At 60.4% G+C, this 57,671-nt stretch carries 50 protein-coding genes (1 of these 50 running past the window's edge); 26 read left to right on the top strand and 24 right to left on the bottom strand.

The annotated features are described in order from the left end of the window. Both RY831_RS12595 and RY831_RS12590 read left to right on the top strand, forming a co-directional pair. A protein-coding gene (locus RY831_RS12595; protein ID WP_326506701.1) for a methyl-accepting chemotaxis protein crosses the window boundary here: on the top strand, window positions 1–1,703 show its 3' portion. It extends 73 nt beyond the left edge of the window; the window shows 1,703 of its 1,776 coding nt (coding positions 74–1,776); its start codon lies beyond the left edge, outside the window; the stop codon is at window positions 1,701–1,703. Between the two features lie 316 nt (window positions 1,704–2,019). Continuing rightward, window positions 2,020–2,307 carry a GNAT family N-acetyltransferase gene (locus tag RY831_RS12590; RefSeq protein WP_326506700.1) on the top strand — a complete coding sequence of 96 codons (288 nt, stop codon included), beginning with the start codon at window positions 2,020–2,022 and terminating at the stop codon, window positions 2,305–2,307. A gap of 261 nt (window positions 2,308–2,568) precedes the next feature. Here the strand turns inward: RY831_RS12590 and RY831_RS12585 are convergent, their stop codons facing one another. From RY831_RS12585 to pip, 6 genes are all read right to left on the bottom strand, one after another. Further along, complete coding sequence (locus tag RY831_RS12585; protein WP_326506699.1) at window positions 2,569–4,008, bottom strand: MFS transporter; 1,440 nt, start codon at window positions 4,006–4,008, stop codon at window positions 2,569–2,571. Further along, window positions 4,005–4,910 (bottom strand): YihY/virulence factor BrkB family protein, encoded by a 906-nt coding sequence (locus RY831_RS12580; RefSeq protein WP_326506698.1) that lies wholly within the window; start codon window positions 4,908–4,910, stop codon window positions 4,005–4,007. Before RY831_RS12580 ends, RY831_RS12585 begins: the two co-directional genes overlap by 4 nt. A 374-nt stretch (window positions 4,911–5,284) precedes the next feature. After that, window positions 5,285–7,528 (bottom strand): family 1 glycosylhydrolase, encoded by a 2,244-nt coding sequence (locus tag RY831_RS12575; protein WP_326506697.1) that lies wholly within the window; start codon window positions 7,526–7,528, stop codon window positions 5,285–5,287. A 165-nt stretch (window positions 7,529–7,693) separates the two neighbouring features. Then, window positions 7,694–8,902 carry a glycosyltransferase gene (locus RY831_RS12570; RefSeq protein ID WP_326506696.1) on the bottom strand — a complete coding sequence of 403 codons (1,209 nt, stop codon included), beginning with the start codon at window positions 8,900–8,902 and terminating at the stop codon, window positions 7,694–7,696. Between the two features lie 210 nt (window positions 8,903–9,112). Next, window positions 9,113–9,310 (bottom strand): hypothetical protein, encoded by a 198-nt coding sequence (locus tag RY831_RS12565; protein ID WP_326506695.1) that lies wholly within the window; start codon window positions 9,308–9,310, stop codon window positions 9,113–9,115. Window positions 9,311–9,349: 39 nt separating this feature from the next. Further along, a complete protein-coding gene (gene pip / locus RY831_RS12560) occupies window positions 9,350–10,351 on the bottom strand; it encodes a prolyl aminopeptidase (protein WP_326506694.1) in 1,002 nt (333 codons plus the stop codon). 236 nt (window positions 10,352–10,587) lie between these two features. Here pip and RY831_RS12555 point away from each other — a divergent pair, with 236 nt between their 5' ends. The 9 genes from RY831_RS12555 to RY831_RS12515 all read left to right on the top strand — a co-directional run bounded on the left by RY831_RS12555 (window position 10,588) and on the right by RY831_RS12515 (window position 19,462). Continuing rightward, a complete protein-coding gene (locus tag RY831_RS12555; protein ID WP_326506693.1) occupies window positions 10,588–11,091 on the top strand; it encodes a (2Fe-2S)-binding protein in 504 nt (167 codons plus the stop codon). Beyond that, a complete protein-coding gene (locus RY831_RS12550) occupies window positions 11,088–13,307 on the top strand; it encodes a xanthine dehydrogenase family protein molybdopterin-binding subunit (protein ID WP_326506692.1) in 2,220 nt (739 codons plus the stop codon). The genes RY831_RS12555 and RY831_RS12550 overlap by 4 nt, the downstream gene beginning before the upstream one ends. A 6-nt stretch (window positions 13,308–13,313) precedes the next feature. Next, window positions 13,314–13,796 carry a sulfur oxidation c-type cytochrome SoxX gene (soxX, locus tag RY831_RS12545; protein WP_326506691.1) on the top strand — a complete coding sequence of 161 codons (483 nt, stop codon included), beginning with the start codon at window positions 13,314–13,316 and terminating at the stop codon, window positions 13,794–13,796. Continuing rightward, entirely contained in the window at window positions 13,796–14,302 is a 507-nt protein-coding gene (locus RY831_RS12540; RefSeq protein ID WP_326506690.1) for a SoxY-related AACIE arm protein, read from the top strand. The genes soxX and RY831_RS12540 overlap by 1 nt, the downstream gene beginning before the upstream one ends. A gap of 1 nt (window position 14,303) precedes the next feature. Beyond that, a complete protein-coding gene (soxZ, locus tag RY831_RS12535) occupies window positions 14,304–14,627 on the top strand; it encodes a thiosulfate oxidation carrier complex protein SoxZ (RefSeq protein WP_326506689.1) in 324 nt (107 codons plus the stop codon). A 1-nt stretch (window position 14,628) separates the two neighbouring features. After that, window positions 14,629–15,405 carry a sulfur oxidation c-type cytochrome SoxA gene (gene soxA / locus RY831_RS12530; RefSeq protein WP_326506688.1) on the top strand — a complete coding sequence of 259 codons (777 nt, stop codon included), beginning with the start codon at window positions 14,629–14,631 and terminating at the stop codon, window positions 15,403–15,405. After that, window positions 15,402–15,776, top strand: a complete 375-nt coding sequence (locus tag RY831_RS12525; protein WP_326506687.1) for a c-type cytochrome — start codon at window positions 15,402–15,404, stop codon at window positions 15,774–15,776. Before soxA ends, RY831_RS12525 begins: the two co-directional genes overlap by 4 nt. Beyond that, a complete protein-coding gene (locus tag RY831_RS12520; protein ID WP_326506686.1) occupies window positions 15,773–17,047 on the top strand; it encodes an FCSD flavin-binding domain-containing protein in 1,275 nt (424 codons plus the stop codon). Before RY831_RS12525 ends, RY831_RS12520 begins: the two co-directional genes overlap by 4 nt. A 210-nt stretch (window positions 17,048–17,257) precedes the next feature. After that, the gene (locus RY831_RS12515; RefSeq protein ID WP_326506685.1) at window positions 17,258–19,462 is read left to right on the top strand and encodes an OsmC domain/YcaO domain-containing protein; all 2,205 of its coding nucleotides are present in this window, start codon (window positions 17,258–17,260) and stop codon (window positions 19,460–19,462) included. Between the two features lie 351 nt (window positions 19,463–19,813). On the opposite strand, the gene RY831_RS12510 is transcribed toward RY831_RS12515, so the two are convergent. Then, window positions 19,814–21,226 carry a nucleobase:cation symporter-2 family protein gene (locus RY831_RS12510; RefSeq protein ID WP_326506684.1) on the bottom strand — a complete coding sequence of 471 codons (1,413 nt, stop codon included), beginning with the start codon at window positions 21,224–21,226 and terminating at the stop codon, window positions 19,814–19,816. A 453-nt stretch (window positions 21,227–21,679) separates the two neighbouring features. Between RY831_RS12510 and RY831_RS12505 the strand changes: the two genes are divergently transcribed. Next, the gene (locus tag RY831_RS12505) at window positions 21,680–22,060 is read left to right on the top strand and encodes a glutaredoxin domain-containing protein (protein ID WP_326506683.1); all 381 of its coding nucleotides are present in this window, start codon (window positions 21,680–21,682) and stop codon (window positions 22,058–22,060) included. A gap of 42 nt (window positions 22,061–22,102) precedes the next feature. On the opposite strand, the gene RY831_RS12500 is transcribed toward RY831_RS12505, so the two are convergent. Further along, a complete protein-coding gene (locus RY831_RS12500) occupies window positions 22,103–23,329 on the bottom strand; it encodes an aminopeptidase (protein ID WP_326506682.1) in 1,227 nt (408 codons plus the stop codon). Between the two features lie 238 nt (window positions 23,330–23,567). Between RY831_RS12500 and RY831_RS12495 the strand changes: the two genes are divergently transcribed. After that, window positions 23,568–24,785: a M48 family metalloprotease gene (locus RY831_RS12495; protein ID WP_326506681.1), complete on the top strand. Its 1,218-nt coding sequence runs from the start codon at window positions 23,568–23,570 to the stop codon at window positions 24,783–24,785. Window positions 24,786–24,806: 21 nt separating this feature from the next. Here RY831_RS12495 and RY831_RS12490 read toward each other — a convergent pair whose 3' ends face one another. After that, window positions 24,807–25,889, bottom strand: coding sequence for an AI-2E family transporter (locus RY831_RS12490; RefSeq protein ID WP_326506680.1), 1,083 nt, complete (start codon window positions 25,887–25,889; stop codon window positions 24,807–24,809). Between the two features lie 193 nt (window positions 25,890–26,082). Beyond that, complete coding sequence (locus RY831_RS12485; RefSeq protein WP_326506679.1) at window positions 26,083–26,763, bottom strand: SOS response-associated peptidase; 681 nt, start codon at window positions 26,761–26,763, stop codon at window positions 26,083–26,085. Between the two features lie 227 nt (window positions 26,764–26,990). On the opposite strand from RY831_RS12485, the gene RY831_RS12480 reads away from it, so the two are divergent. Continuing rightward, on the top strand, window positions 26,991–27,221 hold the full coding sequence (locus RY831_RS12480; protein WP_326506678.1) for a hypothetical protein: 231 nt from the start codon (window positions 26,991–26,993) through the stop codon (window positions 27,219–27,221). Window positions 27,222–27,235: 14 nt separating this feature from the next. On the opposite strand, the gene RY831_RS12475 is transcribed toward RY831_RS12480, so the two are convergent. From RY831_RS12475 to RY831_RS12445, 7 genes are all read right to left on the bottom strand, one after another. After that, entirely contained in the window at window positions 27,236–29,395 is a 2,160-nt protein-coding gene (locus tag RY831_RS12475; RefSeq protein WP_326506677.1) for a putative bifunctional diguanylate cyclase/phosphodiesterase, read from the bottom strand. A gap of 58 nt (window positions 29,396–29,453) precedes the next feature. Continuing rightward, on the bottom strand, window positions 29,454–31,544 hold the full coding sequence (locus RY831_RS12470) for a sensor domain-containing protein (RefSeq protein WP_326506676.1): 2,091 nt from the start codon (window positions 31,542–31,544) through the stop codon (window positions 29,454–29,456). 162 nt (window positions 31,545–31,706) lie between these two features. Beyond that, complete coding sequence (locus tag RY831_RS12465) at window positions 31,707–32,150, bottom strand: type III secretion system chaperone family protein (RefSeq protein WP_326506675.1); 444 nt, start codon at window positions 32,148–32,150, stop codon at window positions 31,707–31,709. A gap of 2 nt (window positions 32,151–32,152) precedes the next feature. After that, a complete protein-coding gene (locus tag RY831_RS12460) occupies window positions 32,153–33,970 on the bottom strand; it encodes a hypothetical protein (RefSeq protein ID WP_326506674.1) in 1,818 nt (605 codons plus the stop codon). Window positions 33,971–34,533: 563 nt separating this feature from the next. After that, window positions 34,534–34,794, bottom strand: a complete 261-nt coding sequence (locus tag RY831_RS12455; protein ID WP_326506673.1) for a hypothetical protein — start codon at window positions 34,792–34,794, stop codon at window positions 34,534–34,536. A gap of 108 nt (window positions 34,795–34,902) precedes the next feature. Then, complete coding sequence (locus RY831_RS12450) at window positions 34,903–35,187, bottom strand: hypothetical protein (RefSeq protein WP_326506672.1); 285 nt, start codon at window positions 35,185–35,187, stop codon at window positions 34,903–34,905. A gap of 279 nt (window positions 35,188–35,466) precedes the next feature. After that, window positions 35,467–37,452, bottom strand: a complete 1,986-nt coding sequence (locus RY831_RS12445; protein WP_326506671.1) for an MHYT domain-containing protein — start codon at window positions 37,450–37,452, stop codon at window positions 35,467–35,469. A 699-nt stretch (window positions 37,453–38,151) separates the two neighbouring features. On the opposite strand from RY831_RS12445, the gene RY831_RS12440 reads away from it, so the two are divergent. The 3 genes from RY831_RS12440 (at window position 38,152) to RY831_RS12430 (ending at window position 40,898) form a co-directional block, all read left to right on the top strand. Beyond that, window positions 38,152–38,580 (top strand): surface-adhesin E family protein, encoded by a 429-nt coding sequence (locus RY831_RS12440; protein WP_326506670.1) that lies wholly within the window; start codon window positions 38,152–38,154, stop codon window positions 38,578–38,580. A 229-nt stretch (window positions 38,581–38,809) separates the two neighbouring features. Continuing rightward, window positions 38,810–40,411: a cytochrome c oxidase subunit I gene (gene ctaD, locus RY831_RS12435; protein WP_326506844.1), complete on the top strand. Its 1,602-nt coding sequence runs from the start codon at window positions 38,810–38,812 to the stop codon at window positions 40,409–40,411. 43 nt (window positions 40,412–40,454) lie between these two features. Then, the gene (locus RY831_RS12430) at window positions 40,455–40,898 is read left to right on the top strand and encodes a DUF2244 domain-containing protein (protein ID WP_326506669.1); all 444 of its coding nucleotides are present in this window, start codon (window positions 40,455–40,457) and stop codon (window positions 40,896–40,898) included. Between the two features lie 149 nt (window positions 40,899–41,047). On the opposite strand, the gene RY831_RS12425 is transcribed toward RY831_RS12430, so the two are convergent. Together RY831_RS12425 and RY831_RS12420 are read right to left on the bottom strand one after the other, a co-directional pair. Continuing rightward, window positions 41,048–41,830, bottom strand: coding sequence for a ferritin-like domain-containing protein (locus RY831_RS12425; protein WP_326506668.1), 783 nt, complete (start codon window positions 41,828–41,830; stop codon window positions 41,048–41,050). Between the two features lie 43 nt (window positions 41,831–41,873). Further along, complete coding sequence (locus RY831_RS12420) at window positions 41,874–43,052, bottom strand: hypothetical protein (protein ID WP_326506667.1); 1,179 nt, start codon at window positions 43,050–43,052, stop codon at window positions 41,874–41,876. 451 nt (window positions 43,053–43,503) lie between these two features. On the opposite strand from RY831_RS12420, the gene surE reads away from it, so the two are divergent. The 3 genes from surE to ppk2 all read left to right on the top strand — a co-directional run bounded on the left by surE (window position 43,504) and on the right by ppk2 (window position 46,706). Then, complete coding sequence (surE, locus tag RY831_RS12415; protein WP_326506666.1) at window positions 43,504–44,256, top strand: 5'/3'-nucleotidase SurE; 753 nt, start codon at window positions 43,504–43,506, stop codon at window positions 44,254–44,256. Between the two features lie 166 nt (window positions 44,257–44,422). After that, on the top strand, window positions 44,423–45,442 hold the full coding sequence (locus RY831_RS12410; protein ID WP_326506665.1) for a transporter: 1,020 nt from the start codon (window positions 44,423–44,425) through the stop codon (window positions 45,440–45,442). 349 nt (window positions 45,443–45,791) lie between these two features. Continuing rightward, complete coding sequence (ppk2, locus tag RY831_RS12405; protein ID WP_326506664.1) at window positions 45,792–46,706, top strand: polyphosphate kinase 2; 915 nt, start codon at window positions 45,792–45,794, stop codon at window positions 46,704–46,706. Window positions 46,707–46,744: 38 nt separating this feature from the next. Here ppk2 and RY831_RS12400 read toward each other — a convergent pair whose 3' ends face one another. Together RY831_RS12400 and RY831_RS12395 are read right to left on the bottom strand one after the other, a co-directional pair. Next, the gene (locus RY831_RS12400) at window positions 46,745–48,271 is read right to left on the bottom strand and encodes a CYTH and CHAD domain-containing protein (protein WP_326506663.1); all 1,527 of its coding nucleotides are present in this window, start codon (window positions 48,269–48,271) and stop codon (window positions 46,745–46,747) included. 164 nt (window positions 48,272–48,435) lie between these two features. Continuing rightward, window positions 48,436–48,939: a protease complex subunit PrcB family protein gene (locus RY831_RS12395; RefSeq protein WP_326506662.1), complete on the bottom strand. Its 504-nt coding sequence runs from the start codon at window positions 48,937–48,939 to the stop codon at window positions 48,436–48,438. Window positions 48,940–49,085: 146 nt separating this feature from the next. Between RY831_RS12395 and RY831_RS12390 the strand changes: the two genes are divergently transcribed. Genes RY831_RS12390 through RY831_RS12375 form a run of 4 tightly spaced genes read left to right on the top strand, consistent with a single transcriptional unit; the run spans window position 49,086 to window position 53,232 of the window. Beyond that, a complete protein-coding gene (locus RY831_RS12390) occupies window positions 49,086–51,554 on the top strand; it encodes a HAMP domain-containing protein (protein WP_326506661.1) in 2,469 nt (822 codons plus the stop codon). Next, the gene (locus RY831_RS12385; protein ID WP_326506660.1) at window positions 51,551–52,291 is read left to right on the top strand and encodes a methyl-accepting chemotaxis protein; all 741 of its coding nucleotides are present in this window, start codon (window positions 51,551–51,553) and stop codon (window positions 52,289–52,291) included. The genes RY831_RS12390 and RY831_RS12385 overlap by 4 nt, the downstream gene beginning before the upstream one ends. Further along, complete coding sequence (locus RY831_RS12380) at window positions 52,288–52,839, top strand: hypothetical protein (RefSeq protein ID WP_326506659.1); 552 nt, start codon at window positions 52,288–52,290, stop codon at window positions 52,837–52,839. Before RY831_RS12385 ends, RY831_RS12380 begins: the two co-directional genes overlap by 4 nt. Window positions 52,840–52,866: 27 nt before the next feature. Further along, window positions 52,867–53,232, top strand: a complete 366-nt coding sequence (locus RY831_RS12375; protein ID WP_326506658.1) for a response regulator — start codon at window positions 52,867–52,869, stop codon at window positions 53,230–53,232. A 282-nt stretch (window positions 53,233–53,514) separates the two neighbouring features. Here the strand turns inward: RY831_RS12375 and RY831_RS12370 are convergent, their stop codons facing one another. Together RY831_RS12370 and RY831_RS12365 are read right to left on the bottom strand one after the other, a co-directional pair. After that, a complete protein-coding gene (locus RY831_RS12370; RefSeq protein WP_326506657.1) occupies window positions 53,515–53,829 on the bottom strand; it encodes a hypothetical protein in 315 nt (104 codons plus the stop codon). 28 nt (window positions 53,830–53,857) lie between these two features. After that, window positions 53,858–54,646, bottom strand: a complete 789-nt coding sequence (locus tag RY831_RS12365; RefSeq protein ID WP_326506656.1) for a GNAT family N-acetyltransferase — start codon at window positions 54,644–54,646, stop codon at window positions 53,858–53,860. 180 nt (window positions 54,647–54,826) lie between these two features. Here RY831_RS12365 and RY831_RS12360 point away from each other — a divergent pair, with 180 nt between their 5' ends. Together RY831_RS12360 and RY831_RS12355 are read left to right on the top strand one after the other, a co-directional pair. Continuing rightward, window positions 54,827–55,876 (top strand): M14 family zinc carboxypeptidase, encoded by a 1,050-nt coding sequence (locus RY831_RS12360; RefSeq protein WP_326506655.1) that lies wholly within the window; start codon window positions 54,827–54,829, stop codon window positions 55,874–55,876. After that, on the top strand, window positions 55,873–56,664 hold the full coding sequence (locus RY831_RS12355) for an alpha/beta fold hydrolase (protein WP_326506654.1): 792 nt from the start codon (window positions 55,873–55,875) through the stop codon (window positions 56,662–56,664). The genes RY831_RS12360 and RY831_RS12355 overlap by 4 nt, the downstream gene beginning before the upstream one ends. A gap of 534 nt (window positions 56,665–57,198) precedes the next feature. Here the strand turns inward: RY831_RS12355 and RY831_RS12350 are convergent. Then, window positions 57,199–57,609: a hypothetical protein gene (locus RY831_RS12350; protein ID WP_326506653.1), complete on the bottom strand. Its 411-nt coding sequence runs from the start codon at window positions 57,607–57,609 to the stop codon at window positions 57,199–57,201. Window positions 57,610–57,671 lie beyond the last annotated feature (62 nt).

The following is a 57,671-nucleotide window of genomic DNA, read 5'->3' as shown; positions in this document are numbered from 1 at the left end:
TCGGCCTGGTCTGCATGACCGCGGTCTTCATCTATGCCGAAAAGCAGTCGATGATGAAGGAAAGGCAAATGGCGGTACAGCAAATCGTCGAGACGGCGCATGGCATCCTGGTTCATCACCATGATCTCGCGGTGAAGGGAACGGTACCCGAAAAAGACGCCAAGCAAAACGCGATGGACGCGATCAAGCGCCTCCGCTATGGCGGCAATGAGTACTTCTGGATCAACGACATGCACCCGCGCATGATCATGCATCCGATCAGGCCGGAACTGGAAGGCAAGGACCTGTCCGACAACAAGGACCCGACCGGCAAGCGGCTTTTCGTCGAATTCGTCAACACCGTGCGCCAGAGCGGCGGCGGCATGGTCTCCTACATGTGGCCGAAGCCGGGCAGCAGCGAGCCGGTGGAAAAGGTCTCCTATGTGAAGGGATTCGCGCCGTGGGGATGGGTGATCGGCTCGGGCGTATATGTCGATTCGGTTAACGAAGCAATGATCGTCAAGGCGGTCGAGTTCCTGGGCGCCGCGCTGGTGTTCGGCATCCTGCTGCTGGCAGTCGGCTTCGCGATTTCGCGCAGTGTGCTGCGCCAGCTCGGCAGCGAACCGGCATATGCAGTCGACATCACGCAGCAGATCGCCGCCGGCGATCTGAGCGTGCCGATCAAGCTCAAGGAGGGCGACCAGGTCAGCCTGCTCTATGCAATCAAGACCATGCGCGACAGCATCGTGCGCATCGTAAGCGAAATGCGCGCCAGCGCCGACACCATCGCCAGCGAATCCGCTCAGATCGCGTCGGGCAATCTCGAACTGTCGTCGCGCACCGAGCAGCAGGCCGGTTCCCTTGAGGAGACCGCATCGTCGATGGAGGAACTGACGTCGACGGTCAAGCAGAATGCGGAAAATGCACGCCAGGCCGATGCGCTCGCAGCCGCCGCATCCGATGTTGCGACCAAGGGCGGCGATGTCATTCACCAGGTCGTCGGCACCATGGAGCAGATCAACGACTCGTCGAGGAAAATCGTCGACATCATCAGCGTAATCGACGGCATTGCGTTCCAGACCAATATCCTTGCGCTGAATGCCGCGGTAGAAGCGGCGCGCGCAGGCGAACAGGGCCGCGGCTTCGCGGTTGTTGCATCCGAGGTGCGCACGCTGGCTCAGCGTTCGGCCAACGCCGCCAAGGAAATCAAGGCGCTGATCGGCGACTCCACCGAAAAGGTAGAGAACGGCAGCCGCCTGGTGAACCAGGCCGGCGCAACCATGCAGGAGATTGTCGAAAGCGTGCACCGCGTAACCGGCATCATGCGGGAAATCACCGCCGCCAGCCAGGAGCAGACATCGGGCATTGAACAGATCAATGCCGCCATCACCCACATGGACGGCGTGACTCAGCAGAATGCCGCACTGGTGGAAGAAGCCGCCGCCGCATCGGAGGCCCTGCAAAACCAGGCGGCGCGGCTGTCGCAAGCGGTCGGCCTGTTCAAGCTCGAACATTCCCAACACCAGCCGATTCCTGCAAGCGCCGCGTCGCGGGTGGCGCCACCGCCAGTGCAGCCTGCGCGCAAGGCTGCACCGCGTATCGATGCCACAAGGCCCACCGGCAAGTCAGTTTTGAAGCCCGTGCAGAAGTCAGGGCAGGGCGTGGCGAAGAGGCCGGCAATTGCCGGCAAGCAGTCCGCGCAGGACGACTGGGAAGAGTTCTGACCGCCTTGTTCCGATCAGGAACACGCTAAACATAGGCTAAATGCAAACGGCCGGTGCCACTCGCACCGGCCGTTTGCATGAGTCTGCCCATGCTCGGCAGACTTAATATGTGCGACATGAATGACGCATGCATTGCTTCCGGAAACCGGGAGCCGGCCCAGGCCGCCGATGTCGCCGTTGCAATCAAGCCTGCGGCAGAACCTCTCCCTCCGGCGTGCATCGAAGTGAGAACGCGCAAAACTTGCCTGCCGCAATAAAGGCTGCGGAAAAGTCTTGCCCATGGAAACGAGGGAATCTACTTGAGGACAGAAACGATATGAGCGACACGACACTGAAAGATAACAATGGCGCGCAGCGCTACGAACTGATTGCAGAAGGCAAGATGGTCGGCTTCGCGCAGTACATGCCGGCCGGTGATGCCATCACCATCACCCATACCGAAATCGCACCAGAGCATGGCGGCAAGGGCTATGGCTCGGCACTGGCCAAACTGGCGCTGGACCGGATCCGGGAAGAACGCAAACGCGTGATACCTGCATGCGGTTTCATCGCGGACTACATCGGCAAGCATCAGGAGTATGCCGATCTGGTGGCCGCCTCTTGAATCGAAAACCATTGCAATGCCGGGCATTCTTGTATTCAGGTTGGAGATGGAATGGGCACCTCCCCCGAAAGGGTTAACGATGTGGAAGTGATGTGGGACAGGGGAAGAAGATGGGTTCCCGTCCTGAACGGCATTGGTGTTTAACCGGCTCTTAATTGAGTTTTTAATTGTTGATCATGGATTCTTAAAACACCCTCCGCCGCGGGTAATATTCGACACGATTCCGCGCCATTGCAGATCATGTCATGGCGGAGGACAGGCTCAATCCGACAAGCTGGCCACGTCCTCCAGCGACTTCCTCTCCGCATCGACCGCATGCGACCGCGCCAGCCATCCCGCCAGCAGCGCGAGCGCCGCGCCGATCGCATAACCGATGGCGACCGAAGTTCTGTTCCCGCTTTCGATCAGCCAGCCGAACAATACCGGCGCAATGAAGCCACCGGTGCCGGTACCGATCGCATAGAAGATCGAGATCGCCACGGCCCGCATTTCGAGTGGGAAGACTTCGCTGACCGTCAGGTAGGCGGAGCTGGCGGCGGTGGATGCGATGAAAAACAGCACGGTCCAGCACAGCGTCTGGCTGAACGCCGTTAGCCAGCCCTGCATGAAGGCATAGCCGGTGAGGGCAAGACCGATGCCGCTGAGCAGATAGGTCAGCGTGATCATGCGGCGCCGGCCGACGCTGTCGAACAATGGTCCCAGCAGGAAGGGGCCGAGCACGTTGCCCAGCGCGAAAGGAAAGATGTAAAGCGCCACCCGGTGGTCCGGCACCTGGTAGAAGCGGGTCAGCACGAGTGCATAGGTAAAGAAGATGGCGTTGTAGACGAACGCCTGGGCCACCATCATGGCCAGCACCACGATGCTACGCCTGCGGTAGCGATGCAGCAGAACATGCAGCACCTGCCGCATGGGCGGCGTGCCCGCAGCGGCCGCAACATGACCTCCGCTCGCGGGCGGAGGCGTGCTGCCGTACTGCCGCGCCACCTCGGCTTCAATGTCCTCTATGATGCGCTGCGCCTCGTCGGCCCGGCCATGCATCATCAGCCAGCGCGGACTTTCGGGTACATGACGCCGCACGAGGACGATCGCCACCGCGAGGACCGCGCCCAGGATGAAGCAGGCGCGCCAGCCGAGCGCCGGTCCGAGCACCGCGGGGTCGAGTAGCACCAGGCTCAGGCCCGCGCCCAGCGCCGCGCCGATCCAGAAGCTGGCGTTGATTGCAAGGCTGACCCGGCCGCGCACGCGCGCAGGTATCAGTTCGTCGATCGCCGAATTGATGGCCGCATATTCTCCGCCGATGCCCAGGCCGGTGATGAAGCGGCAGATGGAAAGAAACACGAAGCCGGTGGAGAACGCGGTCGCCAGGGTGGCCACCATGTACACGGCGAGCGTGATCATGAACAGTTTCTTGCGGCCCAGGCGGTCGGTCAGGCGGCCGAACACCAGCGCGCCCAGCACCGCGCCGGCGATGTACAGCGAGCCGCTCCAGCCGACCTGGGCGGCAGTCAGGCCCAGCGTATCCTGCCGTTCAAGAACGCTTCCCAGCGAGCCGATCAGCGTCACTTCCAGCCCGTCCAGAATCCATGCAATGCCTAGCGCCATCACCACCCGCCAGTGCCAGCGCGACCACGGCAGGCGGTCCAGGCGGGCCGGGATGCCGCTGGTGTCGCTCATGTTGCCTGTGGTTTCGGGAGCCGTCATCCCGATCGCTTCCTGCTGACGCTGGCGTTGCGCAGATCCTCCTTGCTGCCGGTAATGTTTCCGCTCGGCGCATGCCTTTCGATGCAGGCATTGATTTCCGCGCCGAACAGCAGCACCGCCGAAGAAATATAGAAGTAAAGCAGCAGCACGATGACAGAGCCGACGCTGCCATAGGTGGCGCTATAGTTGGCAAAATTGCGCACGTAGTAATCGAAGCCCAGGGATGCGAGTATCCATATCAGCACCGCCAGCACGGCGCCGGGCGTGATGAAGGGAAAGCGCGGCTGCGCGGCCGGTGCCGAGTAATACACCAGTGCCGCGCTCAGGCTCAGCAGCACGAGAATGACGGGCCAGCGCAGCCAGGTCCACAGCGTGACGAAGAATTGCTCGAAGCCGACCTGGTCGGCCAGCCATTGCATGGCCTGGGGGCCGATCAGCAGCAGGGCGGCGGAAAGGATAAGCAGCGCGGCGACGGCAATGGTATAGAAAATGGAAAGCGGATACAGCAGCCAGATCGGCCGGCTCTCGCGGATGCCGTAGGCGACATTGAAGGCATTCATGGTGGCTCGCGCCGCAGCCGAGGCGGTCCAGAGGGCAATCACGGCGCCGAACGACAGCAGGCCGCCCTTCGGTTCGCGCAGTTCGTCGAGCACCACGTTGACCTGTGTCATCGCCTGCTCGGGAAGCAGCAGTTCGGCCTGCTGGCGCAACCAGGCAATGAAATCCGGGAGCTGCAGCGTACCGACCAGGGCGATCAGGAAGATAAAGAATGGAAACAGGGAAAACAGGATGTGGTAAGCCAGCGCCGATGCCTGCGTCGGCATGTCGTCTCCGATGAATTCCTTGAACGACGTAACGATCAGCTTGCCGATGCTCAAGCCGCGAAGTCCGGGAATGTTCATGGCGCTCCTGGAGTGTTATGCGAAGTGTCTTGCTGGGTTGCGTTAAGTTTCTTCTCTTTTAGTCTTTCGCTTTTACAGAGAGTGGAGGAAAGAATTAGTTTTGCCTTTTCGCGGGCTTCATGCGTTGCGCCAAAGCGCAGCGCGGCAGGCGTCATGGTGAAATAAGAGGGCCGCGCCTGAAAACAGCGCGGCCCGGATGAAGCGCAGGCTTATACCAATCCCGAGTCATGACATGACAAATGAAATTGATGGTTTTTTCGGCTGGCGAGGCGCAGGAGGAATCCATAGCGGGACTATGGATGACGAGTGCAACACGGCCAAACGGAAAAAGACGCGATTTCATCGCATGTCATGGCTTGGTATTGGTATTGGTATTAAACGTTGCCGACCTGCGCCGCCGCGCCGGATGCATCTTCCTCAGCCGCCTGCTCCTGCAGGCGAAGATAGCGCATCAGCGCATCGTCGAGGGCCGGCAGCAGCACGGCCTTTTCCGTGCCCAGCGCACTGTAGGTCGGGCGGGCGGCGATATAGTCCAGGCTGCTGCCTGGCCGCGCCTCCAGCCGGCTGGGGTCGACATTGGCCATCGCGCACGCCTTCAGCGCGAGATCGGCCCAGGTGATCGGCTGCGCATTGGTCAGATGCCACACGCCTTTTTCCCTGTCGATCAGCAGGTCGAGGCTGGCGTGGACCAGGTCGGGCACGTAGGTCGGCGATACGGTGACGTCGTTGGCGGCGACGAAGGCCGAGCCGGCGGCGAGCGTCTTCAATGCCAGCGTCAGGAAGTTGTGGCTGTCCCAAGGGCCGAAGAAGGCGCTGGTGCGGACGACCAGTGCCTCGGGATGGGTGTCCAGAACACGGCGCTCGGCTTCCACCTTGCTCCTGCCGTAGATATTGAGCGGCGATACATTGTCGCTTTCGACATAAGGCGCCTGCTGCCTGCCGTCGAACACCAGGTCGCTGGAGAATGTCATCAACTGCACATTGTGCCGGATGCAGGCGATGGCCAGCACCGAAGGGCCGAGCGTGTTTTCCCGGAAGCAGCGCTCGCTGTCCTGTTCCGCTTCGTCCACCCGCACATAGCCGCCGGCATTGATGATCGCCCAGGGCTGGTAGTGCTGCAGCGCCCGCTCCACGGAGGCCGGATCGGCAATATCCATGTCCTGCCGTCCGATCAGGCGATACGACAGGTTGCGCGCTTCGCAGATTCGGGCAAAGGCGCGTCCGAGCGTGCCGGTTGCGCCGGTGATCAGGATGGGTTGCACGACCTGCTTCCTGCCATGCTGCAGCTCGACGGTCAGCGAGGCGATGGCCGCGCTGGTCGCCACCGGCTGACAGTAGAAGCGTCCGGGCCTGCGCCACCAGCCCTGTCCCTGCAGCACCGGATGCGATAGCGGCCGTGCGGCCGACAGTTCACGCATCAGGCCGGCAACGGCGGTCGGGCGCGGGCGCGGAGTGCGCACGTCGAAGGGGCCGGGTTCATAATAGCCCTTGCAGGCGGTAACCAGGCAGTTCCAGTCATAAGATCCAAGCAGCGCCCATACCGTGACGGCTTTCACGTCCGCGCCGCTGCGCTGAGCTTCCTGCGCCGCTTCCCAGATCTCCAGCAGCCAGCGCATCTGGTCTTCGCGGTTGGCATCGATATGCGCTTCGGTGACGGCGAGCGGTAACCCGTAGCGTTCCCAGGCCTCCTGCAGCAGCGGCCCGATGCCCGGCGTCGGCGTGGCAAGCACCCGCGCGGTATGGATGTCCGCGTGATGCAGATCGCGATAGGTGCCGACGAACTCCGGCGGATAGCGGTCGACCCGGTGGTCCAGCCAGCGTTCGCTGGTGATGTAGTAGTTGATGCCGATGACGTCGGGCGGGCAGGGATTGTCGCGGAACCAGAGGAATTCGGAGGCGTCGATGCCGGTCGCGGTCAGGTAATCCCAGAGCGCGTGTTCCGGGCCGACCTTGCCGCACAGCAGATCCCAGGAAAGCCAGCGGCGCTCGTTGTAGAAACCGGCTAGATTTTCCATCTCGGGCGTGCCGTAGCTTTTGCCGAGGTCGTCGGTCTGCACCAGCTTTGCGGCCGGATTGACCTCGCGGATCGCGCGCATCGAGAGCACCACGGCGCGGCACTGGTTCAGCAGCGCCTGGATGAAGGTGCGTTCGTCGCGGCCGTGCGGATACCAGACGCCGTACAGGCCGGAGAAGCGCGCGGTGGTCAGCGGCTCGTTGACCGGCGTGTAGTACTCCACCCAGGGATAGCGCCGGGCCACCGCGCCGGCGAACTCGGCCAGCTGTTCCGCGAAGCCGGGGTCGACCAGGCTGGTATGGCGCGGTCCGCTGCCATGGTGGACCAGGCCCACGATGGGCGTTACGCCCAGCTTCTGCAGGCCCGGCAGCCTTTCGTCCGGCCACGACCAGTCGGCAGTGGCGATGCCGTCCGGCGCAGTGCGTTCCCACAGGACCGGATAGCGGATCGCGCGGATGCCTAGCGATGCGAAGCGTTCCAGGTCATCGCTGCGGGTTGCATGGCCGTTTCTTTCCATCTGGCTGAAATAGTCGTCGCGGACTCGATTGACGGTGCACTCAAGTCCTCCCCATAGCTCTATCGGGCGGGTTGTTGTTTGTTCCATGGAGTATGTCGGGTATGTAAAGTCGGGAAATATGTACGAGAGGGCGTACAGGAAGCCATGCACATATGAGCACAATGAAGGCGCACAGGTGCTCGCCGGATGGTTCTAGGCATCCGGAGCTCGTGACGGCAACCCATGCCGCCGCCACAACGTTTTCAATGCTAGTCAGTCGCGCAGCGCTGCGCGATTGGAGCCCGTGGCAGTTGCAGCACCCTGAAGACGGTAGCCAGCGGTGGCTTGATCGGGCGTTTCATTGGCAGCCTGCCGCTGGCTGCCGGCTTGCTGGGTTCGCTGTTCCAGCAGTTTGTGCATGCTCATGGCCGTCACGTCCCATGACGTGCGGGACAGCTTGTCGCGCATCAGGCGAATCTTCCTGAGCTTCTCGTCGCTGCCCATGGCCAGCACGCGTTCGCATGCCTTCACGAATTCCGGCGCCGTCGACGCGATTTCCACCACATCGCTGTGCAGGTCGACCACGTCCTTGACCGGAGTGCTGACAATGGGCAGCTCCGCCGCCATGTATTCGAGCGACTTGGTCGGGCTGATGAAGCGGGTCGACTCGTTCATCGCAAACGGCATCAGGCAGACATCCCAGGCGGCGAGGAACTGCGGCAGCGCACTGTAGGGCTGCTGGCCCATGTAGTGAATGTTGGGCCGCTGCGGCAGGCTTGCCACATCGATCTTGACCACCGGCCCCACCAGCACGAGTTGCCACTCCGGGTGCGCATCAGCCACCTGGCCGGCCAGCTCGGCGTCGAAGCGCTCGTCGATCACGCCGTAAAAGCCAAGTACCGGCCGCGGCAGGTCTTCGAGTTCGGGATGGGCAATGTTGCGGTCGAGGGCCTGGCGGAAATGATTGACGTCGACACTGCTTGGAAAGCAATGCACATTGGGATGACGGTCTTTCTTGGCTTCGTACAGGCTGGGGCCGCCGGTGAAGACGATGTCGGCCCGGCGCAGCAGTTCATCTTCGCGCGGCAGCAGTGCCGGAGGCGGATTCTTGAAGGCGCTGAGTTCGTCCATGCAGTCGTAGACCACCTGTTTCGGCTTGAGCTCGTCGAGCAGCGGCAGCGCCATCGGCGTATAGAACCAGACGATGGAATTCGGATGCTGCTTGCCGAGGGCGCGCACCATCTTGCGCAGATAGGGAATTTGCTTGTCGTCGAAGCCGAATTCCCGCACCGGCGTCAGCGGCTTGCAGACGGTCAGGTTGGGAAGCGGGTTGGAAACCTGCAACTCCGGTTCGCCGTCCCGGTATTCCGGTTCTTCCACGAGGATGATGTTGTAGTGGCGGGACAGCCGGGAGAGCAGGTGCTGCGGCCGCTGATAGACGAAATTCCAGCGCAAGTGGCTAAAGACGATGATCGAATCCATGTATCCTCGACGAAATAAACGTTGGTAAGAAGCTAATTCCTTTTCGAGGCGGATATTGCCGTTTCGTTCATTTTTGCTGCCCCTGCCTTGATGGAGGTGGAACAAACGGGAAAAAAGCCGGCATGCAAACTATTTGTGTCCGGGATCGGACAGACATTTTTCCCGATCCCGGCCATGTTGCCGGCGCACCCTCCATTCAAGTGTCCGAAATTACACGTCCTGAGCGCTGTCGGCCTGGGATGCTCCGGATGCGGGCCGTTTCGAAACCGGCGGAAAATCGACTTCGCAATGAGCGGCGTCGGCGGTGGCCACGCAGGCTTCGAATGCATCGGCTATCTGCACGATATCGAACATGTAAACGGTGTCGTCGACCTGGACTTCCTTGGTGCTGAGGCGAACAGTTGCCATGAATTACCCTCTCTAAAAATTCAAGATTGAAAAATTGGATCAGACCGGTCCTGATGCCTGCAGGGCGGCGGCATCGAAGCGCCTGTTGCGCTTGAAGTATTCAAGGACTTCGATGGCCTTGCGGCGGATACCGGGCTCCGACGGTGAATGGCCGGCGTCCGGCACGATATGCAGGACCGACCCGGGCCATGCCCGGTGCACGGTGTAGGCGGCGACCGGCGGCGCGATCACGTCATGGCCGCCCTGGATGATGGCAACCGGCAGATGCGCGATGCGCGCGATGTCCTTGATCAGCTGGCCCGGTTCGAGAAACATGCTATTCCTGAAGTAGAAGGCATCGAGCCTGCCGGTGCCGTAGACCACGGTATCGTTCTTCGCGGCTTCCTCCACCAGCGCCGGGTCGTGCCGTAGCAGCGAGCAGGACTCGGTGTACTTGAACCAGCGGCGGGCCGCGTCCATGCGGGCATCCTCGTCCTTGCCGAACAGGCGTTTCTCGTAGGCAGTCAGGATGTCATGCCTTTCCGGCTGTGGAATCCACTTGACGAAGTCTTCCTGCGCCTTCGGGAAGAAGCGGCGCATGCCCCGCAGGAACCATTCGATCTCGTCGGGACTGCCGAGGAAGACGCCGCGCAGGACAAAGCCGAGGCACGCATCGGGATAGGTCTGGCCGTAGGCCAATGACAGCGTGGTGCCCCAGGAGCCACCGGTGACCAGCCACTTGCTTATGCCAAGCATTTTGCGCAGCGCTTCCATATCCTCCACTAGGAGCTGCGTGGTATTGCGCTCGACTTCGGCGAGCGGCGTGGAGCGGAAGGCGCCGCGCTGGTCGAACAGGATGATGCGGTAGGCGTCGGGGTCATACCAGCAGCGCTTCTCGGGTGACGAGCCGCCGCCGGGACCGCCGTGCACATATACCACCGGGATGCCGTCGGGATTGCCGCATTCCTCCCAGTACATGGCATGCAATTCGTCTAGTTGCATCATGCCCGTGCGGCGCGGCTCGATGGGTGGAAAGAAATCGAAGTCTGGGGAGGCGTCCATGGGCTTCTCGTCAAGGATGGGTGAAAGTTCAGGGATCATGATTGTGAATCCAGACCATGCGTTTTCCTGAAGATTCAATCAATATCATTTCGTGTTCCCATCGAGTTCAGCGGGTCGGCAAGCGCGTAAAAAAAAGAAGTCGTAATATATCCGGGCCGCATTTGCAGCCGCGACGACTGCCGCGCAGGCTTGGCGGCATCCTCCTGATTCGCCCGCCAACAACAAGGAGTTGAGACATGGCAAAACTTAACGTCAACGGAACGGTACGAGAATTCGAGGCGGAGGAGGATACGCCGCTGCTCTGGGTATTGCGGGAACAACTGGGACTGACTGGCACCAAATACGGCTGCGGCATTGCCCAGTGCGGCTCCTGCACCGTGCATATCGACGGCGAAGCCACGCGCAGCTGCGTGCGCCCGGTTTCCACCGTAACGGCCGAACAGAAGATCGTCACCATCGAAGGCCTGTCCAGGGACGGCTCGCACCCGGTGCAGAAGGCCTGGGCCGCGCTCGACGTTCCGCAGTGCGGCTTCTGCCAGAGCGGCATGATCATGGCGGTGGCCGCCCTGCTCAAGGAAAAACCCAATCCCACCGATGCCGACATCAACCAGTCGATCACCAATATCTGCCGCTGCGGCACCTATAACCGGGTGCGGGCGGCGATCAAGGTGGTGGCCAAGGGCGGAAATACCCGCAGCGCCGGCCTCGCGATCCAGCATGCCGACGGGAGCACGACATGAGCCGCGCCGCTAACGAAACGCCCGCTGAAATGCCCGCCAGGCGTTTGGCCGATCCATCCCGCCGCCGCTTCCTCGGCACTTCCGCCGCCGCCTTCGGCGGCCTGATGGTGGGTTTCCATATTCCGTTTGCCGGCACCGCCGCGGCGCAGGGCGGCACTCCACCGGAGATCAATGCCTGGGTGGTGGTCAAGCCGGACGATACCGTGGTGATCCGCATTGCCCGTTCCGAAATGGGCCAGGGCTCGCTGACCGGCCTGGCGCAGCTGGTGGCCGAAGAACTCGACTGCAACTGGGCCAGGGTCACGACCGAATACCCGACGCCCGGCCAGAACCTGGCGCGCAACCGGGCCTGGGGCAATTTCTCGACCGGCGGCAGCCGCGGCATCCGCGAATCGCATGACTATGTCCGCAAGGGCGGCGCAGCGGCGCGCATGATGCTGGTGCAGGCGGCGGCCAACGAATGGCAGGTGCCGGCGGCCGAATGCCGCGCGGCCAACAGCGTCATTACCCATGGCCCGTCGAAGCGCAGCACCACCTACGGCAAGGTGGCCGAGGCCGCGGCAAAACTGACGCCGCCGACCGACGTCGCGCTCAAGGACCCGAAGGACTGGAAGATCGCGGGCAAACGCATGGCGCGCCTCGATACCGTCGACAAGACCACCGGCGCGCAGATCTACGGCATGGACCTGAAGCTGCCCGGCATGCTCAATGCGGCGATCAAGGATTGCCCGGTCTTCGGCGGCAAGGTCAAGGGTTTCAACGCCGCCCAGATACAGGACAGGCCGGGCGTGAAGAAGGTGGTGCAGGTCGGCGACAGCGCCGTTGCCGTAGTGGCCGACACATGGTGGCATGCGAAGACCGCGCTCGACGCCCTCACCATCGAATGGGACGAGGGCCCCAACGCCAAGGCTTCCAGCGCCGGCGTGGCGGAGATGCTCAAGGCCGGCCTCGATGCCAGCGACGCGGTGGTCGGCAACCAGAATGGCGACGTGCGCGCCGCGCTGGCGTCGGCCGCGCGGCGGATGGAAGCGACGTATTCCTATCCGCACCAGAACCACGCAACCATGGAAACCATGAATGCCACGGCGAAGTGGACGCCGGAACGCTGCGAAGTCTGGACGCCGACCCAGAACGGCGAAGCCGCGCTTGCAGCAGCCTCCGAAGCCGCCGAACTGCCGGCGTCGAAGTGCGAGGTCTACAAGCTGCATCTCGGCGGCGGCTTCGGCCGCCGCGGCGCGGTACACGACTGGGTAAGGCAGGCGGTTGCGATCGCCAGGGAAATGCCTGGCACGCCGATCAAGCTGATCTGGTCGCGCGAAGAAGACATGACGCATGGCCGCTATCATCCGATCACGCAGTGCAAGCTGAGCGCCGGCCTCGACAAGGATGGCAACGTCACCGCGCTGCATATGCGGATTTCCGGGCAATCGATTCTTGCCGGGGTATTCCCGCAAAACATCAAGGACGGCAAGGATCCGGTGGTGTTCCAGGGATTGAATTCTCCCGGTCCCGAAGCCTCGATCGGCTACAGCTTCCCCAACCTGCTGGTCGACCACGCGATGCGCAATCCGCCGGTGCCCCCGGGCTTCTGGCGCGGCGTCAACCTGAACCAGAACGCGATCTATCTCGAATGCTTCCTCGACGAGATCGCGCATGCGACCAAGCAGGATCCGCTGGCCTTGCGCCGCAAGCTGATGGCCGACCATCCCAAGCATCTGGCAGTGCTGAACGCCGCCGCCGAACGCGCCGGCTGGGGCAAGCCGCTGAAGAAGGGTGTTTATCGAGGCATTGCGCAGACCATGGGCTTCGGCAGCTATGTGGCCGCGGTGGCGGAAGTGTCGGTCAGCGACGACGGCGTGCTGAAGATTCATCGCATCGTCGCCGCCACCGATCCCGGCCATGCGCTGAACCCGCAGCAGATCGAAGCCCAGGTCGAAGGCTCGTTCGTCTATGGCCTGTCGGCCGCGCTGTATGGCGAATGCACGCTCAAGGATGGCCGCATCGAGCAGGACAATTTCAGCACCTACCCGGTGATGAAGATGGATGAAATGCCGGCGGTGGAAACGGTGATCGTGCCTTCCGGCGGTTTCTGGGGCGGGGTAGGCGAGCCGACCATCGCGGTGGCGGCGCCGGCGGTGCTCAACGCGGTATTTGCCGCCACCGGCAAGCGGATCCGCGACCTGCCGCTGAAAAACCATAGCCTGAAGCGAGCGTGAGCCGGCATGCGGGCGATTGCCCTCATGCTGCTGGGTTGCGCGGCGGGTGCGGCAAGTAGCGTGCAAGCGGCCGGCGATGCATCGCCTGCCATGCGGATCGACGGCGACGAGATCCGCGCGCCGCTGGAGGGCAAGCGCGGCGATGTCGCCCGGGGCCGGGCCATCGTCGCCAACCGGCAGGTCGGCCTATGTTTGCTATGCCATACCGGGCCGATTCCGGAGGAGCGTTTCCAGGGCAATCTTGCGCCGGATCTGTCGGGTGCGGGCTCGCGCTGGAGCGAAGGGCAGCTGCGACTGCGCATTGCGGACGCGGTACGATTGAACCCGGCGACCATCATGCCCTCTTATTACCGTACGGAGGGCCTGGCGCGCGTCAGCCCCGCTGTGCAGGGCAAGCCGATACTGGATGCGCAGCAGATCGAGGATGTGGTGGCTTACCTGCGAACCTTGCGCAATGGGGCCGCAGAAAAGAATGATGAGGCGAAGTGATGGCTGAACGAGACAATGCCGATCACCGGCACCGGCTGCATGGAACGTGCAATGCATCGCGCCGCCGCCTGCTGCTTGCCAGCGCTGGCGCCGGCATGATGCTGTGGCTGACCGTGCGTCCCGCCGCCGCTGCCGCACCGGAAATGGAAGCCGCGATACGCGCCTTCACCGGCGGCGCGAAGATCAATTCCGGCAAGGTAAGGCTGGATGTCGCCACGCTGGTCGACAATGGCAATGCGGTGCCGGTTGCCGTCAGCGTCGACAGCCCCATGACGGCTGCCGAGCATGTGGCCGCCATTGCCATTTTCAACGAACGCAATCCGCAGCCGGACGTCGCGCGATTCACGCTGGGGCCGCGCGCCGGCAAGGCGGCGGTGTCGACCCGCATGCGGCTGGCCACCTCGCAGAAGCTGATGGCGGTGGCCAGGCTCAGCGATGGCAGCTACTGGTCGCAGACGGTCGACGTGGTGGTCACGCTGGCGGCATGCATCGAGGGGGAGGGCTGACATGGCACGCGCGCTCATCAAGGTTCCGCCCACCGCCAAACGCGGCGAAGTCATCGAGATCCGAACGCTGATCAGCCATCCGATGGAGACGGGCTACCGTCCCGGCGCCGACGGCCAGGTGCTGCCGCGCAATATCATCCGTCGCTTCTCCTGCCGCTACAACGGCGAACTCGTGTTCGGCGCCGAACTGCATCCCGCAATCGCCGCCAATCCGAACATCGTGTTCCACACGGTCGCCACCGAAAGCGGCACGCTCAGCTTCACCTGGGAGGGCGACCAGGGCTTCAGCCAGACCGAATCGGTTGCCATCACCGTCAGCGCATGACATGCGACGCGCCTCGCTGACCCTGACGCTGATCGGACTGGTCTGTTTCCCGGCGGCGCATGCGCAGCAGTCCGCCGATGCGCGCCTGCCCGGTTCGGCCTTCATGAGCCGTTCCACGCAGGAGATGCAACGCGACGACAGCCAGAATCCCGCCATGCTGTGGGTGCAGGAAGGCGAGGCGCTGTGGAACCGGAATGCGGGCCGCGCCGATCGTTCCTGCGCGAGCTGCCATGGCGATGCGACGACCAGCATGCGCGGCGTGGCGGCGCGCCATCCCGCTCTCGATGCCGCAAGCCGGAAGCCGCTCAATCTCGGTCAGCGTATCAACCAGTGTCGGCAGCAGCGGCAGCAGGCCGAGGCTTTTCCGCCCGAAAGCGAAGCCCTGCTCAGTCTTGAAAGCTATGTCGCGCTGCAGTCGCGCGGCATCCCGACCGCGCCGCCGCGGGATGCGGCGCTGCAGCCGCATGTCGAACAGGGCAGGCAGCACTGGCTGCGGCGCATCGGCCAGCTCAACCTGTCCTGCGCCCAGTGCCACGACGACAACTGGGGCAAGCGCCTTGGCAGCAGCCCGATTCCGCAGGCGCATCCCGGCGGTTATCCGATCTATCGGCTGGAATGGCAGGCAATGGGCTCGCTGCAGCGGCGGCTGCGCAACTGCATGACTGGCGTCCGCGCCCAGCCGTATGCATTCGGCGCGCAGGAACTGGTGGAGCTCGAACTCTATCTGGCCGAACGGGCCAGGGGCATGCCGCTGGAAGCACCGGGCGTGCGGCCATGAAAGATAAATCCAAAGAGAGGCAAACCATGCTGCGGATGCGACTGTTTGTTGCTTTGATCTCGCTGGGCAGCAGCGCCGTGCCGGCGCAGAGCGCCACGGCGGCGGAACCGGACATGGCGGGTCGCCGGCTGGTTGCGAACTGCGCCGCCTGCCACGGCACCGACGGCAAGCCTGCGGCCGATAACGGCGCCGGCCGCCTTCCGCCGCTGGCCGGACAGCCCAGGGAGCAACTGATCGCCAGCATGCAGGCATTCAAGAAAGGCGAGCGCCAGGCCACGATCATGCATCAGATCGCCAGGGGTTACAGCGATGAACAGATCGCCCTGATCGCCAGTTTCCTCGCGAACCAGAAAAAGCCGGAGGGGCGATGAGACGGCGGCAATTCATCAAGGCGCTGGGCGCGTTCGGCGCGGGAACCCCGTTCGCCTCCATTCCGGCGTTCGCCGCACCGGCACGGCCGAAAGTGGTCGTCATCGGCGCCGGTTACGGCGGCGCGGCCGCGGCCCGTTATCTGCGCATGTGGAGCAATGGCGGCGTCGACGTTACACTGGTCGAGCCGAATGCCTCCTTCGTTTCCTGCCCCCTGTCCAATCTCGTGCTCGGCGGCTCGAAGCAGCTGGGCGACCTGACGCTCGGCTATGACGCGCTGGCGCGACGCCACGGCATACGGCTGGTGCGCGACCGGGCCCGGGCCATCGATGCCGGCAAGCGCATCGTCAGGCTGGCGAGCGGCGGGGAACTGGCCTATGACCGGCTGGTGCTGTCGCCGGGCGTGGACTTCCTGTTCGACAGCCTGCCCGGTCTCAAGCTTCCCGGCGCTCAGGACACGGTGCTGCATGCCTGGAAGGCCGGTGCCCAGACGGTGGCGCTGCGCCGACAGCTTGAGGCGATGGAGGACGGCGGCAGTTTCGTGATGTCGATACCGCCTGCGCCTTACCGCTGTCCGCCCGGGCCGTATGAGCGCGCCTGCCAGGTCGCCCACTACTTCAGCCGGGCAAAGCCGAAATCGAAACTTGTCGTGCTCGACGGGAACGAGGATGTGGTATCCAAGGGAGCGCTGTTCAAGCGCATCTGGGCCGAGCGTTACAAGGACCTGATCGATTACCGGCCGAGCTTTCGCGCCGTGGATGTGGATGCGAAAACCCGAACCGTCATCTCGGAACTCGGCGACGAGGTGCAGGGCAAGGTGCTCAACGTGATCCCGCCGCAGTCGGCGGCGGCCATCGCGGTGCAGGCCGGACTGGCGAACTCCAACGAACGCTGGTGCGAGGTCGATTTCCTTACCTTCGAGTCGACGCAGGAAAAAAACATTCACGTGCTGGGTGACGCAATCCAGACCGCGCCGCTGATGCCGAAGTCGGCGCACATGGCCAACCAGCATGCGAAGATCTGCGCCGCCGCCATCGTCGACATCCTGGCCGGCCGAGCGCCGGAATCGAAGCCGATGCTGACCAATACCTGCTACAGCTATGTCTCCGACAAGGACGTGATCCACGTGACTTCGGTGCATGCCTATGATGCGGGCAGGAAGACGCTGATCGCGGTTCCGGGCGCCGGCGGCGTGTCGTCGGCGGCAAGCGAACTGGAAGGCGTGTATGCCGGCGTATGGGCGCGCAATATCTGGGCCGATACGCTGCTGTAGGCATACGGAGCCGCGTGAAGCGGGACCGGATGGCGACAAGCGCGCGGTCCGTCGCTTGTCGCCATTCCTTTTTTGCCGACTTTTCTTTTTCGAACTCCAACTTGCCCGAACCAAGGCCATTGCTTGGCAAAGTCGATTTATTACAAGCCTCCGGCGTGGCGACGGATAATAGCGGCTACGTCATTTTGAGCCCATTATTGGAATTCCCTCATGGAAATTAAGGTCAATTTTCTCGATAAGCTTCGCCTTGAAGCCAAGTTTGATGATTTCACGGTGATAGCCGACCAGCCTATCCGCTACAAGGGCGATGGTTCGGCACCCGGTCCATTCGACTACTTCCTGGCTTCATCGGCCTTGTGTGCGGCATATTTCGTCAAGTTGTATTGCGTGACCCGCAACATTCCGACTGAGAATATCCGTTTGTCGCAGAACAATATTGTTGATCCGGAAAACCGCTACCAGCAGATTTTCAAGATCCAGGTCGAGTTGCCGGCCGATATCTCCGCCTATGACCGCCAGGGAATTTTGCGATCCATCGAGCGTTGTACGGTGAAAAAAGTGGTGCAGGCCGGGCCCGAGTTCGTGATCGAAGAGGTCGAGAACCTGGATGCCGATGCTCAGTCCTTGCTGACCTTGAAACCGGCGTCCGACGCCAGCACCTACATTCCGGGCAAGGATCTGCCATTGGAGCAAACCATCGCCAATATGTCGGGCGTTCTGGCAGGCTTGGGCATAAAGATTGAAATCGCTTCCTGGCGCAATATCATTCCCAATGTGTGGTCGCTGCATATCCGCGATGCGCACTCGCCGATGTGTTTCACCAATGGCAAGGGAGCGACCAAGGAAAGCGCGCTGGCATCGGCATTGGGCGAATATATCGAGCGGCTTAACAACAACCATTTCTACGCCGGTTCGTTCTGGGGCGAAGAGATCGCCAATGCGGCATTTGTACATTACCCGAACGAGCGCTGGTTCAAGCCCGGCCCTGACGATGCGCTGCCGGCGGAAATCCTTGATGAATACTGCCTGCCTATCTACGATCCCGATGGCGAGCTGCGTGGCTCGCATCTGATCGACACCAACTCGGGAAATGTGCAGCGCGGTATCTGTTCGCTGCCGTATGTGCGGCAGTCGGACGGTGAAGTCGTGTATTTCCCGTCCAATCTGGTCGAAAACCTCTACGCCAGCAATGGCATGAGCGCCGGCAATACGCTCGCCGAAGCGCAGGTCCAATGCCTGTCCGAAATTTTCGAGCGGGCGGTAAAGCGCGAAATTTTGGAAGGTGAACTGACACTGCCCGATGTGCCGCAAGAAGTACTGGAGAAATATCCCGGCATTCTGGCTGGCATCAAGGGCTTGGAAGAGCAAGGCTTTCCGGTGCTCGTGAAGGATGCGTCAATGGGTGGAATCTACCCGGTGATGTGTGTCACCTTGATGAACCCGCGGACCGGCGGTGTCTTTGCCTCATTTGGCGCGCATCCGAACTTCGAGGTGGCATTGGAACGGAGCCTGACAGAGCTGCTGCAGGGCCGCAGTTTTGAAGGCCTGAACGATTTGCCCCGGCCCACCTTTGAAAGCAATGCCGTGACTGAGCCATACAATTTTGTCGAGCACTTCATTGATTCCAGTGGTGTGGTGTCATGGCGCTTTTTCAGCGCCAAGGCAGACTTCGATTTTGTCGAGTGGGATTTTTCCGGCCAGGGAGAAAACTCTAATGCCGAGGAAGCCGCAACCTTGCTCGGCATTCTTGAAGACATGGGTAAAGAGGTGTACATGGCTGTGTATGACCAGCTGGGCGCCGTTGCATGCCGGATTCTGGTGCCCGGCTATTCGGAAATCTATCCTGTAGAAGATTTGGTCTGGGATAACACCAACAAGGCCCTGCTGTTCCGCGAAGATATCCTGAATCTGCACCGCCTCGACGAGGCCAGCCTGGAAGCCCTGCTCGAACGCCTGGAAAACAACGAGCTCGATGAGCACTCCGACATCGCCACGCTGATCGGCATCGAGTTCGACGAGAATACGGAGTGGGGACAGCTGACGGTTCTCGAGTTGAAGCTGCTCATCCATCTCGCCTTGAAGCAATTCGAGGCGGCGCACGAGCTGGTGGGCGCCTTCCTGCAGTACAACGACAACACGGTCGAGCGCGGCTTGTTTTATCAGGCCTTGAACGTGGTGCTTGAGGTGCTGCTCGATGACGACCTGGAACTGGACGACTACGTGGTCAATTTCCGCCGGATGTTTGGCGATCCGCGAATGGATGCGGTCCTGGGCTCGGTGGACGGCAGCGTGCGGTTCTTCGGCCTGACGCCAACCAGCATGAAGCTGGAAGGCCTCGACAGGCACCGCCGCCTGCTTGACAGCTACAGGAAACTGCATACGGCACGCGCCAGTGCAGCGGCCGCAGCCGGTTGAGGTGACGAGTCATGGCTGGACGCGATGACGCCGTTCATCCTCCAGCGCAAACGACTGTTCGGCCAAGGCGTCCACAGCAACCTTGGCGAACCGCGATGGGATCACCAATAATGCACGCCCAAAAAAGTAACGCCCCATCCGTGATCCCGGTCCGTCCCACTTGCATCCGCTGCAAAGCGTTTGCCTGAGACTGCCGACCTGATCCGCTCGATAGGGCGTTGCGCCTGCCGCCATGCATATCGGTTGCATGTGCAGCAGATGACGGCATCATACCGGCGCCTGATGACGAAAAGATGACTTACGTCAACATTTTTGAGAAATGATCGAATTGATTACACGTGGTTGATGAAGTCACTCCGTCCCGTGGGTCGTCGCAGCGGCCATTTCGAATGCGCGGTCGGCTGACACTACGCCGTGATAGAACAGGTTCAGTATCACTGCGGTCAGCGTGCCGAGTACGATGCCGCTGTCCGTGACCGCATGCGCCCAGGACGGCAGGTGCTGGAAGAAGGAAGGCGACAGGGTCGGAATCAGGCCCATGCCGACCGACACCGCGATCACGAACAGGGCATGCCGGTTCTTCTCGAAATCGATGGTGCCGAGGATGCGGATACCGGCCGCGGCCACCATGCCGAACATGACGATACCGGCGCCGCCGAGCACGAACTGCGGCACCGAGGCCACCACGTGCGCGATTTTCGGAAACAGCGCCAGCACGATCAGGATCAGGCCGCCGGCGACCGCCACAAAGCGCGAGCGCACGCCGGTGATGTTGACCAGGCCGACGTTCTGGGAAAACGAGGTATAGGGAAAGACATTGAACACGCCGCCGATCACCGTGCCCAGGCCATCTGCACGCAAGCCTGCGGTGAGGTTTTCCGGCGTGATCTTCTTGCCGGTGATGTTGGCCAGCGCGAGGAACATGCCGGTCGATTCCACCAGGGTGATCGTCATCACGATGCACATGGTCGCAATCGCACCGATGTGGAAGGTCGGCATGCCGAAATGGAAGGGGGTGCTGACGGCGAACCAGCTGGCTTCCTCCAGGCCGTCGAAATGCATCTTGCCCAGAGCGAGCGAAACCAGGGCGCCGACCACGATGCCGAGCAATACGGCGGTGTTGGCGATCAAGCCCTTGCCGAAACGGCTCAGGCACAGCACCACGCACAGCACCAGCGCGGCGATCGCCAGCGCGGCCGGGTCCGCGTAAGAGGGATTGGGCGCCTGCATGGCCACGCCGTCGATCACCTTGCTGACGAAGGGCTGGCCGTTCGCCGCCCAGTTGATCGCCACGCCCATCAGCGACACGCCGATCAGCAAAATGACCGTGCCGGTGACCAGCGGCGGAAACACGCCGAGCAGCCGGCCCATCAGCGGCGCGACGAGGATGCCGAACAGGCCCGCCGCGATGGTGGCCCCGAAGATGGCCGGCAATCCCATCGACGGGTCGGTGCCGATGGCGATCATCGGTCCCACGGAGGCGAAGGTCACGCCCATCATCACCGGCATGCGGATGCCGAAGTAGCGGCTGCCGAGCGCCTGTATCAGGGTCGCAATGCCCGCCGCGAGCAGGTCGGCATTGATGAGAAAGGCAATGTCTGCTTTCGACAGGCCCAGCGCGCCGCCGACGATGAGCGGCACGGCGACGGTGCCGGCATACATCACCAGCACATGCTGGAAGCCCAGCGTGCCGAGCTGGAACAAGGGGAATTTCTGCTCGACGGGATCGAGCTGACCGTTATCGGTCTGGTTTTGTGCTGACATCAGTATCTCCTCCAATGCTCGGACTTGGCCTCGCATGGCTGCTTGTTGATCGGGGCCTCTAGTGGTGCGTGTTAAAAATTTGTTGGTCAAATGCGGACGAAAATCGCGCCGATACTGCGTCAAAAATGCTCGCAAGGCCTCGGCCTTGCTACGCTTTTCTCCTTGTCTCGAGACGATTTCGCCACATTTGCCTCCAGCAAATTTCCAACTCACCCCACTCGGGGCCGGTGTGGATTCTTCGCAGATTTTTTGGAGGATGGTAGCCCGACGGCGGCATGGCGATTTCGTCAACTGCCAATACCAGTTATAAGGATGGCCTGATAGTGAACAAGGGAAATAAATCGGATGCAGCCGCTTCGCCGCGTGCATGACCGCATGCGGCAATGGGAAGATGCGGTTCGGCAGCCGGCAAAGCGGGATATCCTACGCATTTCCAGACGAGAGGGAGCTCGCATGAGCCGCAACATTCTTGACGAAACGCATATTCATCCGGCCATCCGCGCGGTGATTGCCGGCAACCAGGCCGATATCGTCAACGAGGTAAGGACCGCCGTCGACCGGCACGATATCGTGGTGGTCGGCATGGCGCAGAATCCCTTTCCGCGCAAGGCGCGCGCACTGCTCAAGAGCGCCGGCCTGCAGCATGTCTACCTGGAGTATGGAAGTTATCTGGGCGGCTGGCGCCGCCGCAACGCGCTCAAGATGTGGACCGGCTGGCCGACCTTCCCGATGGTGTTCGTCAAGGGCATGCTGATCGGCGGCGCCAGCGAACTGCAAAAGCTGATTGCGAGCGGCGAACTGGCAGTGCTGCTCAAGGCCACCCGCGGAGCCTGAAGCGCGGCACACGATTGTGCCTTCCACTGTCCGGGTCAGTCATCAGCCGACGGTCTGCCTGACCGGTTTAGGAGAGAGGGCGGGCTGCGGCTTGTGCAGGGGCATGGGAGCGGGTGCGCCTGCCTCGGCTTCCAGTGCCAGCAACTTCTGTTCGCGCAGCGGTTTGGGCAGGGCCGCCAGTTCCCTAGCCGCCGTGAAGAATGCTTGCATGCCCGGCTGCCGAGCCATCAAGGCGAGAAATCCCGGCGCCAGGCTATGGTAGGTAGCGATGGACGCCAGGTGCGCATTGGACAGGCGCTGGCCGAACCAGTTGTCGTAGCCTGTATAGCCGCCCCAGCCAACCTTGAGCATGCCGAATTCATCCTTCAGCTCGCGAAATGTCCTTGCCTTTTCGCTGCGCATGGCCGCCGCGTCCGCGCCGCTGGCATACAGGGCTTCCAGCCGGTCGCGGTAGCGCGCGAGCAGGTCGAGATAATCCTTTTTCCTGCCCTGGTAGGCGACGTAGGTCTTGCGCATGGATTCGCTGCCATGCTGTGCCAGCCAGCGGGCCACGCCCTCGGTCTCCACCGCCACGGCAAGGGACTCGTTGAACTGGGTATCTCCCTTCACGTACACCGCCTGGTGGGCGAATTCATGGAAAATCAGGCGCACCAGGCTGACTTCGGAATAATGGATGAAACTGGATAGCACCGGATCGCCGAACCAGCCCAGCGTCGAGTAGGCCGGGACTTCGGACACGTGCACGTCGTATCCCTCGTCCTGCAGGATCTTCGCGTAGGCGATCGCATCGTTCTTGTTGAAGTAACCCCGGTAGTTCACGCAGCCCGCGACCGGAAAGCACCATTCGACCGGCTCCAGTGAAAACTCCGACGTGGCGACCACGTTCCATGCCACCGCCGGCCGGCCGATGTCTGCATATTTCCGGTAACTGCCGTTTTCCGGCAAGCCAAGCTCGCGTACGGCGAATTCGCGGATCTGCGCGATTTTCCGTAGTTTTTGCTTGAGATCATTTTCGGCGCGCGGATCCTGCAGCACGGCATCGATCGGTCTCGCCGCAGCAAGCAGGCTGAGATGCCCGACGGAGGCCTGCCAGTAAAACGGCAGGGAGCGCAGCAGGGGCAGCAGCATCAGCAGCAGAACGAACGCCAGCGCAATGCCGATTGTCCGTTTAGCCGGACACCCGATCCTTGCTGGAAACGTTGAATGAAGGGAAGGGAAATGCCGGACCGCAGTGTCCGGCCGTGTCTCGGGCTGGGGTGATCGCTTCATGTCTCGTTGTAGTTTTGCTTGCGGCGGTTTGCGAGGCGAATGGAGGGCCACACGATAGACCCGGCTGCCCGTGGATTAGTTTTTAAGTGAAATCACGTATCGGCGCATGCCGTATCCGGTTGCATCAGATGAACTTTTGCAAACTCGAGCTATCATTGGCAACGAATTGCAAGATCCGCAACGGCCGTCCCGACCCTCGTCGGCGATCCAGGCAAACAAGAAATGAAAGGCGATACTGATGAAACCTGCGAATCAATCCGGCATGCAAGCCCCCCGTCTCAAAGGCAACCTGGCACTAGCCCTGTGCCTTGGGGCCGTGCTGGCCGGATGCGCAACCCGCGTACCTCTCGACACGCCCGTCCCGCCAGTCAGGACCGCGACCGCACCGGTGCCGCAGCCGGTACCTGTACCCGCACCGGTGCCCGCGCCCGTGCAGACGGAGGGGGCGGTGACCTATCCGGTCGACCTCGGCGTGGCGCGCGACGACAGCGTCAGGCCGCTGCCCGACGCGCCGGTGGTATCGCAGCAGGACATCGATCGCCTGCGCGCCTGGGTGGCCGACCATAACCGCCTCTACGATGTGGCCGGCACTCTGATGATCCGCAACGTCGAGCTCTGCCCCAACAATGCGCGCCGCATTCTCGGCTTTACCGCCAAGAACAGGTTTTCCTATAGCAGCCAGTTCGCCGATACAGCCGCGGCGGCGCTCGGACTGGACGAGCGCCTGCAGGTAATCCAGGTCCTGCCGGGCAGCGGCGCGCAGAATGCCGGCCTGCGCCGCGGCGACATCCTGCTGGACTTCAACGGCCTGCCGGTGCCTTCCGGTGCGCAGGCCGAGCGCGAAGCGTCGGTACTGATCATTTCGGAAACCCGCGGCAAGCAGCAGGTGAAACTGGGAGTGGAACGGGAAGGCCAGCCGGTGGCGCTGGACGTGCCTCTGACCGAGGCCTGCGCCTTCGGCATCGAACTGGGAGATTCGGAAGAGATCGGCAGCTATGCCGACGGTTACCGCGTGATGGTCACCCGCGGCATGCTCGGCTTTGTCAGGTCGGAGACCGAGCTTGCCTATGTGATGGCCGGAGAATTCGCTCGCAACCTGCTCGCTGCCGGCGACCGCAGTGCCGCCGCCGCGCTGATCGACCAGTACCGCTTCCTGAAAACCGGGTCGCCGGCCAACGCGGCTCCGGCACAGATCCGGCCGTATGCCGCCGCCGCGGATATCCAGGCCGACCGCCTGGCGTTATACATGCTGGCCCGCAGCGGATACGACATCCGCGCCTATGCGCCGTTCTGGGAACGGGTTGCGCAGAGCGCCGCGGCCACGCCGGTCGCCGAACTGCCGGTCAACAGCTATGCGGTATTGCATCCCGGCTTCCGCGAGCGGCTGCAGGCGATCCCGCGCATCGTCGGCGCCATCGAGCAGAAGCGGGCAAGGAACGAGCCGCTGCTGCCCTGATCGAACCCGGCGGACGGATTGCTATGCCGCTTCCCGGTGATCGTCCGCCTTGTCCTGTTCGCTGCCGGAGCGCTTGAGCACCGGCGTGCTGGGCAGGTTGCGCAGCCACCAGAACAGCACGGCCATCATGAACGGGCCGATGAACAGGCCGAGCACGCCTAGCGTGGAGACGCCGCCGAGAAGGCCGAAAAGCACCGCGAGGAAGGGCAGTTCCACCCGGCTGCCAATCAGTTTCGGCCGCACGAACTTGTCCACCAGGAATAACTCGAACGCGCCCCAGCAAAACAAGCCGAGCGCGGCGGTCGCCTGGCCCTTGCCCAGCAGGAGCAGCGACACCAGCGTGAACGACAGCGGTGCGCCGCCCGGGATCAGCGCCATGTAGCCGGTGATGACGCCCAGCAGCGCCGGAAATGGCGCCCCGGCGAGATAGTAGGCGACGCCGAGCACCACGCCTTCAAGCACCGCCACCGAGCACAGGCCGAGCGCCGTGCCGCGCACCGACAGCGGGAACAGCCGTGCCAGCACCGGATAATGCGCCGGCAGCAGGCGCATGCCGGCACTGTCGACATAGTGGCGCACCGCATTGCCATGCAGATAGAGAATGAATAATGTGAGCAGGGCCAGGAACATGTAGAGCGCGTTGGCCAGCAGGGTTGAGCCGACCGCACTCGCCGCCGCCGACAATTGCGGCACCATGCCGCCCACCGTGGAGCGGATCAGCGCTGCCAGGCTGCCTGGCACTTCCAGGTGCTTGCTCCACCATTCAACCGCATGCCCGCCGATCACGGGCAGTTGCGATATCCAGCCCGGCACCGGAATGCCGGCCGTGTTCTGCCTGCCGATGAAGCGCTCCACCGCCGCCAGTTCGCCGCTGAGGGCATTGAGCACGAACAGCGAAGGACCTGCGAACAGCAGGATCAGGCCGCCCAGCAGGGCGCTTGCGCTGGCCGCGCGCGTCCAGCCGCGGCGCAGCAGCGCCTCGTGCAGGGGCCAGGTGATCACCGCAAGCAGGCCTGCCCATGCCAGCGAGACAAGGAAATGTTTCAGCATCAGGGCAAGGGCGACGATAAAGAGCAGCGGAAGAATCAGCGGAAGATAAGACATACTGCGAGGATCGGGTATTGGAGATCGGGTGACGGAGAATGTCAGGGTAGCAGGTATTGGCGCCGGACGGCATAGCTTGCGCACAAAAAGAGGCGGATACCACGGCAGTCCGTTATCGACACGACAAGTGGTCCGGGCCGGCCTTTGAAGGAATCGCAAACGGGGACCCGGCGGTCACGAGGGAAAATCCACATCAGATGAACGGAAGCGAAGGCTGCCCCTGCTTGCGCCTGGCCTTCGGACTCGGCCGGGCAATCAGGCGGTCGGCGGGATACTGGCGCAGAAAAGCGGCAGCCTCTTCCAGGGGGCAATGCAGCCACTCGTCGTAACGGGCGGCATCGACCAGTACCGGCATGCGTTTCTCGTCACCCGGGCGTCCGAAACGTCGCATCAGCGGATGGCTGTCGGCGTTGATGGTGAACATGGCCATGGACAGAAGCGCGCCGGCCTCCTCGGTGGCCGGCCGGAATTCCCACAGGCCGGCCAGCGCCATCGGGCTGCCGTCCGCATGGGCAACCTCGTATCGCACCTTCCGCGCGCCATGCTCGTAGGAGGCTTCGTAGAAGCACTCCGCCGGAATCAGGCAGAAGCGGCCGCGCTTGAATGCATTGCGAAACACCGGCTTGCCCTCCGGCGCTTCGCTGCGCACGCTGAAGGTCTGGCTGGTTATCTTCATTTCCGCCCAGTGGGGAACGATGCCGAACATTGCCTGCGCACACGCCCTTTCTCCAGGTTCGGCACCCGGATGCGGCATGCGGATCATCGGCGCCATGTCGCCGGGCGCAACTTCCTGGCCGATGCTGAAATCGGCTGGCGCGACATTGAAATGCCGCTGCAATTGCGAGGCAGTGGCCGGGATATAGATGGCAGACATCTTGCTATTTTAGCTGCAAGCCGCACACCCCAACATTAATGCTGCTTCGAACACCGGCTCGAAGTGTGCCCGCCAGGAAACCATTGACGTTTCTCAACAGTGCTGGTGAATTGCCGACATCCATTTACTTCCATCAATCATTCGCGTGATTCCGCTTGGGATGGAGCGGGCAGAAGCCGATACTGAGACCTGGACGACCACCGTCTGCCGACAAGAGGTTAATCAACGTGAGATCGAATAAAGAAATCAAGCAGATTCTCGGCCCAGGCCTGACCGGCAAGTACGACATGGCCGATCTTTCCTTCTCCGTCCGGAAAAAAGTCGCCGAACCCGATCCGGTCGAACCGCCGCCCGGCATCGATCTGCTCGAGGATTACGTACTGGTTCTCAAGGCAGAGGAGGAGGGGCCGGAGCACGACGGGCCGCGCACTGGTCCGCATACCGGCGAGGCGCCTTGAAATATCACCGGCGCCTAATGTATCGCGGTACGCCGGCCATGCGGCGTTTGCCCGAGCAATAGCGTCAATTCCTCCGGCGGGAGAGCAGCGCCGAAGAGGAAACCTTGCACTTCGTCGCAATCATTGGCGTGCAGGAACCTGATCTGCTCTTCCGTCGTCACGCCTTCCGCCACCACGGTCAGGTTCATGGTGTGGGCCAGCGCAATGGTGGCGGCGACAATTGCTTCATCGTCGCGGCTTGCCGTGATATCGCGGATGAAGGATTGGTCGATCTTGAGACCATTTACCGGAAGGCGCCTCAGATAGCTGAGCGATGAATAACCGGTGCCGAAGTCATCGATGGAAATCGACACGCCGGCATCGCGAATTTCGCCCAGCTTGATCAGCGTGGACTCCACGTTCTGCATCAGGCTTGTCTCGGTGATTTCGAGTTCCAGCCATTTCGCATCGAGCCCGGTTCGCTGCAGCGCCTGCATCACCGCCTCGGTAATGGTCGAATCCGGATCGAGCTGCAGCGGCGACAGATTCACCGAGACCTTCAGCGGCGGCAGGCCGGCATTTTGCCAGCTGCGGTTCTGCATGCAGGCCTGCATGAGCACCCATTCCCCCAGCTGGCCGATCAGGCCGATTTCCTCGGCAAGGGGAATGAACTCATTCGGAGGAACGAGGCCGCGCTCCGGATGATTCCAGCGCACCAGCGCCTCGGCGCCGACGATGGCCTTGCTGTTGATGTCCACGCGCGGCTGGTAATAGACCACCAGTTCATCCTGTTCCAGTGCCCTGCGCAGATCGTGCTCATGGGTCAGGCGGGATTTGGCCCGTTCATCCATGTCGGTCTTGTAGAGCCGCAGCGCACCGCCGCCGGCGGCCTTGGCTTCGTACATCGCCAGGTCGGCATTGCGCAGCAGCGCCGCCGCGTCGATGCCATCCTTCGGGAAAAGACTGCAGCCCACGCTTCCCGACACGACAAGCTGATGCCCTTCTAGCCGGACGGGCCGTTCGATGGCGGCCAGCACGTTCTTGGCGATCGTGATGACGCTTTCCGGCATGGCGACCTCTTCCAGCACGATGGCGAATTCATCACCGCCGATGCGCGCCACCGTATCGGCCTCGCGCACGCACTGCCTGAGGCGGTCGGCAATAATGCATAACAATATATCGCCCTTGTCGTGCCCCAGGCTGTCATTGACCACCTTGAAACGGTTCAGGTCGATGAAGAGCACGGCCACCCGGCGGCCCGAACGTTCGGCCTGCACCACCGCATGCCGGATCCGGTCATCGAGCAGGTTTCGGTTGGGCAGGCCGGTCAGGCTGTCATGGGTGGCAAGGCGTTCGATGTAGCGCTCGCGGTTCTTCAATTGCGTGATGTCGCGAGCGATCCCGTGCACGCCCACGATCCTGTGATCGACCGTCATCGGTATGGCGGTCACGGCGGCGTCGTACCGCGTGCCGTCCTTGCGCAAGCCAACGCTTTCGAAGGAAGAAGCCAGGCCTTGGCTGGCGGCGATGAAACGCTCCTTGGCCATCTTGCGGTTCTCGGGAGCCACCAGGGCCTGATAGCGCATCGACATCAGGTCGTCATGTGCATAGCCGGTCAAGGCGGAGAAGGCCGGATTGGCCGAGACCAGGGCGCCTTCAAGATTGAAGGCGAACACGCCGTCCGGATGGTATTCGAACAGCGACTGCAGCCGCTGATGTTCTTCGCTGTCGTGCACCGCCGTCACGCGTGCCAGTGTCTGTTCCCGGGCTGGCGCCGGATCTGCGTCCTGCGGCAGAGCTTGCGCGGCGCAGTAGTACGACTTGTCGCTTTCAGACCATCGCGCGCGCAGCAAGGTAGGAATGGTGCCGCCATCCTTGTGCAGGAAGCGCGACGTTAGTGTGAATTGCCGCTCGCCGCCGCGCGCATCCAGCATCGCGTGTTCGAACTGGCCACGCTCGTCCTCGGGCACCAGTTCGGCAAGCCGGCGATGATGCAGATCCTCCGGCCGGTAACCCCACGACGGCAGACAGGCCTTGTTAATGACAAGAATCTTGCCGGTGGCATCAAGCGCACACAGGACCTCCGTCGCGGCATCGACCAACTGTTGGTTTGAATTCTGCGCCTTGCTTGCTGCGCCGTGGCTTTGGCGGCGGTGCGGGATGGCTTGCGTTGATGGATGGCGCGGTCTCTTCACTTCATGCAATGATGATCTGGGCTGATAGGGACGCTGCTCGCAAGATGGTCCTCCGGCTTCAATGGTAAAGACCAAGCTGCGAACGATACCAGGATTCGAATTCCTGCGCCGCGAGCGGCTTGCTGAACAGATGACCCTGCACCTGGTTGCATCCATGGTCGCGCAGATAGGTCATGACTTCTTCGGATTCGATGCCTTCGCCGACGACTTCCAGGTCCAGCGCGCGTCCGATGCCCAGTATCGTATCGGCGATCGATCTGCCGTTTTCGTTGGTCTCCAGGTTGTCGGTGAACGAGCGGTCGATCTTGAGCTTGTCCAGGGGCAGGCTCGTGAGATGGCTGAGATTCGAGTATCCGGTGCCGAAGTCATCGAGCGCGATACGCACTCCCCGGGATTTCAGCTGGTCGAGCTTGCTGATGGCATCCGGTATATTTTCCATGAGTGCGCTTTCCGTCAATTCGATTTCCAGCCAGCCTGGCTCGGTGCCGTATTCGTCGATAGCGGCGATGAAACGCGACGCGAATTCCGGATGCCTGAACTGCGAGGCCGATACATTGATCGACATGCTGGCCACACCCAGTCCGCTGTCCCGCCATCGCTGCTGCTGCCGGCAGGCCTCGCGCACCACCCAGAAGCCGACTTCGTCGATCAGTCCGGCGGATTCCGCGATCGGAATGAACCTGTCCGGACTGAGCAGGCTGCCATTGTTGTCCGGCAGGCGGATGAATGCCTCCGCGCCAACAGGCTTGCCGGTGGCGGTATCGATGACAGGCTGGTAGAGCAGCTTGAGGCTGCCCGACCTCAGCGCATCCTTGAGACGCTGCTCGAGTTCGACGCGGTCTTCCGCCAGCTGCAGGTAATCGGCGATGAAATGCCGGAAGGTGTCTCGTCCGCCTCGCTTGGCGGCATACATGGCCAGATCCGCATAGCGGATCAGTTCGGCAATCGATGACGCGTCACGTCGATAGAGGCTGATGCCGATCGATGGCGATACGCTGAGCTGCAAGCCATTGAGATGGATGGTCTTGCGGATGCTGTCGAGGATATGCCGCGCCACGGTTTCCGAATCTTCCTGGCCCTGTACCCGCGGCAGGACAACGATGAATTCGTCGCCGCCCAGCCTGCTGACGATATCTTCCTTGCGCGTGCATTGCAGAAGCCGGCGCGCCACTTCCTGCAGCACCTTGTCTCCGACGTCGTGGCCATACAGATCGTTGATGGGCTTGAACCGATCCAGGTCGATGAACAGCACCGCGCATTCGGCTTGCAGGCGATCGGCCTGTGCGAACAGGTGCGTGCAGTATTCATAGAGCAATGCCCGATTGGGCAGGCCGGTCAGGCTGTCGTGCTGCGCGGCTTCCTGCACGCGCCGTTCCGCCTCGCGGCGCTCGGTGATGTCGACGGCGACGCCCACGCGGCGCACCGGCTCGCCATGCTGGCCGAAATGCGTCTGTCCGCGCGTGGAAATCCAGCGCTCCTTGCCATCGATCTGGCCTATGGCGCGGAACTCGTACTGGAAGCGCCCATCGATGCCGGGCTTCGCCGTTTCAAGCACCGCCCGCCGCACGATTTCCAGGTCGTCCGGATGAACGCCCGCATAAAAGGTATCGAGGGTCACGTCGGCATCGACCGGCAAACCGAACATTTCCTTGAGTTTCGGCGACCACGCAAGACGCCGCTCGCCAACGATGTGGTCGAACATGCCTATGTCGGCTGCTTCCATGGCCAGCTTGAGTTTTTCAAGATTGCGCCCGGCTTCCTGCTCGGCTTTGCTGCGTGCGGTGATATCCGTGGCAAAGAGAATGGCGCCTATCCTTTTTCCCTTGCAGAAGAATGGGGAGACGGAACAGGACGCAAGAATGCCATTGCCGTCCCGGCCGATGAACTGCCAGACGAAATCGCGCGCCGACTCGCCCAGGACAGCCGACCGGTACACCTTGCATTGCTCCAGCGGAACCGGTCGTCCATCGGGATAGTGATGGTGAAGAGTGTCGCGAACGGAACGTCCGAACAATTCCTCATTGGAAAACCGAAATACTTTCCTTGCTTCGGGATTCTGATAGATGATGCGAGCCGAGGTGTCCGTAATGAAAACGGAGTCGGTCACATGTTCGGCAATGCTGACATCAAAATCTTGTTTGAATTCCATCGAGAAAGCATGCTCGCGTTAAATCTGGAATCAGTTTCGACTTGCCGTAACGTCACTGAGTTCGATGCCGCTCGAAGTATTACATAGTTAATGTTCCAGATTAACTGATGGTCCTCTTGCTTTTGCTATTCCTTTTCCTTTTCCTTTTCCTGCATCGCCAGCTCATGTCGTCAGAATCGTATTGACATGGCTCACCGCCGTGGCCATCAGCTTCAGCATGCGCAACGCTTCCTTGCCCTGCATCTTGTGCATGGGATGCCGCGACCAGACTTGCACGCCTTGATTCTCTTGCAGGATGCCCACTGAAATCTGATGAATCGAAGGGAAATAATTGTTCAATTGAAGCAGTTTGTGCAATTTTTCGTGATCGATTGTGTCGCCGACTAGCCGAATTTTGCCGGTCATGACGAGATTTCCCTGGGGATCGGGAAACAGGTTGAGGTCGAAGGTGTTGTCGATTCGAATGCGGACCGTTCGCTGCGGTCCGTTGCAGGCAGCCGGACGGCCGGTCAGGGTGAAGATCGACGTCATGAGTCGCTCGAAATCACTCATGATGGAGACTGAAGTCCGTTGCGCCGTCGATTGGCGCAACGGCACGGAGGCCATGCTCACGTTGTTCCTCTCCCAAGTTCCGTCTGACGCACCTCTTGGCCAGATGTTCTTGCCGGAATCTGCGGCGTCACAAGGTCTTGTAATCTGGCATGACGACCCGGTTGGAAACGGGTGACCAATTCCGCTAACTGCCCGGCAGGATTGTTGCGCCGCGTCTCGGCGATAAAAGCACGCAGCTCGTTTTGCTGGGCTTCAGAAAGTTGAGTGAGGCACGTCTCCATGATTGCATCAATCTCCTGCAGATTCGCCTGCGCACGGACCAGTGCGGCGCGCACTTCGTCGCGCAGTCCCGCTTTCCGCAGTGTCGCCGCGAGATCCGGCGTGGAATCCATTTCGGCGTGCATGCGCCCGATCCAGTCTGTCATTGAAGCGTATGCAATCTTGTATGCCGCTAGCTGGCTGACATGCCGCTGGTTTCTGCTGAAATCCAGTTCCTTGGCTGCCGCCAGGGCAGCGAGGAAAGGCAACTTCTCGATCGCTTCGATGGCGGGATGAATATCGAACCTGGGACGAGTCCATGTTCTTTCCTTGTTTAACGCCGCGCGCTCCGGGCGAGTGCGCTTCCACACGTCGTATGCCCAGCGTATCTTTTCAGTTCGTTCGAAATAGGCTGGAGGAACGCGGGGTGCAAGTGTCTCGCCGGTCGTGCGGTTGCGGTACAACCGCGCAGGATTGTCAGGCAGGCACAGGCCGAACCAGTGTTCCTCGAATTCCCCTGCCTTGTACAGGCGCTTCAGGAATTTGCGCGCGATTTCCTTTTCGACCTGCGCAACCTTGGCCTGAAATTTTTCGCGGTCGGCAGGGCTGAGGCGGCCAGTATCGACCCGGGCATAGTGACCCACGTTCTGTTCGCGCATGATACGGTCGATAAACTTGCTGCGAATTCCTGCATCGAACATGACGGGTTCTCGCAATGCGTGGTCGATCCCGTGTTCGCCCAAATTGAGCTGCCTGTTGATATCGGCACGGACGTCCTCGATGAATTGCGTGTTCACGCCGAGATGGCCTTCGGAGCCGGCCGTGAAGCGGGATCTTGCTTCCGTATGATCCAGATGGTTATAAGTCGAATGATCATGGCGACAAGCCATCGGATAGAGCTGATGGGGATCCAGCGACCACAATGCAGTCGCCCCGGCAGCAGGCAGCAGATTGGCATCCCGGAATTGCCCATCTCCATCGGCGATCCGCCCGACGCTTTGACGTGGCGCTTCGTCGTCAAAATTCATGGCGACATACACATGATCATGCGCGTAATCGTGCATTTGCATGCCTCGTATGCGTTCCAAGGGAATATCTATCGCCAAGGCGCGCAGGATATCGGCATCAAGAGATCGCACAAGGTTTGTAGCAAATACCGCATTGCTGTCGCAATTGCCGCTTTGCATTACGCCGGTCGTCAATGCGAGAAATACGTCCCGGTCTTCCGCTGCTCTTTCGAAACTGATTTTCTGATAGTTCAGGCCGCGCGACGCAAACAGTTCCGGCCTTTTGGATGCCGATCCTCCACCCTTGGTCAAATGCAGGCGGGTCATCCAGCCCAAGGCATCCACCAGCTTGGCCAACTCGAAGTGGTGCGGTTCAACCTCAATGGTTTCAAACGGAATGTTGTGCTCCGGATGATCGGCGAACAGCCGGTTCGGAAAAGGCATGCAGTCGCCGATTTCCCGGGCCCACTGCTTTAAGCGGGTGCGATGCGGTTCCTGATCACTATCGGCTAGGGATGATTCTGCGCGCCGCGTCGCGGCCTGGACATAGGCATCCATCAGGCCCGATGCAACCGGCTGCGGCATTGGAGACTGGGAGAACTTTTCCATCTGGAATTTGAAGGTGGAACTTCGGTCGGATCGGCTCCATGAGCCAGCCGCTTGATTCAAGATGCAACTGCATGCCTGGGGGCACGGCAGCATCTCTCTTCTTCACGAGCCTGCTTGTGTGGCAGTATCTTCGGGATAGTTCCACTTCACTGCGCTGCTGGGTGAAATACAGCCGCCGTGACGGCAGTGGTGACGGCAGTGCGGGTTTCGAACGCGGTATTCTTTGATCGGCTGGCACACCTCGGAACCGGCCGACACCGGCAGTTGGGAATGGCGCATCGCCTCATTCCCCAAGTCGGCGTTTTCCTTTCATGCCATCCTGCTGGGTGAAGTCCCGCGCCATGTGTTGGAAACCGTCTTCAGATCACGGAATGGCAGGCCATGCAGGGATGGAAATCCCGGACGCTGCGTACGGCATCACCAGCCGCATCCGCCGCATCGGCGACAAGAGCCGATGAAATGACTGCCATGCTGACAGCAAGGGTGGCAAAGGAATGATCACCGTTTCAAGCTTGTTCGTTTGCAGGGAATAAAGATGGCAGCGGAGCGCTGCCTTGGTGCGGTCACAGGATGACGCCCAGGGCGCCGAACTGGCTCGGGCTGACATTGATCTTCGGCGGCAGGAAGCCCGCACCGATGGAGCCGACATTGTTAAGGGTGTTGACCTCGACATTCTGCAGCTGCGTCAGATTCTGGTTGACGCCGACATTGACGTTGGCGATCGGGCCGAGGCCGGCGAGCCAGGAATTGCCGCCGCGCACACGCGCCATCGAGCGCTTGTCAAGGTCAGCGGCGCCGGGGAGGTTGTCGATCTGGATGGACATGGGATGCTCCTTGCTGCTATGAGTGAATGGATGAGAAACATGTGCATGGGCGAAAGCAGGGGCGTAGTGGAGGCAGGGCCTCCACCGGCTTCCGAACTCACGGCATGATCACGACATGAAGTTGATGGTGTTCTTGCCGCTCTGTGTCGGATTGACGTTGGACTTGATGCCGGAGGCAAAGGCGACGTTGTTGCCGTTGTTGACCAGGGTGTTTTGCTCCTGGCCGAGCCCCTGCGCTGCGCCGAAGTTGAGCTCATGCCTGGAGAAGCTGGCGAGCGGGCCGACGAACAGTGCAGGCATCTTGGCGTAGCCGGTGCCGCCGCGAACGGATGTCATGGCGCGGGCGTCGAGTTCGGAAGTGACGGACAGGTCTTTGATGGACAGTGTTTTCATGGCGGTTCTCCTGAAGTGGGTTGATTCGGTTGGGAGTAAGCGTGTTGTTGCGCTTGAAGGAGATATAGCAGGGGCTGTGCCAGCCTCGGCAGAGCCAGGCGGCTTCATTGCAAGTCATTGATTGGAAAGGGTTTCAATGATTCGGCTGGCAGCGCGGACCTGGGCGCCGGGCCTGGCGCGGCCGGTGTGGCGGATTCAGGCCGACACTGCGCAGTTGGATCGCGGCGGAATGTCGGGGCGCGGCCGACGGCCAAGGCCAAATGCACGCCCGCAGGGCCCTTATTTGCTTGGTTCGGCCACCTTGCCGCTGAGGCGGGCTACGGCGGCAAGCAGTTCCATCGGTTCGACCGGCTTGGGCATGTAGCTGGCGAACCCTGCCCGCAATGCGCGCATTCTGTCGTCCGAGCGGGTAAATGCAGTCAGCGCAAGCGCAGGTATCTGCTCGCCGCGCGCTTCCCCCTGCATCCTGACCTGGCGCATGAATTCGTAGCCGTCGACATCTGGCATGCCGATGTCGCTCACGATGATGTCGGGCCGGGCCTCCGCCAGCAATGCCAGCGCCCTGAGCGCGCTTGGTGCGGTGACGACGCTTGCGCCGTTCTGCGACAGGATGTGCTCGACCAGATCGCGCGCATCCGGCTCGTCATCGACCACCAGCACCTTGATTCCGGTGAGATCGTGAGCTGTCGATTGGAACATCCGGGCAGCGCTTGCTCTGCTCCGTTCCGGCGGCAAGGCTGCCAGTTCGGGCTGCTCCTCCAGCAGCGGAAGGTGAATGGTGAAGGTGGTGCCCTTGTTTTCGCCGGGGCTGGCGACCTGGATCGATCCTCCCTGCAGCTCCACCAGCTGGCGGGCGATCGACAGTCCCAATCCAAGGCCGCCGTAGCGGCGGGTGGTCGAAGCGTCGGCCTGGCGAAAACGGTCGAATACATAGGGCAGGAAATCAGGACTGATGCCGATGCCGGTATCGCTGACGCGAATGCGGATTTCGTGCCCGTGCTTTTGCATCTGCAGCTGCACCGCGCCGCCCTGGGGCGTGAATTTCACCGCGTTGGACAGCAGGTTCCACATTACCTGCTGCAGCCGGTTCGGGTCGCCGTAGATGGGGCCGGTATCCGTGTCCAGCGACTTTTCCATGCGGATGTTCTTTACCAGTGCAGCCGGCCGCACCGTTTCCATGGCCGCTTCAATGAAGCTGACAGGATCAATCGATTTCATTTCCAGCCTGACTTTGCCGGAAATGATCTTGCTCATGTCGAGCAGGTCTTCGATGAGCTGAGCCTGCGCGTGCGCATTGCGCTCGATGGTGTCGAGGCCCTTGCGCAGCGTCGCTTCGTCCTTGACGCCGCGCTGCAGGATTTGCGCCCAGCCGAGAATCGCATTGAGCGGCGTGCGCAATTCATGCGATAGCGTGGCAAGGAATTCATCCTTGAGTTCGCTCATGCGTTCGGCCTGGTTACGGGCTTCGCGTTCCAGCATCAGCAGGCGCTGGCGTTCGTCGGCCGTCGCCCGGGATTGCGCAAGGTTGCGCGATCCGGACTCGAGGCGGGCGTCGTAGATGGATGCCATCAGCGCAATGGTCAGGACGCCGACGGTGGCGATGATGACCAGGATCGCGAGCGCGTCCTGGCTGACGCCGCGCGAAGCTGCTGTACAGACGCTGCCGAGCGGGAAGCTTGCGGCCGCCATGCCGGTGTAATGCATGCCGACGATGGCGAATCCCATCACGACCGCTGCTCCGATCCGCAGCAACCAGGCGTGGCGCATGTTGTCGCCAAGCTTGAACCCGATCCACAAGGCGCCGGCAGATGCAACGATGGCAATCGCCACGGAGGCGACGAAGAGCAGCGGATCATAGATGATGCCGGGCTCCATCTTCATGGCCGCCATCCCGGTGTAATGCATTGCATTGATGCCTATGCCCATCAGTACCGCACTGATGGCAAGGTTGGATATCCTCACGTTCGGCAGGCTGACTTGCCATAACGCCATGCCGGACACGGTGATCGGGAGAAGCAGCGAGAGGAGGGTGATCGGTATGTCATAGCCGATCGGGATGGGCAGCCGGAACGCCAGCATGCCGACGAAATGCATGGCCCAGATACCGGTACCCATTGCCAGCGCGCCGCCGCTGATCCAGAGCCGTGCGCTCAGTCCATGCGATTTCTTGACCCGTTCGGCCAGACTGAGCGCGGTATAGGAAGCAAAAATGGCGACCAGTATCGAGACCAGTACCAGCGGAATTTCATAACGTCCGCTTAGCATGTCATGTATTTAACAAAATGTTCGGAAACGGAGGTTATACGTCTTGTTTATTATCAGCAACAGATATCTGCCACGGCAAGCTCTAATCCGATGCCGATTTCAGTCATGCCAAAGATATAGGATAGCGCGGGAAAGCGGATGGTTCAGGTTTGGCGGATTTTCCTACGGAAAGGCAAGGCAACTTACTGCAAGAATGTGGCTTTTTGCACTTGACAAAAGCGACGGGTCTTCAACTTGTTCACAAAGGCCGAATGTGAAAAATTTTTTCGCGCAGCGGGAAAACTTGACTGCTCAAAAATACTGATTTCTTCTAAGTCATTGATTTTTATAGGGTCCCTAAAGTGCTGAAGAAAAAGGCAATTTAGGAAATCCCCCATCAGATATGGCGGTTTGCCGTGTCAAGTGGGTGTTATGCACAAAGTTTTCCACAGGTAATGTGGATGAACGGAAAATCGCTTTTGTGACAAAGAGTTAGGCGATTTTCCTTTCCGAAATGTCAGGCAGGCGTTGCCATCCGGTTTCCACTCGAGCGCTCGCCTGAGACGGAAAGAAGGCTTTCAAAAATCCGGCACTCATTGATCTGCTAACGCAATTTGTCCGCTCACATCGGTTATGCTCCGACACGTTGAATGTTGAGGCAGGTACTCCGGAACGTAACCTGCCGCGTCCGTGGTCAATCCGCGCGGCTGCGCATAGCAAATGCAGCCGCCTGCAAAATCGTGTCTGAGTGGTATGTTGAAAAGAAAACTCGCAGCAGTTGCGATCCTTATGACGGCGTGCACCGCCGCCAGCGCTAAATGGATCAAGGTCGCAGAGACCGAAGGCGACGCCTTCTATTTTGAATCCAGCATGGTTCGCAAGTCGGAAAGATACCTGCGGCTCTGGCACCTGATTGACCATTCCACCGTGAAGATGGCAGCCAAGGGGCCTTACAAGTCGAGCAAGGTGCAGATCGAGCTGCAATGCAAGCAAAACAGGTGGCGTGCGATCTATCTGACGTATCACTCCGAACGCATGGGCGAGGGCAGTCTGCTTGACGCTTTCTTCGATCCCAACGCGGCGTGGGAACCTGTGGTTCCGAATTCACCGATCGAAACGATTCTGAACGGCGCCTGCCAGGATAAGTAGAAGCGCTGCGTGACGAGATTGCGTTGCAACTTTGTTGCTACGCCGTCGGCAACGCCATCGAAGCCGGCGCCGGCAGTCGCGATCCGGAAGGCTGCGTGCGCCACACGTTAAAACAAACAAAGCTTGATCCAGGCTTTGGTCCTGTACAGGAAGCGCGGCCATGCCAAGAACTCGGCCTGCATGGCGCAGTCTCATCGCGACCGACAGCGCACACCTGGAAGGCGATCCCATGCATACGACCGATTCCCTCGACGTCTCACATGCCGGTCATGCCCATGAGCACGGACATGATATTCCAGTAGGCTGGCGCCGATGGCTGTTGGCGACGAATCACAAGGATATCGGTACGCTGTATCTCTGGTTCTCCTTCTCCATGTTTCTCTCCGGCGGCGTGCTGGCTCTGCTGATACGCGCCGAACTCTTCCAGCCGGGCCTGCAGCTTTTCGCGCCGGAACTGTACAACCAGTTTGTCACCATGCATGGCCTGGTCATGGTGTTCGGTGCGATCATGCCGGCTTTCGTCGGCTTCGCCAACTGGATGATTCCGCTGCAGGTAGGCGCCTCCGACATGGCGTTCGCCCGCATGAACAACTTCTCCTTCTGGCTGCTGCCGCCGGCGGCGGTGCTGCTGATGGGCTCCTTCTTTCTCGGCGGCGGTGCCACCGGTTCCGGCTGGACGCTCTATCCGCCCTTGTCGCTGCAGATGGGCGCCGGCATGGACTTCGCGATCTTCGCTATCCATATCATGGGCATCTCGTCGATCATGGGGTCGATCAACATCATCTGCACCATTCTGAACATGCGCGCGCCCGGCATGACGCTGATGAAGATGCCGATGTTCTGCTGGACCTGGATGATCACCGCCTATCTGCTGATCGCCGTGATGCCGGTGCTTGCCGGCGCGGTGACGATGCTGCTGACGGACCGCCATTTCGGCACGACATTCTTCAACGCCGCCGGCGGCGGCGACCCGGTGATGTTCCAGCACATCTTCTGGTTCTTCGGCCATCCCGAGGTCTACATCATGATCCTGCCGGCGTTCGGCATCATTTCGCAGGTGATCCCCGCCTTCTCCCGCAAGCCTCTGTTCGGCTATGCATCGATGGTTTATGCAACCGCGTCGATCGCCATCCTGTCGTTCATCGTCTGGGCGCACCACATGTTCACCACCGGCATGCCGGTTACCGGACAGCTGTTCTTCATGTATGCGACGATGCTGATCGCGGTGCCGACCGGCGTCAAGATCTTCAACTGGATCGCCACCATGTGGAAGGGCTCGATGACATTCGAGACCCCCATGCTGTTTGCGATCGGCTTCATCCTGGTGTTCACGGTGGGCGGCTTCTCGGGATTGATACTCGCAGTCTCGCCGATCGACATCCAGGTGCACGATACCTACTACGTGATCGCGCACTTCCACTACGTGCTGGTGGCAGGTTCCCTGTTCGCGCTGTTTTCCGGCTTCTATTACTGGGTGCCCAAGTGGACGGGCTTCATGTACAACGAGCGCAACGGGCAGATCCATTTCTGGCTGTCGCTCATTTCCTTCAACGTCGCCTTCTTCCCGATGCACTTTCTCGGGCTGGCCGGCATGCCGCGCCGGTACGCTGACTACCCGGCGCAGTTCACGGATTTCAACCTGATCGCTTCGGTGGCGGCATTCGTGTTCGGAATCGCGCAGGTGTACTTCCTGTTCGCCGTGCTGCTGCCCGCGATCAAGGGTGGAAAGCCGGCGCCCGCTATGCCTTGGGATGGCGCACAGGGACTCGAATGGACGGTGCCTAGCCCGGCGCCATTCCATACATTCGAAACTCCCCCGGTCATCAAGTAAGGCTCTTCAACGAAGGAAAATGCAAGGGCAGAATACGGAGGCCATGATGCAGCAAAGTGAATGGGTGCTCAAGCGAAACTGTTCCCTGTCACCCCGCCAGTTCGGCATGGCTTACCTGCTGTTATGCGTCGTCACTGCTTTCTGGGCCTCGTTCTTCACCTTGAACGGAGCACCCTTGGTCATGGCGTTTGCCATGATCGAACTGCTGCTGGTCGGCGGCGCATTCCTGCATCATGCGATACACGCGGCTGACCATGACCGGGTCGTCCTGGACGACCGCTTTCTGATGATCGAGTATTTCCGCGCCGGTGATGTCACCACCGTAATGCTGGAGCGCTGCTGGGTGCGCGTCAGCGCGCCGCGCCACAGCGGCGATCAGCTCCTGGTCCAATCACGCGACAAGAGCGCCTGCATCGGAAGCTGCATAAACGGACGAGCCCGCAAGCAGTTTGCGCGCGAGCTCGGTGTCGCATTGCGAAGCGTCTGATACCGGTCCCGGGACCATAACCTGAAACGGGATCGCGAGTCTTTCCGCGATCCCGTTTTTCATGTCATGACTTCGGATTGGTACAAGCTTCGCTTGCCTACCCTTATGCCTATCCTTATGCCTATCCCAATGCCTATGCCTATCCGTGATCAGTGGATGGACGGCGACGCATCGCCACCCGCGGTCCCCGAAGCTCCCGAGGCCGGCAGCGAGTCGCCGAGAATGGCTTCGTCGAACCAGCGCTGAATCTGCTGGAGATGATCGCGCTCGTTGGCCAATGCGGTCCGGAAATCGTTCGCAATGTCGTCATGTCCCTGCGCTTCGGCAAGCGCGATCAGGGTCTCCCAGCCATTGTTGTCCGTCATTTCCGCTACCAGGATGGCATGCAGGGACTGCGCAACAGTGGTGCGGGGATCGGTGAGCACCTGCATCAGTCCAAGCGACTCCACGCCGACCAGGTCCGCGCACGGTGTCATGCAGGTCGGGTCGGCGCCGAGCCGGACGATCGCATCGGCGACAAGGCCCACATGCATGGCTTCGTCATTGCGGATCTGCATCAGTCTTTCGCCCGATATGGTGCCGATGCCTTCTTCCTCGACCGCAGCTACCTTGGTGATCAGCGCATCGTAGAGCCGGGTCCCGGTGCGTTCGAAAGCAAGGCGCTCGCCCAGCTTGTCGATCAGCAGTTGCGGCGTGTTGCCGGTCAGTGCCGACATGCCGGTCTGCAGCATGCCCTTGACCGAGCCGGGCACGGGCACCGAACCGACCGTGTCGGATTCGACGATGTAGCTGCTGCGCATGGCCGCCATTGCGGACATGTCGCCCGGGGCAGGCGGCATCATGGCGTCGATGCCCGATTTCATTTCGGTGGAGTCAAACGGTGACATCTGGGCGCCGGTGCGGTTGACGCCCATTTTTGGCTGCTCTTTCATTGCTCTTCCTTAAAATGGTATTCGGTGAATAGTGAATGTCGTTTCATACCGCGACGGCGGACTTGCGGGCCAGTTCGGTGCCGGGCATCCAGATGTAGCCGGAGGCGACGGTTTCGCTCGGAGAGCCCTCGGAGTTCATGTGCGCGCGGTAGTCGATCGAGGCCTGGCTTTCATTGGCCTTGTCGACGAACTGGGTGCCGTTGGTGCGCAGGTCGGCTTCCTTGTTGAGCAGCGTCTGGCGCACGAAGTCGCGCTGGCTGGCGAACGCGATCGGTTCCGGCAGTTCGCCGCCGGCAAGCAGCTCGACCGGGTCGCGGCGCTCGTGCTGCTTGTACAGCTCGGCAACATAATGGAAATGGCCGAGTTCGTAATCCAGGAAGCGCTCCCACACTGCCTTGAGACGGGGATTGGTTTCCTGCTGGACGCAGCTGTAGTAGTTGTACACCTCGTTGGCTTCATGCAGCAGCCATTGATCCATCCAGGTCTCGCTTGGATCCAGCATGGACTCGTACTGCGTGACGTGCTGTTCTTCGATCGACGCGATTTCCGCGTACAGCTGGCGCGCGACCGGGTCGGCGAACTGCGGCCCGACATTCAGATAGTACTGGTTCACCTGGAACTCGGTCGACACGATGGTCAGCGCGTGCAGCTTGGTGATCGGCGCCGCGGTGGTGCGGTCGTAGTGATCGCGCACATCGTCCTCCGGCGCCCGGTGTTCCACCATGGTCGGCCGCCCCGGCAGGATGTCGGTATAGCTTTGGAGAATGTTGTTGGCATCCTTGCCTTCCACGCGGTCGAGCAGGGCCGAATAGCGATACAGGTGATCGAAGTCTTCCAGCATGCCGAAACGGTACACTTGTGCAAGATAGGGATCCGGTTCGCGCTGCGCGACGGCGGCGGTGATTTCAATCGCAGCCTGTTCATAGCCAATAGTGATTTCCAGCGGCGAATGATCGGGGCCGAGCATCCAGTTCACCATGGTGGCTTGATGCTGTTCAACGCGGCGCACCTTGGCAAGCGGGATGCGCAATTCGCGGTTCTGCCGCGCGCACATGTGCTGGAAGCGCTGGCTTTCCTGCTCGACGCCGTTCATCTGGATGATACGGATTCGCGTGAAGGCATCATCGTCGAGCTTGCTGATCGGCTTGCCGACCATGTCGCGCCAGGTAAAGCGCTGGCGGTCGAGCGGTGTGCCCTTGGCACTGAATAGATTGAAGCTCATTGCATTTCCTTTCAGGAGAAGTCAATCAGGCGCATACATGGATGCATGGAGGCATGGATACATGGCTTCGCTTGGCATTGATGCATCGAATCGCATTCGCTACGGCAGAAGCCGGATATGCCAGACATGCGACCGTGCGTTGATTTAATGAATGGGAATGGCACGGTGCCGTAACAACCGGCGCCATGGATGAAATTAGAAGATGCTCGATTAGGAAGTTCATCGGCACTCACCGTTTATGTAGGCGTCCTGATATGGCTCAGATGTCGATTGCAGCTTCCGCGCCGGTCCGCCGCCGCTATGTATGGCTGCATACGCTACGGGGCGCCCGGCATCCGGCGCAGCACTGCCAGATAGCGTGGATATCGAACCGGCGGAAAGGCGGGCGCGAACCGTTGCTCCGATTCCGGATCAACCCGATATTCCGTTCTTAATTCAAATTTTTCCACTCATGACAAATCGCGTACTTCTTACCAATGACGACGGCATCGATGCTCCAGGCATGGCCGTTCTTGAATCCATCGCTGGCCAGCTCGGATATGAAGTGTGGATCGTTGCACCCGAGCATGACCAGAGCGGCACTTCGCACTCCATCAGCCTGCATGCGCCGCTGCGACTGAGTGAACGCGGCACGAGGCGCTTTGGCGTATCGGGCACTCCCGGCGACTGCGTGGTGATGGCCGTCCGCCACCTGATGACCGACCAGCCGCCTTCGCTGATCCTGTCGGGCGTCAATCGCGGCGCCAATATCGGCGTCGAAACGGTGTTTTCCGGGACGGTGGGCGCGGCGATGACCGGCATGCTGTTCGGCATACGGTCGATTGCATTGAGCCAGGCCTTCAGCGACCGCCGCGCGGTGCCCTGGGATAGCGCCCGCACCCATGCTCCTGCGGTGATCCATCGCCTGCTGCAGCTTCAGTGGACGTCCAATGCCTGTCTCAATGTCAATTTTCCGAACCGGCCTGCCGACGAGACCGGTGAATTGACTTTCACCCGACAGGGCAGGGGGATCGTCAAGCGGATCGATGTCGATCACCATGTCGATCCGCGCGGGCTCTCCTACCACTGGCTGAAATTCCATCGCGAAGCGATGGAAGACGCGCCCGACAGCGAGTCGACAGCAATTGCGCAGGGAAAGATCGCGGTCACGCCGCTGCAGTTCGAACGCACCGCCGAAAGCTTCTTCGCCAAGTTCGCAGTCTGACCTATTGTTCCGGGCGCGGCTGCGTGCGCATATGGCAGTAATTGCAAGTTATATGCTGAGAGTCGCAATTCATGGAGCGGTCATAATCGGAGGGTAAGGTAGCGGCGTCGCAACGTCTTGCAAGAAAATTTCATGCCACTGGAATGGTGCCCGCAGCGGGAAATACATGAAGCGTGATGCGTTCCGCTACGGATCTGATGAAACCGGACTGATCTGGGGATACCGTTTTACCGCCGGCGAAAAACCCTCAACCATCGATGCTGCCCAGGCGCTCGCGTGCCTGGCCGCGCCGCCGGATGCTGCCGGCAGCGATTTCGTCTGGCTGCATTTCAATCTCACCAATACCGCGACCGAAAAATGGTTTGTCCAGAACGGCATCGTGGCCGAGGAATTCCGGCAATCCCTGCATGAGCCATCGCGCTCGACGCGGATCGGCGTAGCCGAAGACAGCCTGATCGCGGTCGTCAACGATGTCTCGCACCGCTTTTCCTTCGAGCCTTCGGATATCTCCACGGTGTGGATGAGTGTCGACCGGCGCACCGTCATCAGCGCGCGCAGCACGCCTCTGGCATCTATCGAGCGGGTGCGGCATGCGGTGGAGTGCGGCGAGGAATTCCGGTCCTCGGTTGAAATCCTGACGCACCTGCTGCGCGACCAGTCCGATGTACTGGTCGATATAGTGCGCGAGGCGGTGGAGCGGGTCGACAAGGTGGAGGACAGCCTGCTGGCCGGACGCATCTCGCAGCGGCGCGCCGATCTGGGTTCGCTGCGGCGGGTGCTGGTTCGCCTGCGCCGCCTGCTTGCGCCGGAGCCGGCATCGCTGTTCCGCCTGCTGCAGCGGCCGCCATCATGGATGGTGGAAGAGGATGCCCAGGAACTGCGGCAGGCCACCGAAGAATTCGCGGTGGTGCTCAATGACATGGCATCGCTGCAGGAACGCATCAAGCTTCTGCAGGAAGAGATCGCCGCAGCGGTCAATGAAGAGAACAGCCGCAGCCTGTTCGTGCTCACTATCGTCACCGTGCTGGCCTTGCCGATCAATATCGTCGCCGGTCTGCTGGGAATGAACGTGGGCGGCGTGCCGCTGGCCGATCATCCTTACGGATTCTGGGTCATCTTCGGCATTGTCATCGGCTTTACGCTGGTTGCCGGCTGCATTGCCATCCGCAAGCAGCGCAATGACTGAGCATTAACTGAGCATTAACTGAGCAATTCGGGCAGCAACGTGGGAGGTGTTTGGTCGGCATGCCGCTCCGCTTGCGCGCGGCTCTAGCGGCATACCTGCCTGCCGTCAGCCATATCGGTTGGCTGTACCGCAGATGCACGCATGATGCCGGTCATTTGCTACACGCTGATGACAGCAATCGCATCTCGGGAAAATTTTTACCACTTTGAATTTGGGGAAATTTCTTGCGATCGCCACATGACACAGGCGTGTAACTTGCTTCGATTATGCTCCACCCGGCAGGCATTCCATCCATGCGAATTCCTGCAGGACAGATTTGAACCACAGGAAAATCAAGGCGACGGACGTAATGAAAGCAGACAATATCGATGTGATGGAGCGCCTGCGGCGCGATCTGGAAGACAGTTACGACGAAGAATTCGAACTGGAGCTGGATGACAGGATCGAGGACGCATTGAAGAGCGAGGATCCTGAAGGAATCAATGTCGCGCGAGAAGAGCGCCGCCACTACTTCCGCGAACTGTTCCGCCTGCAGGGCGAACTGGTCAAGCTGCAGGACTGGGTGGTCGCCAGCGGCCATCGGGTCGTCATTGTCTTTGAAGGCAGGGATGCGGCAGGCAAGGGCGGCATCATCAAACGCATCACGCAGCGCCTGAACCCGCGCGTTTGCCGCGTCGCCGCGCTGCCCGCGCCCAATGACCGGGAACGCACGCAATGGTATTTCCAGCGCTATGTCGCTCACCTGCCGGCGGCCGGCGAAATCGTGCTGTTCGACCGTAGCTGGTACAACCGCGCCGGCGTGGAGCGCGTCATGGGTTTCTGCGACGATGTCCAGTATGAAGAGTTCTTCCGCTCGGCTCCGGAATTCGAGCGCATGCTGGTGCGGTCGGGCATCCAGCTGATCAAGTACTGGTTCTCCATTTCGGACGAGGAGCAGGAGTCTCGCTTCCTGGGACGCATCCATGACCCGCTGAAGCAGTGGAAGCTGAGCCCGATGGACCTGGAGTCGCGCCGCCGTTGGGAAGATTACACCCGCGCCAAGGAAATCATGCTCGAGCGCACCCACATCCCGGAAGCGCCGTGGTGGGTGGTGCCGGCCGACAACAAGAAGAAGGCGCGCCTTAACTGCATCCATCACCTGCTGAGCCAGATTCCTTTCCAGGAGATCGAGCATCCACCCATCGTGCTGCCGGAACGCGAGCGGCGCGAGGACTACGCCCGGCGGCCGGTACCGCATGAAATCTGCGTGCCGCAAATCTATTAGCGATTGGGAGCTGGCGGGCAGCGCCCGCCCGTTTCCAATCAGTGCTTGTACGGCGGCTTGGCGTGCGTGAAGTCTTTCCACAGGCGGCGTATGTCGCCGCCGCTGCCATAAATGCCGGCCGTCAGATAACCGCGAGCGAATGAAGCATCCATTGCCGCCTCAGGATTCGAAATCTGCAGCTGTGCAAGCAGTTCGGTCGCCACCGCGGCATCGTTGAGCCAGCCGAGCTCTTCCTGCATTGCCGAAAGCGCTGAGAGATAACGGCGCACGCGCTGCTTCGGATAGAGCGATGCAAAGAATTCGCTTGCATAGCGCGCTTTCTTCGCCGCGATCCGTACACGATGGCGAGACTCCGGTTCATTGTCGTCAAGGGCCTTGCCGCGCTTCAGCAGGCGTCGCTCATCATGCTTGAGCATGGATTTCGCGAAAGCCGTTACCGGCACGTCGAGCTGGCCGGTGGCGCCGTCGTCGAGGCTTTCCCGCCATTGTTTGCCGCCCAGCCACTCGGCGAGCTGAAGCTGCAGGCGGGTATAGGCGAGCGATGCCACTTCTTTCGCCGCTTCGGCGCGATGCCTTGCCGCATGTTCATGGGCGGCGGCGATCAGCTTGCCGACATCGACCTCCTTCGGCGCATGCGCAGTCACCTGGTCCAGCGTGGAGCCGGCCAGCACCTGCCAGTCCCGCGCGGCGCCGAGGCGGCCTGCAAGCTGCTTGAGCTCTTCCTGAATGACGGCCGGGCAGGCGATGATATCTTCGAACATGTCCAGTGCCGACCGCAGGCGGCGCAATCCTACGCGCATCTGGTGTACGCTTTCCGCGTCGGTGTCATGCATGACGCGTTGCTCGTTGCCATGTATCTGCGCAAGGCAATTCGACACGATGGCGATGAATGCCTGCTCGACGCTCATGTCCTTTTTCAATACCAGCTTTTGCGCCTTAACGACCTTGGGCTTGGCGCGTGCCAGCAGTGCATAGCCGCGTTCAGCCTTGCTCAGCGAACCGATACGCATGGGAATGGCGTCAAGCAGTTCCAGCGCGAAGCCGAACAGCCGATGCGGCAACCCGGATTTGATTTCCAGCTCGATCTCCGAGACCGGCTCGCGCTTGTCTCCATGCACGATATGTCCGCGGTCGATTGCCATCTCCACTTCTTCGCCCGCAGGCAAACGCAACTGGCGGACCGTGCGCTCGATGTCGAGGGTGAAGATCGGTTGCAGCTTGTCCTGCAGTCCCGGCATGCCGAGCAACTTCGCCGCGGCGTCATCCCCTTCGGCCATGCGCTTGAGCGATTCGACGTCGGGACGGTCGGCGTCGATTTCCGATTCCCACTCGTTTCGGCGGTGCAGCCCGGATTGCACGCTGCCGCCGGATTTCATGGTCTGTATGCGCTTGCCATCCGCATGGCGGATGCGCAAACCCATGCCATTGCTCATCAAGTCATAGGTCGGTGTGTCGAAATAGACATCTTTTTGCGCATGTGCCGCCGGTCTTCCTACCGTGACGCGGCCGAGCAATTGCAGGTCGTCGAGCTTGCCCAAGAGGCTTTCGTCGATCAGTAGTTTCATTTCTGTTTCCATCAGGTACCCTTGAACCAGTGTTCTTGCAATTATTATTCATTGAAAGCCGGTTTTCGGTGCTGACTTTTGCCAAGACCTGTCGGATCGACGGACGGTCTGTCCAACAGTTCTTACCAATCTGCAAGCGATGACGTCGCTTTGTTAAAAAAGCGTCAGCTTGGCCGGTCCGGCGTACGGATGAATTCGATCGGTTCCCTGGAGCTTGGAAGTGCGATCAGGTGGGAGGGATGCGTCACGGCGTAGTTGCAGATGCGAGGTCCTGAAGGCGTCCTTTCGCTGTATTCAACAATGATTGTCCCTGCCCTGCGGTGTACGCGCTGGATGCGAACGGCATGGCAACCGTTCGGGCGTTCGCCGGTAAAGATGCCAGCCACCATCTCCTCGCTGAAATCTATCCGTGGCAGAGGAAAGGGATGATGGCGGTTGCCCTTGTGCTCGGACCAAAGGCGAGCCCAGTTTCGCTGGTCCCGAATGACGACCTTCATCTCCGTCATCACGCCGGAATAGACATCCGAGTCGATGGTTTCCCAGGCTATCGGTCCATCGCCTCTCGGTCCGAGACCGGCACAGGCACCCAGCATGACTGCTGCGGCCAAAATGGAGAGCCGGGTCGCCCTGTGCCGGTGCGCGATAGATTCCATGGGTTTCCAGCTCATGACAGGCCGCTCCATCGATAGAGGAATTTAGATATTGGAGGACTTTCATTGCCGAAAATTTCATCAGCGGATGATATTAATAGGCTTGTCATATTTCTTTACGACAATGCACGCATTCTTAATTACATGAGCATTAGCCCATAAGCATGACTATCCGACAACGTATCACCCTGCTGGTCGTTCTGATGTTTGCCGCCATCTGCGGTATCGGCGGCTATGCTTTCCAGCAGTCCCGCGAGGGCGCGACGCAAGTGAAGCTGGTGACAGAAGGCGTGGTGCCTAGCGCGCTCGCTTCCGCCGACCTCGTTTCCCGGCTCAAGGATGTGCAGCTTGCCACGATCGTGCTGGTCAGCGCGCCTGACAGGCAGATGATGGAGCAGGCGAAGGAAAAGTTGGGGATATCCCAGAAGCAGCTGCGCGAAGCTATCGAGCAGCAGACAGCGCAAGCCACCGGCGATCGGCAGAAGGGCCTGATGGAGCAGGTGGGTGAAAGCCTCGACAATTACTTCACGTCCATCGCGGAAACCATCCGTTTCAAGGAGTCCGGCAAGGACGAACTGGCCCAGGCCAGCTTGTTTGGCAATGTGGTCCAGTACCAGGGCGAGCTTGAACAGATTGTAGAGACCCTGCGCATCGAAAAGAACCGGGCCAAGGACGAGGCAATCGCCGTGCTCAACGACAATCTGGCCACCACCACCACTACGCTTTCCGTCGTGACGCTGCTGGCAGCCATCGTACTGTCGGCAGTAGGCATGCTGCTCTACCGCCGCATTACCGGCCCGATCAGCCGGATGCAGTCGATGATGAGCGAAATCGCCGCAAGCCAGGATTTTACCCGCAGGGTTCCGGTGCAGACCATGGATGAAATCGGCCGATCCATTGTTGCGTTCAACGGCATGATCGAAAAGATCGAGGCGAGTTCCGCTCAGGTCAGGCAGAAAACCGCCGACATCCAGGCTATGCTGGAAAATATGCCGCAGGGCATCCTGACCGTGGTCGAAGGCGTGCGCGTGCATCCGGAATATTCGGCCTATCTGGAAACCATCCTGGAAACCGATGACATCGTCGGGCGCAGCCTGATGGAGCTGCTCTTTACCGGTACCAATCTCGGCGCAGACGCGCTGGCCCAGATCGATGCGGCGGTGCGCGCCAGCATCGGCGAAGATGTGATGAATTTCGAGTTCAACCAGCATTTGCTGGTAGGAGAATTCGAAAAGACCATGGCAGACGGTCGCATCAAGATTCTCGACCTGAGCTGGTCGCCCATCACCGACGGCGCCGATACCACGGTGCGCCTGATGCTGTGCGTGCGGGATGTCACCGAGTTGCGCAAGCTGGCCGCCGAAGCCGGCGAGCAGAAGCGCAAGCTGGAAATCATCGGTGAAGTGCTGGCGGTAAGCCAGGAAAAATTCCACGAGTTTATCGTCGGTTCGATGAAGTTCGTCACCGAGAACGAAGTCATCATCCGCGAACATCCGGAACTGCATGCCGAAGCGGTGGCCCAGCTGTTCCGCAACATGCATACCATCAAGGGCAATGCGCGGACCTATGGCCTGAATCACCTGACCAATGTCGTGCATCTCGCCGAGCAGACCTATGAAGAACTGCGCAAGCCGAGGCCGAAGCTGGCATGGGACCAAAGCATGGTGCTGCAGGAACTGTTCAAGGTGCGCGACATGGTGGAGCTGTATGCGGACATCAATGAATTCAGCCTCGGCCGCAAGGGCCCCGGCCAGCGCGCCGGCGCCGGTCGCTATCTGATGGTCGACCAGGAGCATGTGCTCGAAAGCCTGCACCGCTTGGAGACCGTCAATACCGCCAACCTGCATGAACTGCTGTCGGCGCACGAGACGGTGCGCAGGAACCTGCGCCTGCTCGGCACCGAGACGCTCGCCGACACGCTTGCCAATGTGCTTGACTCGCTGCCTTCGCTGGCGCGCGAGCTGGAAAAGGAAGCGCCCGCCGTACGTATCATCGACAACGGCTATCGGGTGCGCACGCAGGCCGGCAGCGTATTGAAGAACGTGTTCATGCATCTGATTCGCAATGCAATGGATCATGGACTGGAAGTCGCCGAAGTGCGACGCCTGCAGGGGAAGCCGCCTGCCGGCATCATCGAGATCAAGGCTGATGTGGCAGGCAACATGCTGAAGCTGGAACTCGGTGACGACGGCCGCGGACTTGCGCTTTCGCGCATCCGTCGCATCGCGACCGAAAAAGGCCTGATTCATGCAGACGCGACGCTGCGCGATGAGGACATCGCCCAGCTGATTTTCAAGCCTGGCTTCTCCACGGCAGCGCAGGTGACGGAAGTATCCGGGCGCGGCGTCGGCATGGATGCGGTGCAGGATTTCATCCGGCGCGAACATGGCAGCATCGAAATTCAATTCTGCGACGACAAGACCGGCGCCGATTACCGCCAGTTCCGTACGATCGTGATGCTGCCTGCCAGCATGGCTGTTTCCGGTGATGCGGCGGCACCGATGCAGGCGCAGGTGGAGAGCGGTCCCCGGCACGGCGCTGCCGCTGCCGCTGCCGCTGCGGCAGCGCATTTGGGAAACGAACATTCCGCCGACAAGCATGAAGCTGGTCCGGCGCAAAAGGAAGCGGTGTGATTGAGCATTATCTGATGGGCGGAATCGCCGGCGGCATTCTTGCAGCCGTGCTGGCGGCCGCAAGAATGAGAAAAGCGCGCCTGCTGGCGAATATCGAACTGCGCCGCGCAGGAGAGGAACAGCTTGCCATGCTGGCACAGGCTGAAGCCCGGCATGCCGCGGAACTGGCGCAGCGCGAGCACGCGCTGGATGTGCAGCAGGCCGAAATTGCGCAGTTGCAGGACAAAGTCATCGCTCAGGCGCAACGCATGGAAGAACAGGAAGCGGCGCTGCGTGAAGCCGCCGAGCGCCAGCATGGCTGGTGTGTCGAAGCGGCGCGCATCAATTCCGAAGCCGCGCGGCTGAGGGGACTGGCTGCGACCTTCGAACGCTGGCATGAACAGATGGATTCTCTGATGGCACAGAACCAGGATATGCATGCCAAGAACCACGAGCTGTCATCCATCGTCAAGCACGTCGTGATCGTGTCGCTCAACGCATCGATCGAGGCATCGCGCGCAGGACCGGCCGGCAGGGGCTTTGCCGTGGTTGCCCATGAAGTCAGGTCGCTGGCATTGCGCACGGAAGGACTGTCACGCGACTACAGCAACAGTCTGCACCGCAATGACATGACGACGACCGCAACCTTCCAGGATATTCAGGCCGGCGGCAAGATGATCATGGCGTCGCTCAGCAGCATCGAAGCTTATGCCGGCCAGTTGCGGCAAAAGCTGGAAAGGTCGGAAGCGGCCGCATGATCACCGAACAGACCAGGCACAGCCTCGATGGGATCTTTACGCGCGCGGTGCAATCCAGGATGGCGCTGCATGCCGGCGATACCTGCGAAGTCAGACCCTTGCCGCGTGACCGCGACCAGCACCATGGACAGGAACAGGACAGCAAGAGCATGGTGGTCCTTACGATTTCATCGTTGCATTTCCGCCTGTTGATGATGTTCCACATTGATGAGACGCCGGAAACCCAGGCCTACTTTGCGGGCGAGGTCGAAGGCAGGTGTTTTCGCGAGGTGTTCTACGAGACCGCCAACCTGTGCTGCGGCGCAGTCAACCAGGAACTGCTCAAGCATTTCCCCGATCTTGGCATGTCGACACCGTTCACGCTCGACAGCCGCTGCGCGATGTTCCTGCGCGAACTGGATCCGGGCTTTACCGCACGCTACGCCATCGTCATCAACGATACGCTGCGGCTGTCGGCGACGCTGTGCCTGTGCGATTACGCTACCGTGGATTTTGCCTGGGATGACAGCGCAGTCGAAGAAGTCTCCGGCGAACTCGAATTGTTTTAACCGATGTATTGAAGAGGGAATAATAAAATGGCCAAGGTTCTCGTTGTAGATGATTCCAGCACCGTGCGCGACGAAGTCGCCGGTTTCCTGAAGAAAAGCGGCCTTGAAGTCGCCACCGCGGTGGACGGCAAGGATGGCCTGTCCAAGGTCAAGGCCAATCCCGGTATCCGCCTCGTGGTCTGCGATGTCAACATGCCCAATATGGACGGCCTGACCATGGTGGAAAAGGTGCGCAACGAACTCGGCAACAAGAGTGTGAACATCGTGATGCTCACCACTGAAAGCAGCCCGGCGATGAAGGAACGCGGCAAGGCGGCCGGTGTGAAGGGATGGATCGTAAAGCCGTTCAAAGGCGAGGCCGTGCTGGACACCTTCCGCAAGCTGGCAAGCTGAGCGGCTCGATGATGTTAAGGTGAGATAAAACGTCGGCATCGGAACATTTATCCGGTGCCGGCGTTTTTCAAACCGCAGATTCCATTCCTGCCCATAGTTTGACCGAATGGGCCTAGTGGTGCGAGTTAATAACTTGTTGATCAAATGGTGGACGAGAATCATGCCGATACTGCGTCAAGAATGCGCGCAAGGCCCCGGCCTTGCTGTGCTTTTTTCCTTGTCTCGACAGGATTTCGCCACATTTGCTTTCAACAAATTTCCAACTCGCACCACTAGCCGGCTTCAGTGACCGTCGCCCGTCTTTCCATCCCTTGATGGACCGATGGCGCCAATGCAGGTCTCAAGCGCGATTTTCGCTTCTAGGTAATTGGTCCTGCGCAAGCGGCAATTCTTTTCCCGCTTCTTCAGTTCATCGTCCGCCAATCCCGGTATTGTCAGCGCGGTAAGGCAGGCGGCATAGTCGTGCATTGCCTGCCACAGTGCCGCCGTAAGCGCCTCGACGGCAAGAATTCCGGCCGGACGGCTGTTGTTCTGCTGTCGAGGAAATGCCGCAGCGGAATGTGCCGTCGCTGCGGTGTCTTGCGTGATCAACTTCATCTGCATATTCGGCAAGGCTGGTATTTGTTTATTGCGCTTGCGCCGGCATGTACCGGCGCGCATAGCGGCTGTCGAGGTTGGACAAGGGGAGCAGCACCAGCAGATCGGCGCAATGGAAATCGGCATCCCAGGCAGGTTCGCCGCAGACCCATGCGCCGCTGCGGAGATATCCCTTCAGCAGCGGGGGCATTGTGCTCTCGGCGGCCTGCGGCGTCGGCTGCATGGAATGCGGTGTCTGCTGCACGGGGAAGGGGAGGTGCGGCTGCACCCGGTATTCCGCCGGAGCGTAATGCCGGCTGGAAGCGAGTTGCTTGAAGATGGCAGTGGCGTTCGTACCGCCGTCGGCAAGGCTGATGCTGGCGCAGCCGATCAGGTATTCGCAGCGATGGCGGCGCATGTATTCCGCAAGACCCGCCCACAGCAGCATGATGACTGCTCCGGAACGGTAATCCGGATGAATGCAGGCGCGCCCAGCTTCCACCATTGTTCCTCGCAGGTGCTGCAGGCGGTCGAGTTCGAATTCGCTTTCGCAATACAAGCGGCCGATCCGGTTCGCTCCCGCCGGGCGCAACACGCGGTAGGTGCCGACGACCTGGAGATTCGACGAATCGCGAACGATCAGGTGGTCGCAATAGGAATCGAACTCGTCCTGATCCAGCCGGTCTGGATTTTCGAGTGCGGTCAATCCCGCAGCTTCAATGAAAACCCGGTATCGCAAGCGCTGCACTTCCTTCACTTCTTCCGGAGTGCTCGCGATGCTCAATGACAGGCCGGGCGATTTCGTACCTGGGGTGTCATGCGTATTCAGTTGTTGCATCGGATGTCCTTTCATTGGAACAACATCAGACTAAACACTGAATGCTTCACTCGTATTACGAACCTGTGTCAGTTTCGTGACGGCGCAAAGATGTCACATTCAAGCCGGCATAGACTGTGCATTTTGCGATGCCAAGTCTGCAACAAGAACAGATAAGGTGGCGATCAGGAGAAACAGTACATGGCAGCTAAGGTGTTGCAAGAGATGGAAATGATGGAACGCATCATCGAGCGCGGTCGCGGCGCGTTGTCGGTTCGCACGGTATGTTCCGTGGAAAGCGGCGGCAAATGCCTGCCCGTCTATGGCATTGCCATGGGTGCGAACGGTCCGGATATTCCGGTGGTCGGCTTCTTCGGCGGCGTCCACGGCTTGGAGAACATCGGAACCCAGGTCGTCCTTGCCTATTTGAACAGCCTGGTGGAGCGCCTGAGCTGGGATGCGACCCTGCATCAACAACTTGCCTCGGTGCGCCTGGTGTTCATGCCGTTGGTCAATCCTGGCGGCATGGCCCTTCGCACGCGCTGCAATCCGCGCGGCGTCGACCTGATGCGCAATGCGCCGGTGCAGTCGGAACAGAAGGTGCCCTTCCTGCTCGGTGGCCAGCGCCTCAGCAGGCATCTGCCCTGGTATCGCGGCGAGGCCGTCATGGAAGCCGAAAGCGATGCCTTGTGCCGCTTCGTCGGCGACGAGTTCTCGGGACGCCGCTTCAGCATCGCGCTCGATTGCCATTCCGGCTTCGGCCTGCGCGACCGCATCTGGTTTCCCTATGCGTGCAGTAAGACGCCGATTCCACATCTTCCGGAATTATCCGCGCTGCACGAACTGTTCTGCCGCAGCTATCCTCACCACGACTACATCTTCGAGCCGCAAAGCAGGCAATACATGACGCATGGCGACTTGTGGGACCACCTTTACCTTCAGTCGCAGCACCGGGATGCGGACGAAGTTTTTCTTCCATTGACGCTGGAAATGGGATCGTGGCGCTGGATCAGGAAATACCCGATGCAACTGCTCAGCAAATCGGGATTCTTCAATCCCTTGCCCGCTCACCGGCTGCAGAGGGTGTTGCGGCGCCACCTCGTCTGGCTGGAATTCCTGACCCTGGCGGCGCGCGGCTGGCAGCAATGGCTGCCGGTCGGTGCCGCGCGGAGCGCATTCGCAATGCGTGCGAATGGTCGATGGTACGGTGGCCATGCCGGTAATGGCGGAGTTGGTGAGGCAGGGGCATGAGCTGCTGGATCCTTCTGCGCGGATTGATACGCGAAAGCCGGCATTGGGGAGACTTTCCGGCTGTACTTCAGCAGCGTTTTCCCGATGCGCAGATACTCACGCCCGATCTGCCGGGAAACGGCGTAATGAACGGCATGCGCAGTCCCTTGACGATCGACGCGATGGTCGATTACTGCCGGGCCTGGCTTGCCGGCCGGTCGCATGGGCAGCCCGTGTACCTGCTGGGTCTTTCGATGGGCGGCATGCTGGCGGTGCGCTGGGCGCAGCGGTATCCGAAGGAGCTTGGCGGCTGCGTGCTGGTCAACACCAGCCTGCGCAATTTCAGCCCTTTCCATCAGCGCTTGCAATGGCGCAGTTACTCGGCGTTGTTGCGCATGCTCGGGAATGTTCGTGACGCAGGCGCTTGCGAACGGCTTGTGTGGGAAGTGACAAGCAGCAGACGACCCGTTGACTCTCGGATACTGCAGCAGTGGATTGCCTTCCGGCGGGAGCGGCCGGTGAGCCTGGCAAACACCTTGCGTCAGTTGATAGCCGCGAGCCGATGCAGGGCGTCCGACCGCGCGCCGGCGGTGCCGTTACTGGTGCTGGCTGCACAGCGCGATGGCTTGGTGTCTCCGTTATGCTCTTTACGTATTGCTCAAGCTTGGAAAGCCGAGTTGCGCATGCATGCGGATGCGGGGCATGATCTTGCGCTTGATGATGGGGAGTGGATTGCTATGAAGGTAGACGCATGGATGGAAGAATGGATAAAGCATGGTATGACCCTGGTTGAAGCATCTGATTCATAATGCTGAGCTTTCAGACTTGCCAATCTCGTATCCGGGCTTTCTGTTATCTAATTCGTGAGTAAATCTATTGCTGCCCCAGAAACATTATTTCCATGCCTGTCCACTGCAGTTAGCTCTGGCAATCCAAGAATTTTAATTTTGCACACGCACTTGCGTTTCATCTGGTATTCATTTGAAGTACATTGTTATTAAAACATAGAGGACAGAACCATTTCATTTCTTTGGTAATATTTTGGATAATCAATCTGTCGTTAAGTTGCTTTAGTGCCTTGTTGCGGTCTCTTAATACGACGGTGTCCTGATTCACAGGAAGCATAAATCTCTTCAAAAATTCAACGTCCACCAAATACTGGAAGGACTTCCCTCCAGAATCTATTTCAATTCTTCGGATATCTACCTCGCTGACAGACGAGATAACTGATATTTTTACAGCGAGTTTTGGTGAAGTCTGTGTGAAAGGCTGAGGGCCGTACTTATCACAATATGCAGGTATCATGATGTCATAGCCATCGCTTGAGTTTATGGAAAAGGTTTTTATTCAACAGATCCTAGACTCTTTATCCACTTGCTGTGATATTCGCTTTGCTCTTGGACCGTGCCAACTTGTTCTGGATGCGCCTCTCCAAAAATATCAACAATGTCGTCACGTCGTGCAGGCATGCCGCACTTCAAAAGATATATTTTTCGACACAAGGCCATCTGGATCATCATCTGAGATGGATAAGCATCTCGCCGGGCTACATTGCATAGCAAGAGCCAACCGGATTTCTCAAGCTGAAGACGTAGCTTTGCCAATGCATCAAATAAGGAATCTCCTGTTTCAGTCAATGTACCAAAGTGGGGGCTCGATATGCTGACTTCTATTGGTCTATGCGATGTATAGGTTATGCTGCAATTATGCTTTCCGTGCAACTCGTTTAGCACTGGAACCGAAATCACTTCCATACCTGTTCACTTTTTACAAAGGGATTTTTCAGAAAAGGCAGGCGGATTCAATCCTGAAAGTG

It is taken from the genome of Noviherbaspirillum album, from assembly GCF_035916955.1.
In the GTDB taxonomy this organism is placed as follows: domain Bacteria; phylum Pseudomonadota; class Gammaproteobacteria; order Burkholderiales; family Burkholderiaceae_D; genus Noviherbaspirillum; species Noviherbaspirillum album.
This window is presented reverse-complemented; position numbering and strand designations above follow the sequence as displayed.

Excerpts from the sequence above, each read along its gene's own strand:
- RY831_RS12455 (WP_326506673.1), bottom strand. The coding sequence starts at position 34,794 with ATGTCCATCCAGATCGACAACCTCCCCGGCGCCGCTGACCTTGACAAG.
- RY831_RS12565 (WP_326506695.1), bottom strand. The coding sequence starts at position 9,310 with ATGGCAACTGTTCGCCTCAGCACCAAGGAAGTCCAGGTCGACGACACC.
- RY831_RS12585 (WP_326506699.1), bottom strand. The coding sequence starts at position 4,008 with ATGACGGCTCCCGAAACCACAGGCAACATGAGCGACACCAGCGGCATC.
- RY831_RS12500 (WP_326506682.1), bottom strand. The coding sequence starts at position 23,329 with ATGAAGCGATCACCCCAGCCCGAGACACGGCCGGACACTGCGGTCCGG.
- RY831_RS12365 (WP_326506656.1), bottom strand. The coding sequence starts at position 54,646 with ATGCAACAACTGAATACGCATGACACCCCAGGTACGAAATCGCCCGGC.
- RY831_RS12370 (WP_326506657.1), bottom strand. The coding sequence starts at position 53,829 with ATGAAGTTGATCACGCAAGACACCGCAGCGACGGCACATTCCGCTGCG.
- RY831_RS12515 (WP_326506685.1), top strand. The coding sequence starts at position 17,258 with ATGGAAATTAAGGTCAATTTTCTCGATAAGCTTCGCCTTGAAGCCAAG.
- RY831_RS12495 (WP_326506681.1), top strand. The coding sequence starts at position 23,568 with ATGAAACCTGCGAATCAATCCGGCATGCAAGCCCCCCGTCTCAAAGGC.
- RY831_RS12590 (WP_326506700.1), top strand. The coding sequence starts at position 2,020 with ATGAGCGACACGACACTGAAAGATAACAATGGCGCGCAGCGCTACGAA.
- RY831_RS12445 (WP_326506671.1), bottom strand. The coding sequence starts at position 37,452 with ATGCTAAGCGGACGTTATGAAATTCCGCTGGTACTGGTCTCGATACTG.
- RY831_RS12425 (WP_326506668.1), bottom strand. The coding sequence starts at position 41,830 with ATGAAAGAGCAGCCAAAAATGGGCGTCAACCGCACCGGCGCCCAGATG.
- RY831_RS12350 (WP_326506653.1), bottom strand. The coding sequence starts at position 57,609 with ATGGAAGTGATTTCGGTTCCAGTGCTAAACGAGTTGCACGGAAAGCAT.
- RY831_RS12355 (WP_326506654.1), top strand. The coding sequence starts at position 55,873 with ATGAGCTGCTGGATCCTTCTGCGCGGATTGATACGCGAAAGCCGGCAT.
- RY831_RS12465 (WP_326506675.1), bottom strand. The coding sequence starts at position 32,150 with ATGGCCTCCGTGCCGTTGCGCCAATCGACGGCGCAACGGACTTCAGTC.
- pip (WP_326506694.1), bottom strand. The coding sequence starts at position 10,351 with ATGGACGCCTCCCCAGACTTCGATTTCTTTCCACCCATCGAGCCGCGC.
- RY831_RS12360 (WP_326506655.1), top strand. The coding sequence starts at position 54,827 with ATGGCAGCTAAGGTGTTGCAAGAGATGGAAATGATGGAACGCATCATC.
- RY831_RS12540 (WP_326506690.1), top strand. The coding sequence starts at position 13,796 with ATGGCTGAACGAGACAATGCCGATCACCGGCACCGGCTGCATGGAACG.
- RY831_RS12460 (WP_326506674.1), bottom strand. The coding sequence starts at position 33,970 with ATGGAAAAGTTCTCCCAGTCTCCAATGCCGCAGCCGGTTGCATCGGGC.
- RY831_RS12430 (WP_326506669.1), top strand. The coding sequence starts at position 40,455 with ATGATGCAGCAAAGTGAATGGGTGCTCAAGCGAAACTGTTCCCTGTCA.
- soxZ (WP_326506689.1), top strand. The coding sequence starts at position 14,304 with ATGGCACGCGCGCTCATCAAGGTTCCGCCCACCGCCAAACGCGGCGAA.
- RY831_RS12485 (WP_326506679.1), bottom strand. The coding sequence starts at position 26,763 with ATGTCTGCCATCTATATCCCGGCCACTGCCTCGCAATTGCAGCGGCAT.
- RY831_RS12420 (WP_326506667.1), bottom strand. The coding sequence starts at position 43,052 with ATGAGCTTCAATCTATTCAGTGCCAAGGGCACACCGCTCGACCGCCAG.
- RY831_RS12440 (WP_326506670.1), top strand. The coding sequence starts at position 38,152 with ATGCAGCCGCCTGCAAAATCGTGTCTGAGTGGTATGTTGAAAAGAAAA.
- RY831_RS12410 (WP_326506665.1), top strand. The coding sequence starts at position 44,423 with ATGAAGCGTGATGCGTTCCGCTACGGATCTGATGAAACCGGACTGATC.
- RY831_RS12395 (WP_326506662.1), bottom strand. The coding sequence starts at position 48,939 with ATGAGCTGGAAACCCATGGAATCTATCGCGCACCGGCACAGGGCGACC.
- RY831_RS12505 (WP_326506683.1), top strand. The coding sequence starts at position 21,680 with ATGAGCCGCAACATTCTTGACGAAACGCATATTCATCCGGCCATCCGC.
- RY831_RS12555 (WP_326506693.1), top strand. The coding sequence starts at position 10,588 with ATGGCAAAACTTAACGTCAACGGAACGGTACGAGAATTCGAGGCGGAG.
- RY831_RS12580 (WP_326506698.1), bottom strand. The coding sequence starts at position 4,910 with ATGAACATTCCCGGACTTCGCGGCTTGAGCATCGGCAAGCTGATCGTT.
- RY831_RS12575 (WP_326506697.1), bottom strand. The coding sequence starts at position 7,528 with ATGGAACAAACAACAACCCGCCCGATAGAGCTATGGGGAGGACTTGAG.
- RY831_RS12400 (WP_326506663.1), bottom strand. The coding sequence starts at position 48,271 with ATGAAACTACTGATCGACGAAAGCCTCTTGGGCAAGCTCGACGACCTG.
- RY831_RS12570 (WP_326506696.1), bottom strand. The coding sequence starts at position 8,902 with ATGGATTCGATCATCGTCTTTAGCCACTTGCGCTGGAATTTCGTCTAT.
- RY831_RS12450 (WP_326506672.1), bottom strand. The coding sequence starts at position 35,187 with ATGAAAACACTGTCCATCAAAGACCTGTCCGTCACTTCCGAACTCGAC.
- RY831_RS12470 (WP_326506676.1), bottom strand. The coding sequence starts at position 31,544 with ATGGAATTCAAACAAGATTTTGATGTCAGCATTGCCGAACATGTGACC.
- RY831_RS12510 (WP_326506684.1), bottom strand. The coding sequence starts at position 21,226 with ATGTCAGCACAAAACCAGACCGATAACGGTCAGCTCGATCCCGTCGAG.
- soxX (WP_326506691.1), top strand. The coding sequence starts at position 13,314 with ATGCGGGCGATTGCCCTCATGCTGCTGGGTTGCGCGGCGGGTGCGGCA.
- surE (WP_326506666.1), top strand. The coding sequence starts at position 43,504 with ATGACAAATCGCGTACTTCTTACCAATGACGACGGCATCGATGCTCCA.
- RY831_RS12490 (WP_326506680.1), bottom strand. The coding sequence starts at position 25,889 with ATGTCTTATCTTCCGCTGATTCTTCCGCTGCTCTTTATCGTCGCCCTT.
- RY831_RS12550 (WP_326506692.1), top strand. The coding sequence starts at position 11,088 with ATGAGCCGCGCCGCTAACGAAACGCCCGCTGAAATGCCCGCCAGGCGT.
- RY831_RS12390 (WP_326506661.1), top strand. The coding sequence starts at position 49,086 with ATGACTATCCGACAACGTATCACCCTGCTGGTCGTTCTGATGTTTGCC.
- ctaD (WP_326506844.1), top strand. The coding sequence starts at position 38,810 with ATGCATACGACCGATTCCCTCGACGTCTCACATGCCGGTCATGCCCAT.
- RY831_RS12520 (WP_326506686.1), top strand. The coding sequence starts at position 15,773 with ATGAGACGGCGGCAATTCATCAAGGCGCTGGGCGCGTTCGGCGCGGGA.
- RY831_RS12380 (WP_326506659.1), top strand. The coding sequence starts at position 52,288 with ATGATCACCGAACAGACCAGGCACAGCCTCGATGGGATCTTTACGCGC.
- RY831_RS12375 (WP_326506658.1), top strand. The coding sequence starts at position 52,867 with ATGGCCAAGGTTCTCGTTGTAGATGATTCCAGCACCGTGCGCGACGAA.
- soxA (WP_326506688.1), top strand. The coding sequence starts at position 14,629 with ATGCGACGCGCCTCGCTGACCCTGACGCTGATCGGACTGGTCTGTTTC.
- ppk2 (WP_326506664.1), top strand. The coding sequence starts at position 45,792 with ATGAAAGCAGACAATATCGATGTGATGGAGCGCCTGCGGCGCGATCTG.
- RY831_RS12525 (WP_326506687.1), top strand. The coding sequence starts at position 15,402 with ATGAAAGATAAATCCAAAGAGAGGCAAACCATGCTGCGGATGCGACTG.